Consider the following 41,228-nt stretch of genomic DNA (forward strand, 5'->3'; position numbering starts at 1 on the left):
TTTCATGAAGCCTTTACTCCTGCAGAATTTGATATGGCTTGTGCGCAGTATCCAGACCGCAAGCTTTCGCTTTATATTCATATCCCGTTCTGTCATAAGCTTTGTTATTACTGTGGTTGTAATAAGATTATTACCCGCCATCAACATAAGGCAGATCAATACCTTGATGCTTTAGAGCAAGAGATACGTCAACGTGCCTCTCTGTTAGGTGATCGCCAAGTAAGCCAGTTGCATTGGGGTGGCGGAACACCAACGTTCTTAACTAAGAAGCAAGCTAGCCGTTTGATGGCACTGTTACGTGACCAGTTTTCATTTGATGCTGATGCTGAAATTAGTATTGAAGTAGACCCGCGTGAAATTGAATTGGATATGCTTGATCACTTACGTGGCGAAGGTTTCAACCGTTTAAGCATTGGCGTTCAAGATTTTAATAAAGAAGTGCAAAAGCTGGTTAACCGCGAGCAAGATGAAGAATTCATTGTTGCTATGGTGCAGCGCGCTAAAGATTTGGGTTTTCGTTCGACGAATCTTGATTTGATTTATGGTTTGCCGAAACAGAACCGTGAACTATTTGCCGAGACATTACAGCAAGTACTGAAGATGAAGCCTGGGCGCTTATCGGTATTTAATTACGCACACATGCCAAGTTTATTTGCTGCTCAACGTAAAATTAAAGATGACCAGCTGCCATCAGCGAATGAGAAGTTAGGTATTCTACAAGATACCATTGCCACGTTAACGGGTGCTGGTTATCAGTTTATTGGTATGGATCACTTTGCTCTACCTGATGATGAGTTAGCTGTTGCTCAGCGTAATGGTGTTCTTCACCGTAATTTCCAAGGTTATGCGACACAAGGCGATTGTGATTTATTAGGTATGGGTGTTTCAGCAATCTCAATGATTGGTGACTGTTATGCTCAAAACCAGAAAGAGTTGAAAACCTATTATTCGAATGTACAAGAAAAGCGCCAAGCACTGTGGAAAGGGGTATCTCTTGATGCCGATGATTTGTTGCGCCGCGAAGTGATTAAAGCGTTAATTTGTAATTTTCAGCTTGATATGAATGATATTGAGCAGCGATTCAATTTAACGTTTAATGAATACTTTGCTGAAGATCTCGGTTTGCTTAAAACCTTTATCAACGATGAATTGGTCACCATTGATGGTCAGTTTATTCATGTTGAGCTGAAAGGACGTTTGCTGATCCGTAATATCTGTATGTGCTTTGATAAGTACTTGCGTGACCGAGCCCGTCAGCAGCAATTCTCTCGCGTTATCTAATATAGCTTAATGCTAAAAAAAGCCCTCATACTCAAAGTTAATGATCAGCATTAATTTTGAGTATGAGGGCTTTTTTAATGGTGAAGTTTACCTTTACCATTAATGAAGGATTAGCGTCGTGCGGCTTTATCTTTTAGCTGTTGTTTTTCAGCATCAGATAAGAAAGCTAGTTCTAGGCCGTTAATCTGCGCCTGACGAATTTGCTCTTGAGTCAGACCCACTTTCGGTGCGGCTACTTCATATTCGTGAGGAAGCTCGATACCTTCGACCGCAGGATCATCGGTATTTAGACATGCCAAAATACCATGTTCTAAAAACTGCTTAACTGGGTGAGAGGCAAATGACTCAACGGTACTCGTTTGAATATTTGATGTTAGGCAAGATTCAATACCAATCTTGTTCGCGGCTAGATAATCCATCAGCTTTGGATCATGTACCGCTTTAACCCCGTGACCGATACGCACTGCACCAAGCTCTTGAATAGCTTGCCACATACTTTCAGGTCCTGCTGCTTCACCTGCGTGAACCGTAACACGTAGACCAGCATCACGTACTTGAGTGAAGTGTTTGATAAAGCGATCACCAGGTTGGCCTAATTCATCACCAGCCAGATCAATTGCCACTAACTTATCCTTTTGCGTAAGCAATCCGTCAAGCTCTTGCTGACAAGCCTCTTGACCAAAAGTACGGCTAAGGATACCGATTAAGTTAGCTTGAATACCGAAATCTCGACAGCCTGCTGCGACACCATCAACGACGGCTTCCACGACACCAGCGATCGGTAGGTTATGTTTCATTGCCATGTAATAAGGCGAAAAACGTAGCTCGGCATAATCAATCTGTGCATTCAGCGCATCTTCAACGTTTTCGTAGGCAACACGTCGACATGCTTCAAGGTCACCAAGAACAGCTACACCCCAATCGAGCTTAGAGAGGAAAGCCACTAAGCTTGGCTCTGCTTCAACGATCTGCACATGAGGGCGTAACCCTTCTAGATCCGTTGCAGGCAAGGCCATTCCAAATTTCTGACCTAAGTCTAAAATGGTTTGGATGCGGATATTACCATCCAAATGGCGGTGAAGGTCGGTAAGGGGAAGCTGCTTCGTAATCATAATTATTGGTGTCCCGATAAAAACTGGTGTGTAAGTATACGCAAAGAACAAATGACTATCATTATAGTCTGAGTGAATATTCGTTGATGTGAGTAGAAACTGTATTGATGTTTACTGTATCTGTTGATTTATTATGACTTTTATCAATGATTGCAGGCAAGGCGTAAACGCTAATAAAAAAACCTATCTGATTGCTCAAATAGGTTTTTAAAATGGGAATGCAGAGTAAAACTAAGCATGATGGCGTAGATTACGACCTACGATTAATCTGATGATATATTTAGCTCTTTGAGTTTACGGGTTAAGGTGTTTCTGCCCCAGCCAAGTAGCTTGGCGGCTTCTTGTTTATGGCCATGGGTGTGTTCCAGTGCCGTTTCGAGCAAGATTTTTTCAAATTCTGGTAACGCTTCGCCAAGTAAATTATCGTTGCCTTGTTGAAGTGCTGTTCTGGCCCAGCATTGTAAAGAATGATGCCAGTGTGAGTCAGTTGGTTCACCATTGATGAGCGTTGGGGCTTCTAGTAGCTCGGGCGGGAGATCGGAAGGCAGTATTTCATTACCGCTTGCCATCACTGTTAACCAGCGACAGGTATTTTCTAATTGCCTAACATTACCCGGCCAATTGAGATTTGTGATCACATCGACAGTATCTGGATGCAATGTTTTCACTTCAACGGCTAGTTCATCTGACGCCCGCTGTAAAAAGTGTCGTGTCAATTGTGGTATGTCTTGGCGGCGATCTTTTAATGAAGGGATATGCACCCGAATAACATTTAAACGGTGGAATAAATCTTCTCGGAATCCGCCATCGGCAACCAGTTGTTCAAGGTTCTGGTGCGTTGCCGCAATAATACGAACATCAACATTAACCGCAGAGTGTCCGCCAACACGATAAAATTGTCCGTCAGCTAATACACGTAATAGTCGAGTTTGAATATCTAATGGCATATCGCCGATTTCATCGAGAAACAGTGTGCCACCATTCGCTTGTTCAAATCGCCCTTGTCGTACGCTGTTGGCGCCGGTAAATGCTCCTTTCTCATGACCGAATAATTCTGATTCAATTAAATCTTTAGGTATTGCGGCCATATTCAAAGCAATAAAAGCCTGCTTGCTACGTGGGCTATGACGGTGCAGGGCGTGGGCGACTAACTCTTTACCTGTGCCTGATTCACCGTTAATTAATACCGAAATTGATGAGCGAGATAAACGACCGATTGCACGGAATACTTCCTGCATTGCTGGGGCTTCACCGATAATTTCAGGTACAGTTTTAGTGTCACTTTCTGGCTGCTGTTGGCGTTTTTGCTCTTGGCTATGAGTTACCGCTCGCTCAACAAGGTTGACGGCTTCATCGATGTCAAAAGGCTTAGGCAGGTATTCGAATGCACCTTCTTGATAGGCGTTGACTGCGGCATCAAGGTCAGAGTGTGCCGTCATAATGATAACGGGCAATGCTGGGAAATCTTTTTGCAATGAACGAAGTAGTGTTAATCCATCAGTGCCAGGCATCCGGAGATCTGAAACCAATACATCTGGAACATTACGCTCTAATGCTTCAATGACATTATCGGCACTGGCAAAGGTTTCGCATTGTAATCCGGCTGCATTGAGTGTGCGTTCTAATACCCAACGAATTGAGCTGTCATCATCAACAACCCATATCAATCCTTTGCTCATACTGACGTCCTCTATTATTGTTATTTCCCCTGCCTTCATGACGAGGAATATTGTGTATAAATATCGTCTTTACGTTACTTTATGGGTAAATAAATCGTGAATTTTGTATGCCCAGGCCAACTCACCACTTCTATTTTACCGCGGTGCTGATCGACTAAATTACGCGCAATGGATAATCCTAATCCTGTGCCGCCTTCTCGGGCCGTTACCATTGGATAAAATAGGGTGTCTTGAATCTCGCTAGGGATCCCCGGGCCGTCATCAATAATGTCTATTTTTGCTGCTATTCGATATCTTTTACCTTGAATTAACGCTTGGTGTGCCGTGCGTGTTTTTAAGGTGATATTGCCCCCGCTCACTTGCTGTAATTCAAGGGCGGCATTACTCACAATATTTAAGATGGCTTGTTCTAGTTGTTCGGAATCCATCGTGAAGTCGGGCAAACTCGGATCGTAATCTCGATGCAGTTGAATGTTCTCACCGCAGTCGAGGCTGACGAGCTGACGCACTTTTTCAAGGACGATATGAATATTATCGATTTTTTGTAAACCGGGTCGTTGCGGGCCCAAAAGTCGGTCGACCAGATTTCGTAGGCGATCGGCTTGCTCGATGATCATCTGGGTATATTCAGTGTAACAAGGGTCTGGAAGGGTTTTTTCGAGTAATTGAGCCGCACCGCGTAATCCACCCAGCGGGTTTTTAATTTCGTGTGCTAAGCCGCGCACTAATTCTTTGGCGGCTTGCTGCTGAGCATGTTGGCTCAGCTCTTGACTGATACGACGTTGCTGATCGATAGGTTTGAGTTCGAGCAGAATTAATAACTCTTTCTGCCAAGAGATAGGGCTGGCATTTAACTCTAAGGTATAACGTTTACCATCGATAACAAAGGTGACATCACTGTCTGCTAAGCCTTGACCGCTTTGCAAGGTTGCTTGGATTAAACCAATATCAAGCGAAGAATGTTGCAATAAGTTAGGAAGACGGACTCCCAGTAAGCGACGTTTACTGTATGACAGTAATTGTTCTGCTGCTGGATTGACATAGCGCATGGTGAGTTGCTCATCAAGCAATATCACTGCGGTGACTAAATTATTGAGAATTATAGGGGTGAAGGCAGTCGTCACGATTATCATCCTTGTTAATATCAACCGACATGCACTGTCTGTATAAAACAGTATAGTGAAGAGATTGATATGACGCACCATATTGGTGCATTCAAGTGTAACCTGCCTGTCTACAATAGTGCATTAAAAAATCATGCATCAATCTCCATTTCAGAATGAAACCATAGAAACCGTTATAACTTAGGGCTCGCAGCCGGTGGTCTGATTCGGGTCGTCGATGCGCGATGTAGATAGACGGTAATACTGTTAGATAATGCAATTACCTTGCCGTCTTTTAATAGCTGGAGCTGTAATTGATGGCTGCCACGATCAATATCGAACAAGCTGAATGTTAAGCTGTTTTGTAGTGCAAGGTGACTGTTCCCATCCAGTACGACTTGTACCTTATAGTCTTTGGTTATTTCACGATTACTGTTTGCAGTAATATCGATATGCCCTGCATTACTGCGCAGTGTTTGTTCATGAGAAGGGGTGATAAAGCGGATTGTGGCGGGAGGAAGGGCTTCAGGTGTGGATGACTTTTCTTTGGTAACCTCTATCTCATCAACTGTGGTGCTCAATGGTGCGCTGGGTGGGGTATTTAATTCATACACTTTCGTATGAGCGGCATTCGGCTGATCAGTAAAGTGGACGACACCATTTTTATCGACCCAAGAGTAAATTGTTGTTGCTTGTAAAGTGAGAGTAAAGAACAGAAGGCTAACGCCGATCGGTATAAAAAGAGGTCTGTGCATGAGTGTTCTCCCTAGCTGATTCATTATTTTTTCAGCTTTGAAGAAGGCAACAAGATCAAAAAGGCCTACTTGTGAAGTAGGCCTAAATCTTATTCTTTAGCAATTAATCAATTGCTTATACAGAGTAGTAAAGTTCAAACTCAAGTGGGTGAGTTGTCATATTTACTTTCTCTACATCTTCAGACTTCAGCTTGATGTAAGAATCAATAAAGTCATCAGAGAATACACCGCCAGTTGTTAGGAACTCACGATCTTCATCTAGGTTCTGTAGGGCGATTTGAAGTGACTCTGCTACCTGTGGAATTTCAGCAGCTTCTTCAGCAGGAAGATCATACAGATCTTTATCCATTGCTTCGCCTGGGTGAATCTTGTTCTGAATACCGTCAAGACCAGCCATTAGCATTGCTGCAAACGCGAGGTATGGGTTAGCTGCCGGATCACCGAAACGTACTTCGATACGGCGTGCTTTCGGGCTTGGTACCACTGGGATACGGATAGAAGCTGAACGGTTACGAGCAGAGTATGCAAGCATTACAGGAGCTTCAAAACCTGGTACAAGGCGCTTGTACGAGTTCGTTGCTGGGTTAGCAAAAGCGTTGATTGCACGAGCATGCTTAATGATACCGCCGATGTAGTAGATAGCCATTTCAGAAAGGCCGCCGTACTTATCGCCTGCAAAGAGGTTCTGACCATCTTTACCTAGAGACATGTGAACGTGCATACCAGAACCGTTATCACCAACTAGTGGCTTCGGCATGAAGGTTGCTGTTTTACCAAATGCATGAGCAACGTTGTGTACAACGTACTTATAGATTTGGATTTCATCGGCTTTCGTTGTTAGCGTATTAAAGCGAGTCGCGATTTCATTCTGACCAGCTGTTGCTACTTCGTGGTGGTGTGCTTCAACAACAAGTCCCATTTCTTCCATGATTAGACACATAGCAGAACGGATATCTTGAGATGAATCAACAGGTGCTACTGGGAAGTAACCGCCTTTAACGCCAGGACGGTGACCTTTGTTACCACCTTCGAAATCAGAACCTGTGTTCCAAGCTGCTTCTACATCATCAATTTTGAAGAAAGAACCTGACATGTCAGTGTTGAACTTAACATCGTCAAATAGGAAGAATTCAGGCTCAGGACCAACAAGTACGGTGTCTGCTAGACCAGTTGAACGCATAAACTCTTCTGCGCGTTTTGCGATAGAGCGTGGGTCGCGATCGTAGCCTTGCATGGTTGCAGGCTCAAGAATGTCACAACGAATATTAAGTGTTGAGTCTTCCGTGAATGGGTCAAGTACTGCGCTTGAAGCGTCAGGCATCATCACCATGTCTGATTCATTGATACCTTTCCAACCAGCAACGGATGAACCGTCAAACATTTTGCCATCTTCAAAAAAATCGCTATCGATTTGGTGAGAAGGAATAGTGATGTGCTGCTCTTTACCTTTGGTATCGGTAAAACGTAGGTCAATAAACTTAACTTCATTTTCCTGGATCAGCGCTAGTACATTTTCTACTGACATCTTGAGTAACCTCCGGTGTTAAGATTGGGCAACTGGCCGCAAAAACTTATCAATGCTCGTTGTTGAGCTATTTAAAATAAGTAAAGCGAAAACCGTGCCAACTTTTAAAAGCCCTAAAATCGCACTGTTATGGCGTTTTGGGTGCTATGCGAATCCTTTTCTGCACCATAGTGGTGATATAGCGCACCGTTATGGTGCGTTCGTGTTAGGTGATAACCACGATGTGGTAACTACTATTAGCTTATGCGTTTATATTGTCAATCTCACTATTGCATAATTACGCCATTTTCTATCTTCGACTTTTTTTGAGTAAATAGTGGGCTGAAGTTACGCTGAATATACGTAAAAAGATGAATAATCATTAAAGATAAGGTGTCTTATTCCCATTTTTTAAGCGAAAAAAATGCATTAAAAGTGAGGTTTAATAAGGGTTCACGAACTATTTTTAAAAAACCGGTGATATAAATCACATATTACGTGGGTTTTAGCGTAAAATCTGTTAGATTATGAGCCGTTTTTTTAACCAAGTAGCTACCCACCGTTGGTCGCTGCATGTTCTGAGTGAATGTGAAATCCATGTCTAATCAACTGATCGATAAATTAAGAAATATCGCAATTATTGCTCACGTTGACCACGGTAAAACTACCCTGGTTGATAAACTACTACAGCAATCTGGCACGTTAGAAAACCGCGGCGAAGCCGAAGAACGAGTAATGGATTCTAACGATATCGAGAAAGAGCGTGGCATTACCATTCTTGCTAAGAACACAGCAATTAACTGGAATGACTACCGCATCAACATCGTAGATACCCCTGGACACGCCGATTTCGGTGGTGAAGTTGAGCGTATCATGTCGATGGTTGACTCAGTATTGCTTATCGTTGATGCAGTTGATGGCCCTATGCCACAAACGCGTTTTGTAACGCAAAAAGCATTCGCATACGGTCTTAAGCCAATCGTTGTAATCAACAAGATTGACCGTCCTGGCGCTCGTCCTGAGTGGGTTATGGATCAAATCTTTGATTTGTTTGATAACTTAGGCGCGACTGATGAGCAACTAGATTTCACAACTGTTTATGCTTCTGCACTAAATGGTTGGGCAACAATGGAAGAAGGCGTTGTTGGCGAAGATATGGAACCATTGTTCCAAGCGGTTGTTGATAACGTTGCAGCACCATGTGTTGACGTTGACGGCCCACTTCAGATGCAAGTATCTCAACTTGATTACAGCTCTTACGTAGGTGTTATCGGTGTTGCTCGTATCGCACGTGGTTCTGTTCAGCCAAACCAGCAAGTGACTATCGTCAATGCTGAAGGCAAGAAGCGTAACGGTAAAGTCGGTACGGTTCTTGGTTACCTTGGTCTTGAGCGTCACGAAGTTGAAGTCGCTAAAGCTGGCGACATCATCGCTATTACAGGTCTTGGCGAGCTGAAAATTTCAGACACTATCTGTGATGTGAATACTGTTGAAGCACTTCCTGCACTTTCTGTTGATGAACCAACAGTAACCATGACTTTCCAGGTGAACACGTCTCCGTTCGCTGGTAAAGAAGGTAAGTTCGTTACTTCACGTAACATTCTTGAGCGTCTGCAGAAAGAGCTTGTTCATAACGTAGCATTACGTGTTGAAGAAACTGACAGTCCAGATCGCTTCCGTGTTTCAGGTCGTGGTGAACTTCACCTATCTATCCTGATCGAAAACATGCGTCGTGAAGGTTTCGAGCTAGCAGTATCTCGTCCAGAAGTTATCATCAAAACTGTTGATGGTGAGCTAATGGAACCGTTTGAAATGGTAACTATCGATGTGGTTGAAGAGCATCAAGGTAGTGTCATGGAAAGCATCGGTATCCGTAAAGGTGAGCTGAAAGATATGGCACCAGATGGTAAGGGCCGTGTTCGCATGGACTTTATGATGCCTTCTCGTGGTCTTATCGGTTTCCAAACTGAGTTCTTAACAATGACCTCTGGTTCTGGCCTTATCTACCACTCTTTCGATCACTACGGTCCACACAAAGGTGGCGTTATCGGTCAACGTTCAAACGGCGTATTGATCTCTAACGGTACGGGTAAAGCAGTAACATACTCACTGTTCAACCTTCAAGAACGTGGTCGTCTGTTCTCTGAGCACGGTGATGAAGTTTATGAAGGTCAGATTATCGGTATTCACAACCGTGCTAACGATCTGACTATCAACTGTCTTCGTGGTAAGCAGCTGACTAACGTTCGTGCATCTGGTACTGATGAAGCACAAACGCTATCTCCTGCTATCAAGCACACGCTTGAGCAAGCTCTAGAATTCATTGATGATGATGAACTAGTAGAAGTTACACCAGTAAGCGTTCGTATTCGTAAGAAACTTCTTACTGAAAACGATCGTAAGCGTGCAGGCCGTGCACCGAAGTAATTCGGCTGTAATAGCTAGCTAAAAAAATCCCGCTATTGGTTATGCCATGGCGGGATTTTTGTATCTGAAAAAGAAAAAGCTCTCGTAAAAATTCACCGCTGACTTTCCCATGCCAATGTCATTTCCAGTATACTGCCTACCTCATTGATTCAGAGTACGACAACATGCAGCCAATCATTATTACCGGTGGACCAGGAGCTGGTAAAACGACGCTATTGAAGGCATTAAGCCATAAAGGGTATTTAACATTTCCTGAAGTGTCTCGTACCTTAATTCAGCAACAAGCAAAGTTAGATAATGGGGTATTACCGTGGACCAATCTTCCCGCTTTTGCTGAGCTTTGTTTAGTGATGATGAATGAGCAGCGTCGATTAGCTCAGAAGGGGGCAATGCCAGCTTTTGTTGATCGTGCTATTCCTGATATTTGTGCTTATCTAACAGTGGGCGGAGAAACGGTAAGTCAGCATTACCTTGATGCTGCTGCCGGTTATGCTTCTCGGGTGTTTTTTTGTGCGCCTCATGAAGCGATTTATCAAAAAGATGATGAACGCCCTCACAGTTTTATTGAAGCTCAAGCTATTCACGAGCAGCTAATAATGACCTATAAGGCGCTTAATTATGAAGTGACGCAAGTGCCATGGGGAAGTGTAGAAGAGCGAGCCTGTTGGGTTCTGGCCCGCTTATAATGGTAAGTTGAGCTAAATCGTTTACGATTTTTTCAGGTGTGAGATAAAACGTTCAGATTCATTAATGGCGATTTGCATATCATTGATAGCTCGTTGAATATCTTTTTGTAGGGATGTAAATTCACCCTGTAGCGAACCGATGGCTGCCGCATTCAAATTGTGCTTTAGGTACAGCGTATTATCTCGTAATGTATTGAGCACTGGTGTCATTTTGCTTTCAGCTTTATGCATGGCGGTTAACATTTTTTTGTAGGATGTTTGGGTGGCACGCAGTTTCTTTTCACTATCGCGCTTCAATGTGGTGCTGGTATAAAGTGAAAGCTCGTTTTCCCACTCATCAAATAAAGCATCGGCAACGTCTTCGATAGCAGCAATGCGTTCACTGACTTTTTCGGCCGCATCAGAACTGGCTTCATATTGATCGTTAATATCGTTATAGGCTGTTTCTAAATCACCGCCATCGAATTGATTCAGGGCTTTTAGTGCATTTAGTGCGCTAGTGAATTGCTCTTGAGCATCTTGTTGTGCTTTATTTGTATCTTCGACGCGGTCGACCATGATATCGCGTTTATGTACGCCGACTTTTTCCATCGCGGAATAATAAGCGCTTTGACACCCAGATAGTAGCGTGACACTTAGCAGAATGGTGAGTAGATAGGGCATCGTAAATTCCTTATTGATGTATGGTATCTGAATCGTACGCTTTCCTTTCGTAGCGATAAATTCGTATTAGAATTAAAATAGTATAAAAATTAATTAGATGAATATGGCTGAGAATAAGATAACTGGCAAGGTACATTTTCTTCAATGTCTAAAACAGACTTTTGCATATTTAACCTACCTTCATCGGCGAGTTAAACATGATCGTTTAACTATTGCAGCAGGTTCGATGGCGTATGTGACGTTACTGTCATTGGTCCCCATGATTACTGTTGTTCTTTCTGCGTTATCTGCTTTTCCTGTGTTCGCGGGGTTGGGGGAGTTACTACAAAATTTTGTGATTGAAAATTTTGTACCAGCCGCTGGTGAAGTCGTAAAAACGTATTTGAATGAGTTTGTCGCGAATGCCGGAAAGATGACTGCTGTTGGGGTTGGGGCATTATTTGTGGTGGCGATGATGTTAATGTCTTCCATCGATCAGGCATTAAATTACATTTGGCGAGTGCATGAAAAACGCCGGCCTGTGATTTCATTTTCTATTTATTGGATGGTGTTGACGTTAGGCCCTATCCTTGTGGGTTCAAGTATTGCAGTGAGCTCTTATTTGGGTTCATTAAACTTGCTTAATAGCGAAGCGGTGAATGGTCTTTTTCAGCAAACATTACGCGCTTTGCCTGTCATCATGTCGAGCTGTGCTTTCTTAGGTTTATATCTGCTGGTACCCAATTTAAAGGTGAAGTTCAGCCATGCATTATTCGGTGCTTTAGTGGCAAGCACATTATTTGAGTTGAGTAAAAAAGGGTTTGCACTTTATATTTCAAACTTCCCGTCTTATCAGGTGATATATGGCGCATTAGCTGTGATCCCTATTTTATTTGTTTGGGTGTACTTGTGCTGGTGTATCGTGTTACTTGGTGCAGAAATTACAGCAAGTCTTGGTGAGCGAAAGCAGTGGCAACTGTCTTCTTGTGAGCCGATGGCATCTAAAGACTGCGATGTAAAAAGAATGGCAAAAAATGAGCAAGAAAAAAGCTCAGAAGCTGAAAATAATGAAGGAACAAAGTAAATGATTGCGTTAATTCAACGAGTAAGTGAAGCCAGTGTAACGGTTGATGGCCAAGTAACAGGAACTATTGGTAAAGGCTTACTGGTTCTGCTTGGGGTAGAGAAAGAAGACGATGAATCAAAAACGAAACGTCTGCGTGATAAAGTTTTAGGCTATCGTATATTTGAAGACGATGCGGGGAAAATGAATTTAAATGTTCAGCAAGCGGGGGGCAGTGTCTTAGTTGTTTCACAGTTTACGTTAGCGGCAGACACGAAAAGTGGTATGCGCCCAAGTTTTTCTGTTGGAGCAGCACCTGCTGATGCGGAACGCTTGTATGATTATTTTGTCGAATGTTGTAAGGATAAAGATATCCAGACTGAAACGGGTGTTTTTGCAGCAGATATGAAAGTGGCTTTATTGAACGATGGACCTGTGACGTTTTGGCTTCAGGTGTAGTGGTAAACCACTGGTTATATAGATAACTAGAATCGCAATGGATAGACGATTAATTAGCGGAAACGCCAGAGAGAGGGATGCATGTTTCGACTGATCACACCAAAAACGGCCGACGAATTAGCACGTTATTATGATTTTCGCTGGCGAATGTTGCGTGAAGCATGGCGTATGCCTGTGGGATCTGAGCGGGATGCCTACGATGAACTAAGTGCGCACCGTATGATCGTGACAGATAACGGCGAAACTATTGCCATTGGTCGGCTGTATATGACACCAGACAATGATGGTCAGATTCGTTTTATGGCTGTGCACCCTAATTATCGTCACAAAGGAATGGGAGCCATCGTGCTCATGGCGCTGGAATCGTTGGCGCGCCAAGATGGTGCAAAGCGGTTAGTGTGTAATGCCCGAGAAGATGCGATTCCTTTTTATCTGAAAAATGCCTTTACTAGCCAAGGCGAGTTGAGTGATGAGCGTGGTCCGGTACGTCACCAGCAAATGCTAAAACACCTCGATCCATTAACCGATGTTGTCCGTCATCCTGAATGGTGCCAAGAACTGCAAGAATTATGGCAATACCAGATTCCAATCAGTGACAAGATGGGGGTCAAGATAAGTCAATACACGGGGTATCGTTTTGAAGTGAGCGCATTAATTAATGCGAATCTGAATCCGAGTGAGTTTATGTTTGCAGGTAGTATTTTTACTATGGCAACGTTAGCGGGCTGGGGATTTATTTGGATGCTGATAAAAGAACGTAAACTAGAAGCTGATATTGTATTAGTTGATAGTCATATCCGTTACGTGTCTCCGGTGAAAGAGCGGCCACGTGCCGTTGTATCAATTGAAACACTCAGTGGTGACTTTGATCGCCTTGCCAAAGGGCGCAAGGGTCGAGTGATTGTTGAAGTGAATGTTTACAGTGGCGAGACGTTAGCTTCTACGTTTACTGGTACTTATATGTTATTTCCTTTACAAGTTGATGCTGATAGAAGCTGCTGAACAGTACCCCAAGATCGTGTGAGCTGCTGGCAACCTTGTTTTGCTTGCAGCTCTATTGTTTGTTTAGTTGTATCTGCTAAATCCCATCTCCCTTTTAAATTTGCTTTTAGCCCTTTGCTTCTTAACTCTATCTTGTTGATTGCCATACGCCCTCTATCTGCGGAAATAGATAAAGGTGATAAAGACAGTGAAAGCGAATCAACGTTTTGGCTCTGATTGCTCGTCGGTTGAGGCTGTTGTGAAGTACCCCAGTATTGAAGCAACTGTTGCGGGGTTAGTTTACTGAGCTGTAGCTGCCTAAATGTCGCGATTAAATCACCTGTAAAGCTATAAGCAAGGCTTGTTTGGTGCTGGGCTAAGCCTGTTCCATTAAAGCTGACATCCATAGCACCAGTAACGGGAAAAGGTATTGCTAACCATTGGGATAGAGTTGTCGCTGGTATGTTGTCACCTTGTAGTGATAGCTTCCAAGGCTGACCTGAACGATTTAAATCTACATTACCAGACGCTTCTAATAATCCATCTTTAAAAGGCAGGATTAACTGCTTTAATTGCCAATTACCTGCCTGACTATTCATTGTGGTATACGGACCTATCATACTGACTTTATTGACGCTTGCCGCTCCTGAATTTGCGGTTAACGTGCCTTGCCATAATCCAACTTGTCCATGCCTTTTCAGGATGAGGTCTTCCCCGTTAATGTTTAAGCCTGCGATTTGAAATGGGTTGGCTGGATTGGTGTCCGTCAGCTGGGCGTAGCCAATATCTAATTGAGTAATGCTGATATCAGAATACAGTGAATTCAGTGTGTGTAAATGTGTTGGCCAATTGTTGGGTAATACCCATTTAATTCCATTTACCGTTACTTGATTAAGCGCCAATACATCAGGGGTTAATGTGCCATCAAGTTGAACATACCCTTCGAGAACTTTTGTTGATAGCCCATTTACGGTTATTTGTTGCGGTGAAAAGGTGCTGTTGACAAGTGGATCTTCAAAGACAGTATTTAACCATTGAATACTGCTAGCATTTAGAGAAACCAACGCTTCATGTTGTTGCCAATGAGTGGCAGGCCACTGCCAATGTTGTACCGAAAGATTAATGTTATTAAGTGTGTAATTAGGCATCTCTATATTACTTTCAAGTACATCAAGGCGTTTAATGTCGATGGTGAGAGCGGAGGCTTTCACTTGATCAATATAAGAGCGAAATAGGGTGAGTTGGTTCTGGTCTTGTAATTGTAAGCCAGTGACCGTTAATTGGTGTAATGTGAGTAAATCAGGTTGTGTTGCCGATTGCTTATATTCAGCTTGACCACTAAAGGTAGCGTGCTGCCATTCAAAGGATAACCCGTAGAACTTCAAGTTTTTATCTTGATAATCACCATCAATTAAAACGTCTTTCAATGTTGTACCTTGCCATTGAATATTGGGTGCAGACAGTTGAAAGTCACCACTGAATATTCCCCATGATTGCGAACGGCTCTGCCAATTATCGATCTGTAGACGGGCTTGTTCGATGCTGATTTCAGGGGTATGCAGTGTCAGGTTATTTAGGGCTAAACGTTGAACATGTAAAGCGGGTAAGGTGGTGAAATCCACGGGCTGATTTAGGGTAATGGTATCAATCAAAATGCTGTCAAAAGACCAACCGTTATTCAGCAATTTTGAGGGAGCTAGCCATAGCTGGATGTTATTGGCAGATAGTAAAGACTGCCGTTGATACATTAGCTGTGGCTGTTCGAGTTGCAAATGCCAAGGATCGCTGATGTGATAGTTAATGTTTGCTGCTTTAAGTTGATAATCTGTTGTAGCATCAATGGTGTTGATGACGAGTTTAGTGGCGTATTGGGTGTGCAGTAATGTCAGGGTGATAGTGATGCTAAGCAGCATCAAAATGATAAGGGTACCGAATATTTTTCCCACTACACGCATATAGCCTCCAAAGGTCTTCCTTCAGATTGGCGTAAAAAGCGTAGAGCTGCAAGGGGATGTTTTTGATTTTATTGATCTGTTAGTTAATTTTGTGTTTCGGCTAAATGTTGGTCGATATTGCAGCCAGTTATCCGAATAAAAAAAGCCCTTCTTTTCGGGAAGGGCTTTTAGTCAATCAATCGTAAAAGGGATGATTAATCGAGCTGTGGACCAGCAGCAACCAGTTCAGCACCTTCTGTTGTATCGGTGTACTTTTCAAAGTTATTGATGAAGCGATTCGCTAGATCTTGTGCTTTGCTTTCCCACTGTAGCGGGTCAGTATACGTATCACGTGGGTCTAGAATTTCAGGGTTAACACCTGGTAGCGATGTCGGTATTTCAAGATTAAAGATTGGCATCTCTTTTGTTTCTGCATTATCAATAGAGCCATCTAGGATTGCATCGATGATACCGCGAGTATCTTGAATTGAAATTCGTTTGCCTGTGCCGTTCCAACCAGTGTTAACAAGGTAAGCTTCTGCTCCAGCCGCTTCCATACGCTTAACCAGTACTTCTGCATACTGTGTAGGGTGAAGTGTTAGGAATGCATTACCAAAACATGCTGAGAACGTTGGCGTTGGTTCTGTAATACCGCGTTCAGTACCTGCTAGTTTTGCTGTGAAACCAGATAGGAAGTGGTATTTAGTTTGTTCTGGCGTTAATTTTGATACCGGAGGAAGTACACCAAAAGCATCAGCAGACAAGAAGATAACCTTGTTTGCATGGCCACCTTTAGACACTGGTTTAACAATGTTTTCAATGTGGTAGATTGGGTAAGATACTCGGGTATTTTCTGTTTTCGAGTTGTCGTCGAAATCAATAGCGCCGTCAGCACGAACTGTTACGTTTTCTAGCAGTGCATCACGACGGATGGCATTATAGATGTCAGGTTCTGCTTCTTTTGAAAGGTTAATGGTTTTTGCGTAGCAACCGCCTTCAAAGTTGAATACACCGTTGTCATCCCAACCGTGCTCATCATCACCAATAAGCGCACGTTTAGGATCAGTTGATAACGTTGTTTTACCTGTACCAGAAAGACCAAAGAATACTGCTACATCACCGTTTTCGCCCATATTAGCTGAACAGTGCATAGACGCTATGTCTTTAAGCGGAAGGAAGTAGTTCATCATTGCGAACATACCTTTCTTCATCTCACCGCCGTACCAAGTACCACCGATAAGCTGCATTTTTTCTGTTAGGTTGAAGACTGTGAAGTTTTCAGAGTTCAGACCTTGCTCTTCCCACTTCTCGTTAGTGCACTTCGCACCGTTCATTACCACGAAATCAGGTTCAAAGCTTGCGAGCTCTTCTTCTGTTGGGCGAATAAACATATTTTTTACGAAGTGTGCTTGCCATGCAACTTCCGTAATTACACGGATACATAGGCGGGTATCAGGGTTTGCGCCACAGTAACCATCGACAACAAACAGACGCTTGCCAGATAGTTGCTTAGTGACTAATACTTTTAACTCATTCCAGACTTTTTGATCAATCGCTTTATTGTCGTTCTTGCCTTGGTCTGCCCACCATAGGGTATCGCGGGTAGTGTCATCTTTAACGATGAACTTATCTTTAGGCGAACGACCTGTAAAAATTCCCGTATCAACAGATACAGCACCAAGCTCAGTAACGATACCTCTTTCGTATCCTTCTAGGCCGGGCTTAGTCTCTTCTTCGAATAGAACTTCGAAAGATGGGTTACGAATAACATCCGTAACATTGTTGATACCGTATTCAGACAGATCCACGTTTTTTGCAACCTTTTTTTCGACATTCGTAACAGTCATAGGTGCTCCTGGGTAAGATGTAGTTTATCTGTTGACCATGCTAACAACCCTAAAGGGGTAATTCAGGGAGATCCATCAAAAAACAACCACTAAGATGTTAATAATAAGTAAAAATTACAAGTCTCGATGGCGGTTAAGTTTACAATGATGTGAAGCGTTTGCGCTAGAGGCTGAAATTAATATTTCTGTTAAAAAAAGCAGGGGAAAAAACGTGTAAGAAGATGTAATCGAGGAGTGAAAGTGTGCTTCAGTTAAAAAAATAGCCGAATTACATTCGGCTATTCTTCTGATTTATCAATGTTTTTGCGTGACGATAATTATCAGTGTACCTGATCGCTATCATTCTTCGCGGCATTCTCGTGAAGTGCTGCTACATCAATGCTATCAAAGTCATAACTGGTACCACAGTAGTCACAATGCAGTGAAACTTTACCTTCATCAGCGATGATTTTTTCTACTTCAATACGTTCAATTGAACAGATTGCTGATGCGCTACGTTCGCGTGAACAACCACAGTGAAATTCGACAGATTGAGGGTCAAATAATTTCACTTCTTCTTGGTGATAAAGGCGGTAAAGTACATCTTGCGCATCTAAACCAAACAGTTCTTCGTTTTTCACTGTTTCTGTTAATTGTTCAAGGTGTTCAAAATCACCCTCTTTACCTTGACCATCAGGCAGAATTTGCAGCAACATTCCTGCTGCTTTTGCATTACCTTCAAATTCACCAGTACGTAAAATGATACGGGTTTTTAGTTGCTCTGAATTTGCGAAGTAACCTTCAAGTGATTCAGCAAGAGTGTCCCCTTCTAAACCAACCACACCTTGGTAACGCTCGCCTTTGGTTGGTGTGATAGTAATAACTAGGTGGCCTTTACCAATGACATCGTGAATGGTACCGTCAGTCGGCACTTTGCCTTCCCAACGTGCAACACCACGCATTTTCTGCTCATGATCACCATTGATAACTGCAAGACGAACAGGGCCATCACCTTGAAGCTGGACAGTAATAGAACCTTCAAATTTTAATGTGGCAGTTAACAGGCTTGTTGCCACCAGTAATTCGCCTAATAATTTTTGTACCGGCGCAGGGTATTCCTTACTAGCAATGATTTGCTGATAAGTGTTGCCCAGTTGTACGAGCTCACCACGTACAGATACACCTTCAAATAGGTAACGGTACAGATTATCGTTTGTCATTAGCGTGTATTCTCCAGCCGGTATAATAGTTAGAACAATGCATTTAGGATTTTATTTGGACGATTACATTCATATAATGAAACTTTTTCTGTAATAGAGACCTAATAGATTACTCATTGATGTTCTTGAATTTAATGATATCGCGTCGTTGCTTTTTATCTGGGCGTTTTTCAGGGCTAGGGCTACCAAAAGCATTTAGCTTACGCATCTCAGCATTCTGACTTCGTAGCTTAAGACTTTCGGTGGTTTCCTCGTATAAGGTTTGTGCTTCTGGGGCACCACGACGAGCGGTTGATAATTTCTCAATCGTAATAGTTTTTTCTTCGTTGCCCTGCCTTACGCGAACCTCTGCACCTACTTCAACGATTTTGCTGGGTTTAGAGCGTTGACCGTTGTAATGCACTTTTCCGCCATCGATCATGTTACGAGCGATTGAGCGTGTTTTGTAAAATCGTGCCGCCCATAACCATTTATCAAGACGCACTTGAAGAGGGTCTGAGTTTGATGATTGATGACTCACAACGAGCTCCTTACCCCAAAAAGGGCGCTAAAAGTAGCATATTAAGTTTAGTAAATGGAGATATTGATGGGATATTTCAATGTTAAATAGACAATTAATTCTCTGCTACAGTTAGTCTATTGATCGTTATTACTTTTTTTTCGTGATCTCGGTGGATATATTACATGATTTTATTAATGCAGCCCTGCCTTAATAGGAGCTGAACAGGTATCCTGTTAGATCAGGCGATGTATAAATTTTGGTGAAATGGACTTAAGAATGGTTGCAACAAAGTGGTTAGAAACGCTTTATACAAAGCGCCCATTGTCAGCGAAAACATTTACACAAATAACGACATGGTTATTAATCGTGATGTTGGCATGGATATTAGGGCGATTGATATGGTCATTCATTCAACCTGTAGACAATCTAGCACCTTGGCAAATGAAAGTGGCTTCAGTGTCAGGGGGGAACACATCATCATTTCAAGTCTCCGATGTGCTAGCAATGAACTTGTTTGGTCAGTATCAACAAAACGCCCCTGTCATTAAACAACAACCCGTTAAGCAGGATGCGCCACAAACCAGTTTGAATTTAACGTTAGTGGGCGTGGTTGCGAGTAATCGCGCTGAAACGACGTTAGCGGTAATCACTAACCGCGGTAAGCAAAATACCTATGGTTTAAATGAAGCGATTGATGGCACTCGTGCAACATTACAGGCTGTGTATGTTGATCGCGTTATTATTCGAAATAGCGGTCGTGATGAAACATTGATGTTGGATGGCGTTAAGTTTGGTCAATCACAATCTCAGCAGCCAGCTCGAAGCAAATCAAAACCCGTTGAAACGGTAAAGGCTGCGCCTTCATCAGAATTAGATCAAATTAAAAAGGATATTCTAGAGAAGCCCCAAAACCTCTTTACCTATATTCGTCTTTCTCAGGTGAAAAAGGATAATGAGCTTGTGGGGTATCGTGTTAATCCGGGTAAAGATAGGGTGCTATTTGATGCTGTTGGTCTAAAGGCTAATGATTTAGCGGTTAGTTTAAATGGTAATGACTTAACAGACCCTACGGTAATGGCAAAATTATGGACCGAGTTATCTGAAGCGACCGACTTTACATTAACGGTAGAGCGAGAAGGTCAATTACACGATATTTATATTGAATTGCAATAGTGTTTCAACAGTGGAACACGCGATTAAGCGCAGGAGTTTTTTGTGAAAAAATGGATGAGTAAAAGCGCCCTGTTTTTAGCAGGTAGTTTGCTATGTAGCTCAGTAATGGCCAGTGAATTTAGTGCCAGTTTTAAAGGAACTGATATTCAAGAATTCATTAATATTGTAGGGCGAAATCTACAAAAAACGATCATTGTCGACCCTGCGGTGCGCGGTCAAGTCAATGTACGTAGCTATGACCTTCTAAATGACGAACAATATTATCAATTCTTTTTAAATGTTTTAGAAGTGTATGGCTTTGCTGTTGTTGAAATGGATAACGGCGTACTAAAAGTGATTCGTGATAAAGACGCGAAGACATCTGCTATTCCGGTTGTAGACGGTAACGATAAAGTCTCTGGTGATGAAGTCGTCACCCGTGTTATTGCCGTTCGTAATGTATCGGTGCGTGAACTCTCGCCGTTGCTGCGTCAGTTGAATGATAATGCGGGCGCAGGTAACGTTGTGCACTACGATCCTGCTAACATCATTATGATTACGGGGCGTGCCGCGGTGGTGAACCGTTTGGCCGAGATCATTGAGCGTGTCGACCGTGCTGGTGATAAAGAAGTGGATGTTGTGGAGCTGCGTAATGCCTCGGCGGCTGAAATGGTGCGCATTGTTGATGCGTTAAATAAAAATGCCAGTGCTAAAACAACGCCAGGGTTTTTACAGCCTAAAGTGGTTGCTGATGAACGTACCAATGCCGTGTTGTTATCGGGTGATCCTCAGGTAAGGAAACGTCTAAAAAAACTGATTAATCAGTTGGATAAAGAGATGGCAACGTCTGGTAATAATCGGGTTATCTACCTGAAATATGCCAATGCTGAAGATATGGTTGATGTGCTCAAAGGCGTATCAGATAACCTGCAAGCTGAAAAGCAAGGTGGAAGTAAAAAACCAGTTGGAAGCAGTAAGGGCGAAGTGATGATCTCCGCTCATACCGGAACAAATTCCCTTATCGTAACAGCGCCGCCAGATATTATGCGTGCGTTAGAAAGTATTATTGCTCAGCTAGATATTCGTCGTGCACAGGTACTGATTGAAGCCATGATTGTTGAATTATCTGAAGGTGATGGCATCAACTTCGGGGTGCAGTATGGTTCAGCAGATGGGGGCGTTATTCAATTTGGTAACTCGGGTGTCCCTATTTCCCAATACGCAATTGGTTTGCAAGAAGCGCAGGATGTAAAAGGCAGCACGGTAACTGACGTGAACGGCAACGTGACGGTGAATCCTGATCAGCAAGGTAGTTTCGATACCCTGGCGAGCGTACTTGGCGGCGTTAACGGTGCGGCATTGGGTATCGTGATGGGTGACTGGACGATGTTGGTGAATGCTGTCGCAACAGACAGTAATTCGAACATACTGTCATCACCAAGTATCACGGTGATGGATAACGGTGAAGCATCATTTATTGTTGGTGAAGAAGTGCCAGTGGTAACAGGTTCGACTTCAAGCTCAAGCAATGATAATCCTTTCCAAACGGTGGAACGTAAAGAAGTTGGTATCAAGCTAAATGTTACCCCGCAGATTAATGAAGGTGACTCTGTTCAGCTTAAAATTGAGCAAGAAGTGTCAAGCGTATTAGGTGCAAGTGGCGCCGTTGATGTGCGTTTTGCTAAGCGCCAGATTAATACCTCGGTGTTGGTTCAAGATGGACAGATGATTGCTTTAGGCGGTTTGATTAGCGAAGAGACCAAAGAGAGTGAGTCTAAAATCCCAATCCTAGGTGATATTCCATTCTTGGGTTTCTTGTTTAAATCGACCAATACGACCACATCCAAAACGAATTTAATGGTATTCATTAAGCCAACTATTATTCGCGATGGCGTAACTGCCGATGGCATTACTCAGCGTAAATATAACTACATTCGCGCAGAGCAATTATATAAAGCAGATCAGGGCTTAAACTTAATGCCAAATACTAAAATGCCAGTATTGCCTAAGTTTGGTGAGAATATTGAGCTGCCGCCAGAAGTACGCGCCTTTGTTGCGCAGTTGGAGAATCAGTAATGGATATCGGTAGCATGGAAGACACGGCAATATCGTTGTTCCGTCTGCCATTTTCATTTGCGAAGCGACACAGTGTTGTGCTTGAAGCCAGTGAAAGTGGTTGGACATTATCCTATAGCGGACAACTTTCTGCGGTCGTCTTAGCGGAAGTTCGGCGTGTTGTGGGAAGTGGCTTTACGCCAATAGAATTGACCAGTAAAGAATTTGAATTAAAACTCACCGAGGCGTATCAACGTGGTTCATCTGAAGCGCGGCAGTTAATGGAAGACTTAGGCGCCGATGATGATTTTTTCTCGCTTGCCGAAGATTTGCCTGAAACTGAAGACTTACTGGAATCGGAGGATGACGCACCAATCATTAAATTGATTAATGCCATGTTAGCGGAAGCGATTAAAGAGGCGGCGTCAGACATCCATATTGAAACCTTTGAGAAAGCATTATCAATCCGTTTCCGGGTTGATGGTGTATTGCGTGAGGTGTTGCAGCCTAGCCGTAAATTAGCACCGTTGCTAGTTTCACGTATTAAGGTAATGGCACGTCTTGATATTGCAGAAAAGCGTGTTCCTCAAGATGGTCGTATTTCACTGCGAATTGGCGGTCGTGCGGTAGATGTTCGTGTATCGACGATGCCGTCATCGCATGGTGAGCGCGTTGTATTACGTTTGCTTGATAAAAACGCTACCCGGCTTGATCTCCATAGTTTGGGTATGACTGCTGAGAACCATAAAACTTTTCGCCATATTATCCAGCGTCCACACGGCATTATTCTTGTAACCGGTCCGACAGGTTCGGGTAAATCCACTACCTTGTACGCTGGTTTACAAGAGCTGAATAGCCAAGAAAGTAATATTCTTACCGTTGAAGACCCGATTGAATTTGATATCGATGGGATAGGGCAAACACAGGTTAATACTAAAGTTGATATGACGTTTGCTCGTGGTTTGAGGGCCATCTTACGTCAGGACCCTGATGTCGTTATGATTGGTGAAATACGAGATTTAGAAACAGCATCGATTGCTGTTCAAGCGTCTCTAACCGGTCACATGGTGTTATCAACCTTACACACCAATACTGCGATTGGTGCGATAACTCGATTACGTGATATGGGTATCGAGCCTTTTTTGGTTTCATCGTCATTGTTAGGAGTATTGGCGCAACGTTTAGTCCGTACTTTATGTGTACAGTGCCGAGAACCTTATGAGGCGAATCCCGAGCAGAAGAAACTCTTTAATATCGGTACCGATGAGCCATTAACGCTGTATCGTGCTGTCGGCTGTGAGCACTGTAATAACAAAGGCTATCGTGGTCGTACGGGTATCCATGAGCTGTTATTGATTGATGATAATGTTCAAGAGCTTATCCACTCAGAAGCGGGGGAGCAGTCGATAGAGAAAGTTATTCGAAAATATACGCCAAGTATTCGAGACGACGGTCTAGCCAAAGTTAAACGCGGTATCACGACACTTGAAGAAGTGATGCGTGTAACCAAGGAGGGCTAATGGCTGCATTTGAATATAAGGCGCTAGATGCAAAAGGTCGCCAGAAAAAAGGTGTGCTTGAAGGCGATCATGCTCGTCAGGTTAGGCAACAGCTGCGCGAGAAAGGGTTAATGCCGGTTGAGGTTGTGCAAACAGCAACGCGAAGCACATCGACAAAGACGGGTACTAGCGCTAAATTTCAATTTCGTCGTGGAATTAGTACCAACGAGTTATCACTTGTTACGCGTCAATTAGCCACACTGGTTCAGGCGGGTATGCCACTTGAAGAATGTTTAAAAGCGGTTGGTGAACAAAACGAAAAGCCACGATTGCGCAATATGCTATTAGCAGTACGTTCTCGGGTTGTTGAAGGGTATACCTTGTCAGACAGTATGGCGGAATATCCTCATATTTTTGATCAGCTCTTTCGTGCCATGGTGGCAGCCGGTGAGAAGTCGGGTCACTTAGATACCGTTTTAAACCGCTTGGCTGATTATACTGAAAATCGTCAACAAATGCGTAGCAAGCTTCAGCAAGCAATGATTTATCCGACCATGCTAACGTTGGTGGCGGTTGCCGTTGTCGCTTTTTTGCTGGCAACGGTAGTGCCTAAAATTGTTGATCAGTTTGTCCAGATGGGGCAAAAGCTGCCAACTATTACCGAAATATTATTAGCAGCCAGTAATTTTGTTCAAAATTGGGGCATTGTTGTGGTTATCGTGATTATTTCGATTATCGCGTTGATCAAAAGTGCGCTAAAGAAGCCAGCATACCGGTTGAAGTGGGATCGCTGGATATTACACATTCCAGTGATCGGTAAGGTTGCTCGTGGTCTGAATACATCTCGCTTTGCGCGTACTCTTTCGATATGTACATCGAGTGCGATTCCACTGCTAGATGGGATGAAAGTCGCTTCAGATGTAATGACCAATACATGGGTAAATAAGCAGATTATTGAGGCATCAGAAAAAGTACGTGAAGGTGCTAGCCTGCGTATCTCGCTTGAACAAACCAAACTGTTCCCGCCTATGATGTTACACATGATAGCCAGTGGTGAACGAAGTGGTGAACTGGAGCAAATGTTGACCCGTGCGGCAGATAACCAAGATCGTGATTTTGAATCTTTGGTGAATATGGCGCTGGGTGTTTTTGAACCATTATTGATTGTCGCTATGGCTGGCATTGTGATGTTTATCGTCATCGCCACGCTAATGCCGATTATCGAATTGAATAATATGGTTGGTATGTAGTTTTTCCCTTGGAGGTTTTTTCATGCAACGCAAACAACGCGGCTTTACGCTGTTAGAGGTTATGGTCGTTATCGTTATTCTTGGCGTATTAGCCAGTTTAGTGGTACCGAACCTATTAGGTAATAAAGAGAAAGCGGATCAACAAAAAGCCGTTACCGATATCAGTGCGTTAGAGCAATCGTTAGATATGTATAAGTTGGATAACAGTGTTTATCCAACGACAGATCAAGGTCTAGAAGCATTAGTCTCTAAACCTTCGTCGTCACCTGAGCCACGTAATTACCGTGATGGTGGCTACATTCGCCGTTTACCTAATGATCCTTGGGGCTACGAGTACCAATACGTGATGCCGGGTGAACATGGTCCTATTGATATCTTTAGCTTAGGTGCTGATGGTCAAGAAGGCGGTGAGGGTAATAATACTGATATTGGCAACTGGAACATGTTGGACTTTTAAGTCTAGCGTTTAATGATATGAATAAACGTGCGGCAGGTTTTACCTTAATTGAAATGATGTTGGTGCTAGTACTGCTAGCAACCAGTGCTGTAGCTGTGATTATTTCATTGCCAGAAAGCAAAGACGATAAGGTAAAAGATGAAGCTGCACGTTTTCATCAGCTCGTTCAATTATTGGGCGAGGATGCATTACTTAATGGCGTTGATTACGGTATTCGGATTGAACGTCATAGTTATCAGTTTCTTGAGCTAACCCGTGATGATTGGCAACCCATAAAAGAATCGAAGTTTTTTACTGAGGTGGATGTTGGTGAAGACATTAATCTAAGGGTCGAAATCGGAGGTTATTCATGGCAAGACAAAGATCGCCTGTTTAAGCCGGGTTCATTATTTGATGAAGACATGTTTGCTGAACAAACTGATAAAAATAAAATTAAGCCCCCACAGGTTGTTGTGATGGCAAGCGGTGAGTACACCCCCTTTACGTTAGATTTTGAGGTTGATGGGCAAAATCAATTTTGGCATGTACAAGCAGATGAACTCGGACAGCTATTCCTTCTTCATCCAGGTGAAGAGTTAGATGCTGAGAAGAAACGATGAAGAAAAATCGTGGAATGACGTTATTAGAAGTGCTGGTGGCTCTCGCGATATTTGCTATCGCAGCACTGAGTGTGATGAAAGCAGTTAGCCAACATTTGAATACCTTAGGATATTTAGAGCAAAAAACCTTTGCCATTATGGTGGCCGATAATACGCTCGCCACGGTACGGCTTTCGGGAGAAATTCCTACAACAGAAAAGCGTGGTAAATCAAAACTCGCCGGTCAGGAATGGTATTGGTCGGTAAAAAGTACAAAAACGGCTGATGGGTATTTGCGTGCTATTGATGTCACGGTTGCCACTGATTCAGAACGAAAGAAATCCGTTGTCTCGGTAAGAACTTATGTTGCGAATTAATCATCCTTGCTCTTCTCATCGGCTCCATTCTTCGCAGCAAGGTTTTACATTGTTAGAGGTATTGGTCGCGATTGCTGTTTTTGCCATGTTGAGCTTATCTGCTTACCAAGTGCTAAATAATGTTCAACTTAGTAATCAACAATCGATAGAACACAATGATCGCTTACAGTCGATTCAACGTGCCGTTGTCATGATGGATAACGATTTCCGTCAGATAGTCGCTCGTCGAGTGCGTACGCAAGGTGAAAAGCCCAGTGATAAGTTGTTGTTGGCAAGTGAGTATCTATTAGGTTCATCGAGTCATGGAATAACGTTTACGCGTGCAGGCTGGCAAAACCCTCAACAGATGTTTCCCCGAGGTGAAAATGTACGCGTTGGCTACCGTATTATTGACGATACATTAGAACGAGTATGGTTCCGTTATCCCGATACTGTGGTTGGCGTAAAGCCTTTAGTCAGAGAGATACTGACGGATGTAACCGACTTGTCGTTTCGCTTTTACAGTGATAATAAATGGACGGAAGAATGGTCGAAAGATGCAGTTTTACCTGAAGGTATTATGGTGAAAATGACGCTGGCTGACTTTGGTGATATTGAACGTGTGTATATGCTACCAACATCTGCCTTGAGTGCTGAAAGTAATGAGGATCCAGCTTAGTGAATCATTTAAGCCGAATCACAGCACCGAGGATGATGAAGTCGCAACAAGGCGTGGCATTAATCGTTGTATTATTACTGTTAGCGCTGATGACATTACTCGCAGCACAAATGACTGAGCGGCTACATCACAATTTTTACCGTGTAGAAAACCAAGTACTTAATCAGCAAGCCTATTGGTATGCCCTAGGAATGGAAGAGCTTGCCAAAGTCGCGATTCAGCAAAGTACCGATGATAGTGACACCATTAATTTGAATCAGGCATGGGCAACAGAAGGGCAGCGCTATCCTTTAGAAGGAGGCGAAGCTATCGGTAACATTCTCGACCGTCAGGCATGCTTTAACCTTAATGCGTTGAAAAATGTCACGCCAGAAGCAGATTCAAACAAAGAACCTTTTTTAGTCGCGTATTTACAAGCGTTGCTAGAAGAGGTGGGTGTTGAGAGCTATAACGCGGAGGTAATTGCTGATTCCAGTTGGGAATATATTGATACTGATGATGTTGTTCAATCAGCTTATGGCGCGGAAGACAGCACATATGAAGGTTTTAGTCCGCCTTATTTACCGCCTAATGATTGGATTGCAGATGTCAGTGAGTTTCGAGCAATAAACGGTGTTACAGCACCGATTTATGAAAAGGTAAAACACTTACTGTGTGCCTTGCCGAGTGACGATATGGTGCTGAATGTTAATACCCTAAAGAAAGGGCAAGCTGCATTATTGGCTGCTTTATATAGCCCGGCATTGTCGCTGTCAGATGCCGAACGAATTATTTCTGGTCGTCGTTTTGATGGCTGGGATAGTGTTGATGACTTTACTGCTGAACCAGCTATTGCGTCTATTAGTGGTGATGTTAAAGACAAAGCGAAAACTCACCTTGGTGTAAGCAGTAACTATTTTCAAATAGATACAGAAGTACTGGTTGATCGAGCCAGAATACGGTTAGTAGCATTACTTAAACGTGATGAGAAAGAGGTGACGGTTGTTCGTCGCCGTTATGGAGGGATCAGTGAGCGAATTTCTGACAATAAGGCTAAGTAGCCGGCCTGCACAGCCGGTGCAATGGCTGGTTTGGTCGCCACAGCAAAAAGAAGTGATTGCGTCGGGTCAATTAGCCGATATGACGCAATTAAGCGAACTTGCAGAGTATGCAGCACAGCGTCCAGTTATCGCCTTGGCACCAGCAAGTGAACTATTACTCACCGACGTTGCGATCCCTACTGGTAGTGGGCGTCAACTTACGGCGGTATTACCTTATCTATTAGAAGAGGAATTAGCACAAGATGTCGATTCTCTTCATGTACATTTGCTTAATCGCGAAGGAGACATTGCCAGTGTTGCCATCGTGGAACATAAGATCATTCAACAGTGGTTAGAAGCATTATCTGATGCTGGTATTGAAGTTACTAAACTGGTTCCAGATTGCTTATGTTTACCGTTATTCAATGATGGTTACAGTGCCGTTGAGTTGGGGCAGCAATGGTTAGTGCGTCAATCAGAAGCGCAAGGTATTTGTGCTGAACCATCATGGCTTGGTAGTTGGCTATTGGCGCAGAAAGCCCCGATAGTACTCTCTACAGATACAGATACAGATACAGATACAGATACAGATACAGATACAGATACTTCGAATGTTGAACCTATCAATACAGAGTTGCAGCAATCGACAAATGTAGTAATACATAATTACAGCCCTGCCCCTATTGGCATGCCAGGTCTCTGGAAACCAGAAGCCCCTGAATTAGTGATGCAGCTACTGGCTGAAGGCGCAGGTAACAGTAAAGCCAACTTGCTATCAGGCCCTTACAAAATTCAATCTGCATGGCGAAAACACCTTAAGCCTTGGCGAAAAGTTGCTATTGCAGCTGGGCTGGTATTAACCACCGTCATTATTGAGCATGTAGTATCAGTTCAAAAAATGGAGCAGCAGGCACAAGTTTACCGTGCTGAAAGTGAGCGTATATTTCGTGAGGTTTTACCTGAATTTAAACGTATACCTTCTCAAAGTTATCTGAAAAACCAGATGAAAAATGCTGTTAGTCGATTAGGTGGTGCAGGGAGTGATAAGGGGGTATTACCTTGGTTAGTCCAATTAAAACCCGTATTGAGCGAAGTGCCTCAAATGACAATTCAAAATGTAAAATACGATGAAAATCGCGGCGAATTACGCCTTCAAGCAAGCTCTACAGAGTTTCAGCACTTTGAGCAAATTCGCACACTTCTGGCTGAACAATTTATCGTAGAGCAAGGTCAGCTGAATAAAGATGGCGAGCGGGTTAATGGTACTGTCGTATTAAGGAGAAAATCATGAAAGCATGGTGGAAAGCCTTAAGTCAGCGAGAGCAACGCTTAATGTTAGGTGGCTCAGCCGCGTTAATATTGACAATCGTCTATTGGGGTATATGGCAGCCTTTGGCTAACCGCGCCGATCGGGCTCAGAACCGTATTCAATCTGAACGTCAATTATTGAGTTGGGTTGAAGATAAAGCGAACCAGATTGCTAGTTTAAAAGGTTCATCTGGCGCCAGTGTGGCGGTGAGCCATAAAGGGCTAAATCAAGTCATCAATGAAACGACAAACCGTTTTCGTATTGAGTTAATTCGGATGCAACCTCGCAATGAATCGGTCCAAGTATGGGTTAAACCTGTACCGTTCAATACACTTGTGAATTGGTTGGCTTTTTTACATGAAGAATATGGCATTGAAGCCCAGTTTCTCGATGTCTCAAGAACAAAGAGTAATGGTATGGTCGAAGTGAACCGTTTACAGCTTGGCCGAGGGTAACAGTGAAGTTTAAATTAGCAGTTGGTGTCTCTTTTGGGGCAGTATTCATCGGTAGTCTTGTTGCTCACATTCCTGCAGCTTGGCTTTTACAACAGGTACCTACTGTAAGAGGGCTAACTATTTCAGGTGTTAGTGGTACTCCTTGGCAAGGAAGTGCATCTCAGGTGCAGTGGCAAGGCCAGCGTTTTGGTCGCATACAATGGAACATGACGTTAAGTTCACTATTGACTGGTGAAGCTGCATTTAACGTACGTTTTGGTAAAGGTAGTGAGTTAGGGGTTGATGGACGAGGGGTTGTCGGCTATCGCGCATCGGGCCCTTTTGCTGAAAACTTATTGGTTTCAGTTCCTGCTCAAAATGTATTGAAATATGTCCGCGCGCCTATTCCAGCGACAGTGACGGGAAACCTCGAACTGACATTGCGAGACTACCGCTATCAAGCGCCGTACTGTGATGTTTTAGATGGCTCACTCGCTTGGACGTCAGGCAATGTAAGTTCTCCTCTTGGGGCGATTAATCCTGGCCCTGTTATTGCGGATCTTAGCTGTGAGCAAGGGGGGGTAGTGGCACAAATCGATCAATCCTCAGCAGATGTATCGAGCAAGTGGGAAGCATCATTAGATAAAACCAACAACTATCGTCTTGATGGTTGGTTTAAGCCCGGGGCTGAATTCCCGCCTCAACTTGGCAAACAGTTAAAGTGGTTAGGTACGCCCGATACGAAAGGGCAGTATAAAATCAACTATAAAGGTCGTATCTAGCTACTGTTTTATTAGCAGAGCTATTTTAAGTTTACTTTCAATCAATGGGTGGGTTAACTTTAATTGACTGAAAGAGCGATACAGGAATATGGCATGGCTGCTGATAAGAATAAACCTGAAATATTATCAACAGAGGTTGTTGCACAATCTCGACTATTTAAAATCGAATCTCTAGATCTTCGTTTTTCGAATGGCGTAGAACGAACCTATGAACGAATGATGCCAAGTGGTCGTCATGCTGTTTTAATCGTACCGGTTACCGCTGAAGGTGATTTGTTACTCATCCGAGAATATTCTGCAGGTACCGATCGCTACGAGTTGGGGTTTCCTAAAGGATTAATCGATGCGGGCGAAAGCGCCGAGCAAGCGGCGAATCGTGAGCTGAAAGAAGAGATTGGCTTCGGTTCCAATTTGCTACAACCATTGAAAGAAGTTGTATTGGCACCATCGTATTTTTCTAGCCGTATGACGCTTTTCTTAGCCCAAGGTTTATACCCTGAACAATTAGAAGGTGATGAGCCTGAGCCGTTAGAGATTGTTCGTTGGCCCGTTAGCCAAGGGGAAGAGTTGATCAATCATCTCGATTTTGCTGAAGCGAGAAGTATTACCGCCCTTTTTCTTGCATTAAAACAACTCTCACAATAGGAGTGAGTTATGGAATTATCTCACCTCATTCCCTCGGTAGTCGATATCGCTCGCGCATCTGGGCAAGTTATTTTAGATATTTACCAACGTGGTCAGTTTGAAAAACACATCAAAGAAGATAATACACCGGTAACGAGTGCTGACTTAGCTGCTCATAAATTAGTAGTTGAGCGACTCACAGAACTTACCCCTAATATTCCAGTATTGTCTGAAGAAGATGCCACTGTACCGCTAAAAGAGCGCAGTAAATGGCAGCGCTATTGGTTGGTTGACCCATTAGATGGTACACAAGAATTTATTGCTGGTAGTGGTGATTTTGCGACGATTATTGCTTTGGTTGAAGGTAATAAGCCGATTATGGGAGTCGTGTATGCGCCTGTTTCTGGGGTTGTGTATTATGCATATAGCGGAAAAGGGGCATGGAAGATCACGCCTGAAGGGGAAACCGTTCGCATCTCGACACATAAGCATGAATTGCCGACCCAATCGATAGCCGTTGCGATTAGCCGCCGCCAAGATATCAGTGCGATTACCAACCGCTTGGATCCAGCGTTGAACTATGAATTGGTACCACTTGGCTCTGCGGCATTAAAAGCCTGCTTGGTCGCTGAAGGTGCTGTAGATTGTTATCTGCGTCTTGGTCCTACTGGTGAGTGGGATACGGCCGCGACGCAATGTATTGTTGAAGAAGCTGGTGGGCGAATTGTAAACACGCATCTTAATCCACTTTCTTATAATGAGCGTGATACGTTAGAAAACCCGAATTTCATTACACTCGGTGACGAATCTTTGCCATGGGCGAATATTCTAACGCCTGATAATCGCTTGATTGATACCCAATAAGCGCTAGAAAATGTCTAATCAAATAAAACGGAGCCAGAGGCTCCGTTTTTATTATTTGGGCTGTATTTTTAAATTAACGTTAAAATAAGCGATTGAGGCCATTCAATGCTGCGACGCGATAAGCCTCTGCCATTGTAGGATAGTTGAAGGTGGTATTGACGAAATAATCGATCGTATTACCTTCCCCTTTTTGCTCCATGATCGCTTGGCCGATATGAATGATCTCAGCCGCACGCTCACCAAAGCAGTGGATCCCTAAGATCTCTTTGGTTTCTCTATGAAAGAGGATCTTCAAGCTTCCTACTTCTGTCCCTGCAATTTGAGCACGAGCGAGGTGTTTAAATTGAGAGCGGCCCACTTCATAAGGTACTTTGTCTGCTGTTAGCTGCTGTTCTGTTTTACCCACTGAGCTGATTTCAGGAATGGTATAGATACCTGTCGGAATATGATCAATCAAGCTACCTTGTGCTTCTCCTGTCGTTATTGCTTGTGCAACAAAGCGACCTTGATCATACGCGGCGCTTGCAAGGCTTGGGTAGCCGATAACGTCTCCGACCGCGTACACATGATCAACATCGGTACAGTAATTCTGGTTAACGACAAGCTGCCCACGGGAATCGGGTGTTAAGCCTACCTTGTTTAAGTTGAGCTTGTCGGTGTTGCCTGTCCGCCCATTGGCATATAACAAGCAATCGGCACGCATTTTCTTGCCTGATTCTAAGTGCAGGATAACGCTGTCATCAGTGCCTTCTATTTTTTCAAATGTTTCGCCGTTTCGTATCATCGCACCACTATTCCACAGGTGGTAAGACAATGAATCAGAGATCTCGTTATCCAAAAATTCCAATAAGCGATCACGGGTATTGATGAGGTCGACTTTTACACCTAATCCCCTAAAAATAGACGCATATTCGCTCCCGATAACCCCTGCGCCATAAATAATGATATGGCGAGGGTCGTGCTCTAGCTGCAGAATCGAATCACTATCATAGACGCGAGAATGATCAAAATTGACGCCTTCAGGATGATAAGGACGAGAACCTGTTGCGATCACAAATTTATCGGCACTATACAAATCGGTGCTGTTATCGGCATTTTTTACTCGAACGGTATGGGCATCAATAAAGCTGGCTTCGCCAAAAATAAGGCTACATTTATTACGATCGTAAAAGCCTTGGCGCATTCGAGTTTGTTTATTCACAACATCTTGAGCGTGACCTAAAATTTGACTAAAGGTACTGTGTAGGCTGGAATTGTTTTTGCAATAGAGAGGATTTTGATTGTATTCAATAATACGGCTGACAGCATGTCGGAGTGCTTTAGATGGAATGGTTCCCCAGTGAGTACATCCACCTCCTACGCTATTTTCTCTTTCGATAACCGCGACATTTAATCCGGCTTTAGTTAGCCCCATTGCAGCCCCTTCTCCACCAGGACCGCTGCCAATAATAATGGCATCAAAGTGAGTGGGCTTTTTATTTTTTGTCATTAGTAGGCCTTCATTATCATCTGTGCAACATTGGCATAGCGATAGTTTAACTTTTTATGGCGTGTGGTAGAATCGGCGGTAGTCGATAGGTAGGTAGTGATCACGTTGTTCTAACGAAATATGATGAAAATGTGCATTTCGCTACTTTAAAATGATGATTATTGTTTTAATCATCGCGTGATGAATTTGTGATGAAACATTAAAACTCATAATTACTGCTTTGATTCAGCGTCCATCAGGATTTAGTATGTTCAGATGTAGGTGTAATTGCCATTCACGCTGAAGTGATAGATAAAACAGCGTATAGTTGGAAAAAAGTTCATAGAGAAGCTATAGGTTCATGGGGATTAGGGCTCAACAAAAAGAAAAAACGCGCCGATCACTTATCGATGCTGCGTTTAGCCAGTTAAGTGCAGACCGTAGTTTTTCCAGCCTCAGCCTGCGTGAGGTAGCTAGAGAAGCCGGTATTGCCCCTACGTCTTTTTATCGTCATTTTAAAGATATGGATGAGCTAGGTTTAACTATGGTTGATGAAGGAGGTCTAATCCTTCGTCAATTAATGAGACAAGCTAGACAGCGTATTGCCGAAGAAGGTAGTGTAATTCGTACATCTGTTGAAACATTTATGGAATTTATTGAAAGTAGTCCAAACGTATTTAGACTACTTTTACGTGAACGCTCGGGAACATCCACAGCGTTTCGTGCCGCGGTTGCTCGTGAAATTCAACACTTTGTTGCTGAACTTACCGAGTACCTTGAGGCAAAAACAGGTGTTACGCATGAAGAAGCCTATATTCAGGCAGAAGCATCGGTCACCTTGGTATTTAGTTCTGGTGCAGATGCGCTAGATCTTGATCCTCAGGCTCGTGAAGAGCATGAAGAAAAACTTATCATGCAATTAAGAACAATTGCAAAAGGTGCCTATTGGTACCGTAAAGAGCGTGAGCGTCGTGAGCTCAGGCATAAACTATAACCTTATTTCTGTTGGTGAAAGATATGGAAAAAGAGCAAGTTAAAGCTGAACGTAAAACATTGGTGTTATCGCTACTCGCGGGTTTATGCGGTAATGCAACGTTGGCTGTATTGACATCAAGCTATGTCACGTTTTCGATTTTCCCTGTAATTGCATTCGGTATGGCGCTGTACTGCCTATACCAAGAGTATTTAAGCAAACCGATGACTGAAGGTACTCCCGCTATAGCGTTCTCATGCTTTCTTGTTGGTGCATTCGGATACTCCGCATTCTTACGTGCACAATTACCAGAGATGGGTTCAAACTTCTTACCTCTTATGGTTTCTTTAGGCTTACTATTCTGGGTAGCTTATAAGATGGGTATTACGAAGGCTCCTGCAAAATCAGCCGAAGCTTAAGCTGGAAAGGTAGGTATAAAAAAGGCGCTGATTAGCGCCTTTTTTGTTAACTATAATTCGTCTTTTTGTCGATTATTGATTTTATTTATGGTCTTACTTACGTTCTAGCAAAACACCTGCTTCCATATGGTGGGTATATGGGAACTGATCAAATAATGCAAAGCGAGTAATCTTGTGTGTTTGGCTTAGCATCTCAAGATTTTCTTTTAATGTGTCAGGGTTGCAAGAGATATACATAATACGCTCATAGCCTTGCACCATACGACATGTACCTTCATCCATACCTGAGCGCGGCGGATCAACAAAGATAGTGTTGCAATTGTAGCTCTGCAGATCGACGTTTTGGGCTTTAAGACGGCGAAATTCACGTTTGCCCGCCATTGCATCAGTAAAATCTTCAGCAGACATGCGTACAATCTGTACGTTATCAATATTATTAACCGCAATATTGTATTGTGCAGATTCTACTGAAGGCTTAGCGAGCTCTGTTGCTAAAACGCGTTCGAAATTTTTAGCCAGTGCCAGCGAGAAGTTACCGTTACCACAATATAGCTCTAACAGGTCACCTTCACTGTCTTGCGTACAATCAACCGCCCATTCCAGCATCTTTTGTGCCACTTCACCATTAGGTTGAGTAAAGCTATTCTCAACTTGTTTATAAGTTAGAGTTTGATCAAAGACATTTAGTTTTTCGATAACGTAATCGCGATCTGCCACAATTTTCATTTTTCGAGCACGACCAATGATGTTTAAGTTAAATCCTTCATCATTTAAGCGTTGCTTCAGTTTTTTGATTTCAACTTCCCACTCTTCATCTAACTGACGGTGGTAAAGCAGTGACACTAAGATCTCACCACTTAATGTAGATAAGAAATCAATTTGGAATAATTTGTGGCGCAAAGTTTGGCTTGGTTTTAGCGCTTCTACCAGCAATGGCATTAAATCGTTAATTAAGCGACTCGCTGCAGGAAATTGATCTACGCGGTATTTTTCGCGAGTCTCTTGATTGAACATGACATAGTAAAGATCTTCGCCTTCATGCCACATTCTAAATTCAGCACGCATGCGGTAATGCTCTGCAGGAGAGGCAAACACCTCAAGCTCGGGTGTCTCAAAATCTTCAAAGATGTTTTGAATACGCTCTGCTTTTTCATCCAACTGCTGTTGGTAACCAGCGGTATTAAGTGCCGTGGATGTCATTAGTGTGCCTCAAACTGCTCAAAATAAGAGCGCAGATTTTATTGCATTACTGACCGATGTCCAGTGTTGTCCGAGATAAAAGTTCAGTTTGGGCTAATTAATAATAACAAAGAGCAAACAAAGCTAGACAATAAAGGCAATGATAACTAGCATCGCAGTGCGCTGGTTTGCCAAATATGGCTAGGGAACACGGTGAAATTCCGTGACTGACGCGCAGCGGTGATAGAGAACGAAAGCACACGGACGTAAGTTCCAAACACTGTTTCAGACAATTGCGTAATGCAATAGGTATGATGCGGGAAGTTGTTGCCTAGGTGGTTACCCAACCATGCTCTTAAGTCCGAAGACCGACCAGTGTACGAAGCAAATCGTTGCTTAGTATTAAACGCGACTTAAGGTATCCATATAATGAAAAAAACGCTTTTAGCTGTGGCGTTGGCACCGTTGTGCCTTCCATCCCAAGTTTTTGCTGCCGATGAATCATCAAATGATGTCATGGTAGTTACCGCCAACCGTATTAAGCAAAGTACTGAATCAGTGACAGCTCAAGTGGAAGTGATCACTCGTCAAGATATTGATCGTATTCAAGCTAAGTCTCTGACTGATGTATTTCGTCGCTTAACGGGAGTTCAAGTTACCCAAAATGGTGGCCGAGGTCAAAATGCCTCACTGTTTGTCCGAGGTGCAAATTCCGATCAAGTTCTTGTTTTAATTGATGGAGTTAGATTTGCTCGAGCAGCAAAAGGTGCTGTAGATTTTAGCCAAGTACCTATTACGTTTGTTGACCGTATTGAATATGTTCGCGGCGCGCGTGCTTCGGTTTATGGTTCTGAAGCTATTGGTGGTGTTATTAATATCATTACGCTAGCAAACTCAACGACTAATGACACAACAAAAGTGACAGCAGGCTTGGGTAGCCTTGATTATAAAGAGTTATCACTTTCAAGTGGTTTGAATGTTGGTGATAACGGCCACTTGAATATATCTCTTGGTTACGATGCGGATGACGGATACAACGTTCACCCTATTGCTGGTGTTAATGATGGTGATCGCCATGGTTTTGAATCTCGTAATGGTTTAGTTGGGTATGTTCATAATTTTAGTGATGCATGGAAGGGCTTTGCTAATTTAAGGTTGTTTAATAATATTTCACAATATGATGGTTCATTCGGCACTTCTCATGATCAGAAAGAAGCAGAAGTAGATAACATTGCATTGGCATCAGGCGGAGAGTATACATCTGGAAAGTTGTCTTCCCAGTTCCAAGTAAACTGGCAAAATCAGGAAGATTGGAACTACAGTAAATCTTCTGGAAAAAACTCTCCATTTGCGAGTAATGATGAACTAGAGCAGCTAAACCTGCAGTGGAACGCTCAGTATCAGTTAAATCAACAGGTGACACTTGCTGGTGGTCTTGATTGGCGTGATGAGTCTTACTTGGTTAAAACCAGTAATGATAAATATGATCGTGACAATATTGCTTACTACGGATTGTTGGCAGCAGATTTCGAACATTTGTTTGGTGATCTGAGCATTCGCCTTGACGATAATGAACAGTTTGGTAGTGAGACAACTTATAATGCAGGGGCGGGTTATCGTTTTTCTGAACTACTTGTAGTGAAAGCATCTTATGGCACTTCGTTTAAAGCGCCAAACCTTTATCAGTTGTATAGTATTTACGGTAATCAAAACCTAAGTGCAGAAACGGCTGATTCATTAGAGCTTACTGTAAGCGGTATTCTTGCTGATGTTCGTTGGTCGGTAACGGGGTATGATACGAGAGTAGATGACCTAATCGACTACAATTTTTCAACTAGTAAGTATTACAATGTCTCTGGTGAAAGTAAGCTGAAAGGCATAGAAGTTGTTACTGAGTTTGAAACTGACTTCATCTCGCATCAATTAAGTGCTGATTTCAAAGATCCAGAAGATAAAGATGGTGAGCAACTAACTCGTCGAGCTAAGGAAATGTTCAAATACAATGCGACAGCGACATTTGATCTTGTGGATGTATCTTTCGGTTATCAATATGTTGGTGAGCGTCCAGATTTTAGTGGAGAGCTTGACGCGTATAGTTTGTTTGACGTAGCTGCTAATTATTATGTCACTGAACGTCTAACATTGAATGCTCGTATTGATAACCTTTTCGATGAAGAGTATGAAACGGCTGGTGACTATCCTGCACCAGAGCGCGCATATTACTTGAGCACGACATACGAATTTTAATTATTAAAACCGCCTTAGGGCGGTTTTGTTTATTTTGGCTATAAATTCTTATGAAAAAGAAAGTTGTTGTTAGCTGGTCATCGGGTAAAGATTCAACGCTGACCCTTATTAAACTGCTGAATGATCCAAACTACAAAGTTGTTGGCTTATATACGACATACCTTATCGATGAGGTGCCTTTTCAAGCAACGCCTCTTGAGGTTGTAAAAAAACAAGCGGCATTAACTGGGCTGCCTTTGGTTACCATAGAATTACCAGAAGTCTTTCCGCCTAACGATATTTATCAATCTTTAGTGGTGCATGGGTTACGCAATAGTGGTTTAGAGATTGATGCCGTCGCATTTGGTGATATGTTTTGCAATGGTATTGCAGATTACCGCCGTAGCTATATAGAGCCTGCAGGTTGGGAGTGTGTCTTTCCTTTGCTAGGACAAGATAGCCAGCGACTAGCCCAAGAAATTATTGAGTGTGGAATCGAAACGTTAGTAGTAACAGTTGATACTAGCCAACTTGATGGTAAGTTTTGCGGTGAGTGGTATAGCCATCAGTTAATCTCAAGTTTACCTATGCATACCGATCCTTGCGGTGAGGACGGCGAATTTCATACGCTGGTCGTTAAAGCACCATGTTTCGATGGTGAATTAAAAATAGAGTTAGATGAATGTGAGCGAGAAGGGCGATTCCACTACCAACGTTATAATTTAGTCAAAGAATGATTGAATACGACAAGAAAGGTTCGGATTTATACGCTATCGCAGTATTATTAGTACCTTATTGAAGACGTAATAAACGTGGTGAATAGTGAAAACGGTACTTATCTTTGATTCTGGTGTTGGTGGCTTATCTGTCTATCAAGAAATACACTCACTTATGCCGCAAGTGCAGTACATTTATGCCTTTGATAACGCTGCATTCCCATATGGTGAATTAGCAGAAGATGTATTGCTTCAAAGAACTCAGCATATTGTTTGTTTATTGGCTGAACAGCATAACGTTGATCTTGTTGTTATTGCATGCAATACCGCGAGTACGATTGTATTACCTACATTACGTGAAAGTTTATCAATTCCAGTCGTTGGTGTTGTACCCGCGATAAAACCTGCAGCAGCCCTTAGCCAGACAAAAGTTATTGGGCTATTAGCAACACCTGCGACTATTCATCGTTCTTATACCCACGAATTGATTTCATCTTTTGCAAGTAATTGCGATGTTAGGCTGATAGGTTCAACACGTTTGGTTGAAATAGCAGAAGAAAAGCTTCGTGGTTTGCCCGTTTCAATCGATGAAATTGCTGAGATTATTAAGCCTTGGCAAAAAGATGTTGATTGCATAATTCTAGGCTGTACACATTTCCCTTTAATTAAAGATGAAATTAGACTGGCATTAGATAAAGCAATTGTCATTGTTGATTCAGGAAAAGCGATAGCTAATCGCGTGAAAGGCTTATTGGGAGATGTACCGTCGAGTCATAAAAAATATTTGAACCTTACATACAACAGTGCCGCGACAAATTATGAAGCGGCACTGAATAAAAGCTTAGAGAAAATACAGCTAAATGCTATGCAACCTCTTCACCGTCTAGATTTTTAGGATCGTTAGCTTCACGAATTTTTAAAGTTCGCTGGCCATATTCTTTATTGTTTAAGTTCTGAATTGCTGTATCAGCATCCGAGCTATTCATTACAACAAATCCAAAGCCTCGACGTTTCCCTGTGCGCTTATCTTTCATTAATCGTACAGCAAACACTTCACCATGTTCGGAAAAAAGGTTTTTCACATCACTTTCATTTGCACGGTAAGGAAGGTTACCGACATAGATTGTTTTGCTGCTTTGTGATGAATCAATAGGTTGCTCAGGAGATGGCTTAGAATCTTGCATGAAGCGTATTGCTAGACCAGTAATAACGGCACCAACAGCAAAAGCTATCGCTGGTGGAACTGAAACAAAGCTAAAGATTAAAGAGCCGATAATGGTAATCGCAATTACTGTTATCGTAGTTTGGTTAGATGATTTCATATAATAATTACATCGTCATAATTAGTAGGAGAGAATGCGTCATTGGTTATTTTAACAACAAAGTCACAATGATATTACTTTTATTGACTTGTAATTACCAGAAGGTGAATGTGACAGCCCTCTAATGTTGTGATTACAAGCCATATGTTCACATTAGATGAAATAACCATCAAATAAAGTATTTTTTATAAAAAATACTTGTCAGAGTGATCGGAGTCTCTATAATGCCGCCTCACTGACACTAAGCGGAATCAAAAAGAGGTTTTCGCCGAGTAAAAGTAAATGAGTTTTTAACCGAGTTATATTAAGGCAAAGTTAGCTCATATCTTTACTATTCCATTAATTGAATAATAAAGAGAGTCAAAAAGATGTTTTAACTAATTAGAGTTTCTTCTTGACTTTATGATTTGCAGGTGTACTATACGCGTCCTGACTTGCTGAAGCGTTCAACGCCAAGGCATTGAAAGTCAACGTTCTTTAACAATTTGACCATGCAATCTGTGTGGGCACTCGTGAAATTTTAAGTCGAAAGATTTATCAATGAACTGAGTGACCTTAATCATCGCAAGATGACACAGTCAATTTATGCTTCATTTCTTCGCAAGAAGAACGAAACAAGAATATCAGTAAAAATCATTGAGCCGATTCGAAAGAATCAACAAAACTTTAATTGAAGAGTTTGATCATGGCTCA

Annotated in this window: 38 protein-coding genes and 1 riboswitch (1 of these 39 only partly in view); of the genes, 25 read left to right on the forward strand and 13 right to left on the reverse strand. The window is 42.7% G+C overall.

Going from position 1 to position 41,228, the window contains the following annotated elements; translation table 11 throughout:
- Positions 1-1,281, forward strand: the 3' portion of a protein-coding gene (gene hemN / locus C9J47_RS24645) for an oxygen-independent coproporphyrinogen III oxidase (RefSeq protein WP_107256384.1). Its footprint begins 93 nt before the window's first position; only the last 1,281 of its 1,374 coding nucleotides appear in the window; its start codon lies off the left edge, out of view; the stop codon is at positions 1,279-1,281.
- 110 nt (positions 1,282-1,391) lie between these two features.
- Here hemN and add read toward each other — a convergent pair whose 3' ends face one another.
- From add to glnA, 5 genes are all read right to left on the reverse strand, one after another.
- Positions 1,392-2,393, reverse strand: coding sequence for an adenosine deaminase (gene add / locus C9J47_RS24650; protein ID WP_107256387.1), 1,002 nt, complete (start codon positions 2,391-2,393; stop codon positions 1,392-1,394).
- Between the two features lie 263 nt (positions 2,394-2,656).
- Positions 2,657-4,072, reverse strand: coding sequence for a nitrogen regulation protein NR(I) (gene glnG, locus C9J47_RS24655; RefSeq protein ID WP_107256389.1), 1,416 nt, complete (start codon positions 4,070-4,072; stop codon positions 2,657-2,659).
- Between the two features lie 74 nt (positions 4,073-4,146).
- Positions 4,147-5,196, reverse strand: a complete 1,050-nt coding sequence (gene glnL / locus C9J47_RS24660; RefSeq protein WP_425440615.1) for a nitrogen regulation protein NR(II) — start codon at positions 5,194-5,196, stop codon at positions 4,147-4,149.
- 173 nt (positions 5,197-5,369) lie between these two features.
- The gene (locus C9J47_RS24665; RefSeq protein ID WP_107256393.1) at positions 5,370-5,930 is read right to left on the reverse strand and encodes a DUF4124 domain-containing protein; all 561 of its coding nucleotides are present in this window, start codon (positions 5,928-5,930) and stop codon (positions 5,370-5,372) included.
- Between the two features lie 115 nt (positions 5,931-6,045).
- Entirely contained in the window at positions 6,046-7,455 is a 1,410-nt protein-coding gene (gene glnA / locus C9J47_RS24670; RefSeq protein ID WP_107256395.1) for a glutamate--ammonia ligase, read from the reverse strand.
- Positions 7,456-8,031: 576 nt separating this feature from the next.
- On the opposite strand from glnA, the gene typA reads away from it, so the two are divergent.
- Both typA and C9J47_RS24685 read left to right on the forward strand, forming a co-directional pair.
- Positions 8,032-9,861, forward strand: coding sequence for a translational GTPase TypA (gene typA / locus C9J47_RS24680; RefSeq protein ID WP_107256400.1), 1,830 nt, complete (start codon positions 8,032-8,034; stop codon positions 9,859-9,861).
- Positions 9,862-10,025: 164 nt separating this feature from the next.
- Positions 10,026-10,547, forward strand: coding sequence for an AAA family ATPase (locus C9J47_RS24685; protein ID WP_107256402.1), 522 nt, complete (start codon positions 10,026-10,028; stop codon positions 10,545-10,547).
- 21 nt (positions 10,548-10,568) lie between these two features.
- Here the strand turns inward: C9J47_RS24685 and C9J47_RS24690 are convergent, their stop codons facing one another.
- Positions 10,569-11,210, reverse strand: a complete 642-nt coding sequence (locus C9J47_RS24690; protein WP_107256404.1) for a DUF2959 domain-containing protein — start codon at positions 11,208-11,210, stop codon at positions 10,569-10,571.
- 103 nt (positions 11,211-11,313) lie between these two features.
- Here C9J47_RS24690 and C9J47_RS24695 point away from each other — a divergent pair, with 103 nt between their 5' ends.
- From C9J47_RS24695 to C9J47_RS24705, 3 genes are all read left to right on the forward strand, one after another.
- The gene (locus C9J47_RS24695) at positions 11,314-12,273 is read left to right on the forward strand and encodes a virulence factor BrkB family protein (protein WP_107244075.1); all 960 of its coding nucleotides are present in this window, start codon (positions 11,314-11,316) and stop codon (positions 12,271-12,273) included.
- A complete protein-coding gene (gene dtd / locus C9J47_RS24700) occupies positions 12,274-12,711 on the forward strand; it encodes a D-aminoacyl-tRNA deacylase (RefSeq protein WP_107244076.1) in 438 nt (145 codons plus the stop codon).
- 81 nt (positions 12,712-12,792) lie between these two features.
- Positions 12,793-13,713 carry a bifunctional GNAT family N-acetyltransferase/hotdog fold thioesterase gene (locus C9J47_RS24705; RefSeq protein ID WP_107256406.1) on the forward strand — a complete coding sequence of 307 codons (921 nt, stop codon included), beginning with the start codon at positions 12,793-12,795 and terminating at the stop codon, positions 13,711-13,713.
- Here C9J47_RS24705 and C9J47_RS24710 read toward each other — a convergent pair.
- The 4 genes from C9J47_RS24710 to hslR all read right to left on the reverse strand — a co-directional run bounded on the left by C9J47_RS24710 (position 13,668) and on the right by hslR (position 19,192).
- Positions 13,668-15,647, reverse strand: coding sequence for an AsmA family protein (locus C9J47_RS24710; RefSeq protein WP_107256408.1), 1,980 nt, complete (start codon positions 15,645-15,647; stop codon positions 13,668-13,670). The genes C9J47_RS24705 and C9J47_RS24710 overlap by 46 nt on opposite strands.
- 194 nt (positions 15,648-15,841) lie before the next feature.
- Positions 15,842-17,473, reverse strand: a complete 1,632-nt coding sequence (pckA, locus tag C9J47_RS24715; RefSeq protein WP_107256410.1) for a phosphoenolpyruvate carboxykinase (ATP) — start codon at positions 17,471-17,473, stop codon at positions 15,842-15,844.
- Positions 17,474-17,793: 320 nt separating this feature from the next.
- On the reverse strand, positions 17,794-18,672 hold the full coding sequence (gene hslO / locus C9J47_RS24720) for an Hsp33 family molecular chaperone HslO (RefSeq protein ID WP_107256412.1): 879 nt from the start codon (positions 18,670-18,672) through the stop codon (positions 17,794-17,796).
- A 109-nt stretch (positions 18,673-18,781) separates the two neighbouring features.
- On the reverse strand, positions 18,782-19,192 hold the full coding sequence (gene hslR / locus C9J47_RS24725; protein WP_107256414.1) for a ribosome-associated heat shock protein Hsp15: 411 nt from the start codon (positions 19,190-19,192) through the stop codon (positions 18,782-18,784).
- Between the two features lie 258 nt (positions 19,193-19,450).
- On the opposite strand from hslR, the gene gspC reads away from it, so the two are divergent.
- From gspC to cysQ, 14 genes are all read left to right on the forward strand, one after another.
- Positions 19,451-20,347 carry a type II secretion system protein GspC gene (gene gspC, locus C9J47_RS24730; RefSeq protein WP_107256416.1) on the forward strand — a complete coding sequence of 299 codons (897 nt, stop codon included), beginning with the start codon at positions 19,451-19,453 and terminating at the stop codon, positions 20,345-20,347.
- A gap of 42 nt (positions 20,348-20,389) precedes the next feature.
- Entirely contained in the window at positions 20,390-22,402 is a 2,013-nt protein-coding gene (gene gspD, locus C9J47_RS24735) for a type II secretion system secretin GspD (protein ID WP_107256419.1), read from the forward strand.
- Positions 22,402-23,901, forward strand: a complete 1,500-nt coding sequence (gene gspE, locus C9J47_RS24740; protein WP_281259029.1) for a type II secretion system ATPase GspE — start codon at positions 22,402-22,404, stop codon at positions 23,899-23,901. Before gspD ends, gspE begins: the two co-directional genes overlap by 1 nt.
- Positions 23,901-25,130, forward strand: coding sequence for a type II secretion system inner membrane protein GspF (gene gspF / locus C9J47_RS24745; RefSeq protein ID WP_107256421.1), 1,230 nt, complete (start codon positions 23,901-23,903; stop codon positions 25,128-25,130). Before gspE ends, gspF begins: the two co-directional genes overlap by 1 nt.
- Before the next feature lie 22 nt (positions 25,131-25,152).
- A complete protein-coding gene (gene gspG, locus C9J47_RS24750) occupies positions 25,153-25,587 on the forward strand; it encodes a type II secretion system major pseudopilin GspG (RefSeq protein ID WP_107244085.1) in 435 nt (144 codons plus the stop codon).
- Between the two features lie 17 nt (positions 25,588-25,604).
- Positions 25,605-26,186, forward strand: a complete 582-nt coding sequence (gene gspH / locus C9J47_RS24755) for a type II secretion system minor pseudopilin GspH (protein ID WP_107256424.1) — start codon at positions 25,605-25,607, stop codon at positions 26,184-26,186.
- Positions 26,183-26,542, forward strand: a complete 360-nt coding sequence (gspI, locus tag C9J47_RS24760; RefSeq protein WP_107256426.1) for a type II secretion system minor pseudopilin GspI — start codon at positions 26,183-26,185, stop codon at positions 26,540-26,542. Before gspH ends, gspI begins: the two co-directional genes overlap by 4 nt.
- Positions 26,529-27,200, forward strand: a complete 672-nt coding sequence (gspJ, locus tag C9J47_RS24765; protein ID WP_107256428.1) for a type II secretion system minor pseudopilin GspJ — start codon at positions 26,529-26,531, stop codon at positions 27,198-27,200. The genes gspI and gspJ overlap by 14 nt, the downstream gene beginning before the upstream one ends.
- Before the next feature lie 32 nt (positions 27,201-27,232).
- On the forward strand, positions 27,233-28,240 hold the full coding sequence (gene gspK / locus C9J47_RS24770) for a type II secretion system minor pseudopilin GspK (RefSeq protein ID WP_107256430.1): 1,008 nt from the start codon (positions 27,233-27,235) through the stop codon (positions 28,238-28,240).
- The gene (gene gspL / locus C9J47_RS24775; RefSeq protein WP_245903621.1) at positions 28,209-29,510 is read left to right on the forward strand and encodes a type II secretion system protein GspL; all 1,302 of its coding nucleotides are present in this window, start codon (positions 28,209-28,211) and stop codon (positions 29,508-29,510) included. The genes gspK and gspL overlap by 32 nt, the downstream gene beginning before the upstream one ends.
- Positions 29,507-29,983 (forward strand): type II secretion system protein M, encoded by a 477-nt coding sequence (locus tag C9J47_RS24780; protein ID WP_107256434.1) that lies wholly within the window; start codon positions 29,507-29,509, stop codon positions 29,981-29,983. Before gspL ends, C9J47_RS24780 begins: the two co-directional genes overlap by 4 nt.
- A gap of 2 nt (positions 29,984-29,985) precedes the next feature.
- Positions 29,986-30,744 (forward strand): type II secretion system protein N, encoded by a 759-nt coding sequence (locus tag C9J47_RS24785; RefSeq protein ID WP_107256436.1) that lies wholly within the window; start codon positions 29,986-29,988, stop codon positions 30,742-30,744.
- A gap of 93 nt (positions 30,745-30,837) precedes the next feature.
- Entirely contained in the window at positions 30,838-31,389 is a 552-nt protein-coding gene (gene nudE, locus C9J47_RS24790) for an ADP compounds hydrolase NudE (protein ID WP_107256438.1), read from the forward strand.
- 9 nt (positions 31,390-31,398) lie between these two features.
- Complete coding sequence (gene cysQ, locus C9J47_RS24795; RefSeq protein WP_107256440.1) at positions 31,399-32,232, forward strand: 3'(2'),5'-bisphosphate nucleotidase CysQ; 834 nt, start codon at positions 31,399-31,401, stop codon at positions 32,230-32,232.
- Between the two features lie 79 nt (positions 32,233-32,311).
- Here the strand turns inward: cysQ and sthA are convergent, their stop codons facing one another.
- Positions 32,312-33,721: a Si-specific NAD(P)(+) transhydrogenase gene (gene sthA, locus C9J47_RS24800; RefSeq protein WP_107256443.1), complete on the reverse strand. Its 1,410-nt coding sequence runs from the start codon at positions 33,719-33,721 to the stop codon at positions 32,312-32,314.
- A gap of 340 nt (positions 33,722-34,061) precedes the next feature.
- Between sthA and fabR the strand changes: the two genes are divergently transcribed.
- Both fabR and C9J47_RS24810 read left to right on the forward strand, forming a co-directional pair.
- A complete protein-coding gene (fabR, locus tag C9J47_RS24805; RefSeq protein ID WP_011219979.1) occupies positions 34,062-34,694 on the forward strand; it encodes an HTH-type transcriptional repressor FabR in 633 nt (210 codons plus the stop codon).
- A 23-nt stretch (positions 34,695-34,717) separates the two neighbouring features.
- Entirely contained in the window at positions 34,718-35,092 is a 375-nt protein-coding gene (locus C9J47_RS24810; RefSeq protein WP_107256445.1) for a YijD family membrane protein, read from the forward strand.
- Between the two features lie 93 nt (positions 35,093-35,185).
- Here C9J47_RS24810 and trmA read toward each other — a convergent pair whose 3' ends face one another.
- On the reverse strand, positions 35,186-36,292 hold the full coding sequence (gene trmA, locus C9J47_RS24815; protein ID WP_107256447.1) for a tRNA (uridine(54)-C5)-methyltransferase TrmA: 1,107 nt from the start codon (positions 36,290-36,292) through the stop codon (positions 35,186-35,188).
- Between the two features lie 146 nt (positions 36,293-36,438).
- Positions 36,439-36,662: riboswitch (cobalamin riboswitch) on the forward strand.
- Positions 36,663-36,700: 38 nt separating this feature from the next.
- Here trmA and btuB point away from each other — a divergent pair.
- From btuB to murI, 3 genes are all read left to right on the forward strand, one after another.
- Positions 36,701-38,518 (forward strand): TonB-dependent vitamin B12 receptor, encoded by a 1,818-nt coding sequence (gene btuB, locus C9J47_RS24820; protein WP_107256449.1) that lies wholly within the window; start codon positions 36,701-36,703, stop codon positions 38,516-38,518.
- A gap of 50 nt (positions 38,519-38,568) precedes the next feature.
- On the forward strand, positions 38,569-39,234 hold the full coding sequence (locus C9J47_RS24825) for a Dph6-related ATP pyrophosphatase (protein ID WP_107256451.1): 666 nt from the start codon (positions 38,569-38,571) through the stop codon (positions 39,232-39,234).
- Between the two features lie 82 nt (positions 39,235-39,316).
- Positions 39,317-40,108 carry a glutamate racemase gene (gene murI / locus C9J47_RS24830; protein WP_107256453.1) on the forward strand — a complete coding sequence of 264 codons (792 nt, stop codon included), beginning with the start codon at positions 39,317-39,319 and terminating at the stop codon, positions 40,106-40,108.
- Here the strand turns inward: murI and C9J47_RS24835 are convergent.
- On the reverse strand, positions 40,077-40,535 hold the full coding sequence (locus tag C9J47_RS24835; protein ID WP_107256455.1) for an RNA recognition motif domain-containing protein: 459 nt from the start codon (positions 40,533-40,535) through the stop codon (positions 40,077-40,079). The genes murI and C9J47_RS24835 overlap by 32 nt on opposite strands.
- Positions 40,536-41,228: the final 693 nt, after the last annotated feature.

The organism is Photobacterium indicum (assembly GCF_003026215.1).
GTDB lineage: Bacteria > Pseudomonadota > Gammaproteobacteria > Enterobacterales > Vibrionaceae > Photobacterium > Photobacterium indicum.

Bases quoted from the DNA above. Each gene is read 5' to 3' on its own strand.
- add (WP_107256387.1), bottom strand. From the start codon at position 2,393: ATGATTACGAAGCAGCTTCCCCTTACCGACCTTCACCGCCATTTGGAT.
- glnG (WP_107256389.1), bottom strand. From the start codon at position 4,072: ATGAGCAAAGGATTGATATGGGTTGTTGATGATGACAGCTCAATTCGT.
- C9J47_RS24665 (WP_107256393.1), bottom strand. From the start codon at position 5,930: ATGCACAGACCTCTTTTTATACCGATCGGCGTTAGCCTTCTGTTCTTT.
- glnA (WP_107256395.1), bottom strand. From the start codon at position 7,455: ATGTCAGTAGAAAATGTACTAGCGCTGATCCAGGAAAATGAAGTTAAG.
- typA (WP_107256400.1), top strand. From the start codon at position 8,032: ATGTCTAATCAACTGATCGATAAATTAAGAAATATCGCAATTATTGCT.
- C9J47_RS24685 (WP_107256402.1), top strand. From the start codon at position 10,026: ATGCAGCCAATCATTATTACCGGTGGACCAGGAGCTGGTAAAACGACG.
- C9J47_RS24690 (WP_107256404.1), bottom strand. From the start codon at position 11,210: ATGCCCTATCTACTCACCATTCTGCTAAGTGTCACGCTACTATCTGGG.
- C9J47_RS24695 (WP_107244075.1), top strand. From the start codon at position 11,314: ATGGCTGAGAATAAGATAACTGGCAAGGTACATTTTCTTCAATGTCTA.
- dtd (WP_107244076.1), top strand. From the start codon at position 12,274: ATGATTGCGTTAATTCAACGAGTAAGTGAAGCCAGTGTAACGGTTGAT.
- C9J47_RS24705 (WP_107256406.1), top strand. From the start codon at position 12,793: ATGTTTCGACTGATCACACCAAAAACGGCCGACGAATTAGCACGTTAT.
- C9J47_RS24710 (WP_107256408.1), bottom strand. From the start codon at position 15,647: ATGCGTGTAGTGGGAAAAATATTCGGTACCCTTATCATTTTGATGCTG.
- pckA (WP_107256410.1), bottom strand. From the start codon at position 17,473: ATGACTGTTACGAATGTCGAAAAAAAGGTTGCAAAAAACGTGGATCTG.
- hslO (WP_107256412.1), bottom strand. From the start codon at position 18,672: ATGACAAACGATAATCTGTACCGTTACCTATTTGAAGGTGTATCTGTA.
- gspC (WP_107256416.1), top strand. From the start codon at position 19,451: ATGGTTGCAACAAAGTGGTTAGAAACGCTTTATACAAAGCGCCCATTG.
- gspE (WP_281259029.1), top strand. From the start codon at position 22,402: ATGGATATCGGTAGCATGGAAGACACGGCAATATCGTTGTTCCGTCTG.
- gspF (WP_107256421.1), top strand. From the start codon at position 23,901: ATGGCTGCATTTGAATATAAGGCGCTAGATGCAAAAGGTCGCCAGAAA.
- gspG (WP_107244085.1), top strand. From the start codon at position 25,153: ATGCAACGCAAACAACGCGGCTTTACGCTGTTAGAGGTTATGGTCGTT.
- gspH (WP_107256424.1), top strand. From the start codon at position 25,605: ATGAATAAACGTGCGGCAGGTTTTACCTTAATTGAAATGATGTTGGTG.
- gspI (WP_107256426.1), top strand. From the start codon at position 26,183: ATGAAGAAAAATCGTGGAATGACGTTATTAGAAGTGCTGGTGGCTCTC.
- gspJ (WP_107256428.1), top strand. From the start codon at position 26,529: ATGTTGCGAATTAATCATCCTTGCTCTTCTCATCGGCTCCATTCTTCG.
- gspK (WP_107256430.1), top strand. From the start codon at position 27,233: ATGATGAAGTCGCAACAAGGCGTGGCATTAATCGTTGTATTATTACTG.
- C9J47_RS24780 (WP_107256434.1), top strand. From the start codon at position 29,507: ATGAAAGCATGGTGGAAAGCCTTAAGTCAGCGAGAGCAACGCTTAATG.
- nudE (WP_107256438.1), top strand. From the start codon at position 30,838: ATGGCTGCTGATAAGAATAAACCTGAAATATTATCAACAGAGGTTGTT.
- cysQ (WP_107256440.1), top strand. From the start codon at position 31,399: ATGGAATTATCTCACCTCATTCCCTCGGTAGTCGATATCGCTCGCGCA.
- sthA (WP_107256443.1), bottom strand. From the start codon at position 33,721: ATGACAAAAAATAAAAAGCCCACTCACTTTGATGCCATTATTATTGGC.
- fabR (WP_011219979.1), top strand. From the start codon at position 34,062: ATGGGGATTAGGGCTCAACAAAAAGAAAAAACGCGCCGATCACTTATC.
- C9J47_RS24810 (WP_107256445.1), top strand. From the start codon at position 34,718: ATGGAAAAAGAGCAAGTTAAAGCTGAACGTAAAACATTGGTGTTATCG.
- trmA (WP_107256447.1), bottom strand. From the start codon at position 36,292: ATGACATCCACGGCACTTAATACCGCTGGTTACCAACAGCAGTTGGAT.
- btuB (WP_107256449.1), top strand. From the start codon at position 36,701: ATGAAAAAAACGCTTTTAGCTGTGGCGTTGGCACCGTTGTGCCTTCCA.
- C9J47_RS24825 (WP_107256451.1), top strand. From the start codon at position 38,569: ATGAAAAAGAAAGTTGTTGTTAGCTGGTCATCGGGTAAAGATTCAACG.
- C9J47_RS24835 (WP_107256455.1), bottom strand. From the start codon at position 40,535: ATGAAATCATCTAACCAAACTACGATAACAGTAATTGCGATTACCATT.